Below are 55,902 nucleotides of genomic sequence, written 5' to 3'. Positions count from 1 at the left end.
GCTATTATGGATGCCCACACATCCGTCGGGAGGTCCCCATGAAACGCCTGATTGCCGGAGTTGCCACCGCCGCCATGCTTGCCGCCGCGGGACCCGCCCAAGCGGCGGAGACCATCCGCATGCTGGCACCAACCTGGCTCGGCTTCGCGCCGGTGCACGTCGCCAACGATCTGGGCTGCTTCAAGGAGGAAGGCCTCGAGGTCGACTACAAGTTCGAGGATGACCGGACGAACGTACTCGCCGCCTACGCGCGCGGCGACATCGAGGTCGACATGCGCACGGTGGGCGAACACCAGGGCAGGCCGCGGGATGCGGACACGCCCGGCGTCATCGTCGGCACCATCGACGAGTCGGTCGGTGGCGACGGCGTGATCACCGACGACGCGATCAAGAGCGTGTCGGACCTCAAGGGCAAGACGATCGCTGCCGAACCGAACATCCCTTCCCGACTGCTGATGCAGCTCGAACTCAAGAAGGCCGGCATGAGCCTGTCGGACCTCCAGATCAAGGACATCGCCACGGCGGATACGGCGGCGGTGTTCGCCGACAGCTCGATTGCGGCCATCGCCACCTACGAGCCCTTCATGTCGCAGGCTGTGAAGGCGTCAACTCGGCCCGGCGCGCGGGTGTTCTTCTCGTCGAAGGACTATCCCGGCATCATTATCGACATCATCACGGCCCGGCGCGAGGACCTCGCTGCAAATCCGAAGAAGTATGCCAGCTTCCTGAAGTGCATCTACAAGGCCATCGACTTCTCGAAGGCCGAGCCCGACAAGTTCGCCGAACTCGCGGCACCGCATTTCGGGCTCACTCCGGCCGACGTGAAGGAAATTCTCGCGACGAGCCTCGCCTATACGCCGCTCGACCAGGCAAAGGCCTATCTCGGGAAGCCCGGCGAACGCGGCAAGCTGCATGACATCTTCGACACGGTGATGCAGCTGAACCTCGAGAACGGCGCGGCCGAGAACAAGCTCGATTCCAACCAGCAGATCGACAACACGGTCATCAATCAAGTCACCGGCAACTGACCCATGGCGGGGGATGGCGGGCTCTTCGCGTTCCGGGGCGACATTCCGGCCCGGCTGAAGGTCCTGGTAGGCGTGGGCGTCGCCGCAGCGCTGATCGTGCTGTGGGAGATCGTCGCGCGCGCCGGGCTGGTGGCGCCGCAATTCCTCCCCTCCCCCAGCGCGGTGATCACGGCTATGTGGTCAATGATCACCACGCAGGGCCTGCTGTGGCATGCCCTCGTCTCCTCCGTGCGGGTGTGGGCGGCCTTCCTCATCGCCGCGGCGATGGCGATCCCGATCGGCATCCTGATGAGCAGCTACCGCATCGTCGGCGCCGGCCTCGAGCCGCTGATCGACTTCGTGCGCTACCTGCCGGTGCCGGCATTGGTTCCCCTGTCGATCATCTGGTTTGGCGTCGGCGAGGAAACCAAGATCTTCCTCCTGTGGCTCGGAACCTTCTTCCAGCTGGTGTTGCTGGTGGCCGACGACATGCGGCGGGTGCCGCACGAATACGTGGAGATCGCCTTCACGCTCGGTGCCAAGCCGCGGCAGGTGCTGAGCGACGTGGCATTGAGAGCGATGGGGCCATCGCTGGTGGATAATCTCCGGATCACGCTCGGCTGGTGTTGGACCTATCTGGTGATCGCCGAGATCGTCGCCGCCGACAGCGGCCTCGGGTTCGTCATTTGGTCAGCGCGCCGCTACGTGAAGACGCCAGAAGTGATGGCAGGCGTCGTCGTCATCGGGCTCATCGGTCTCATCACCGACCAGCTGCTGCGAGCTCTGCACCGCCGCATGTTCCGGTATCTTTGAGAGATGAGCGAGAATTATCTCAGTTTTGAGAAAGTCAAGAAATCCTTCGGCGCCGTTCCGGTGGTCTCCCAGACGACGCTGTCATTCGCGCGGGGTTCGCTGATCGTCTTCCTGGGCCCCTCGGGCTGCGGCAAGACCACGCTGATGCGCATGGTCGGAGGCCTCGACCGGCCGAGTTCCGGCACAATCCGCCTCGACGGTGAAGCGGTCGCCGGCCCCGACCGGCGACGCGGCATGGTGTTCCAGTCCTATTCGTCATTTCCCTGGCTGACGGTCGAGGGAAACATCGCCTTCGGCATGCGCTACCGGAACGACCTGAGCGACGCCCAGCGGCAGGAGCGGATCGGCCACTATCTGAAGCTCATCGGTCTCGAGGAATTCCGTCACTCCTACCCGAACCGCATCTCGGGCGGCATGCGCCAGCGGGTGGCGATCGCCCGCAGCCTCGCGGCGGGCTCGGACGTGCTGCTGATGGACGAACCCTTCGGGGCGCTCGACGCCCTGACCCGGGAGCGCCTGCAAGTGCAGCTTCGCGCGATCCAGTCGAGCGAGGAGAAGACGATCATTTTCGTCACCCATGACGTGGAAGAGGCGGTGTTCCTGGCAGACCGCATCATCCTGTTCTCGGCGCGGCCCGCAACGGTGCTGCGCGACATCGACGTGACGGCGCTGCTCGGCAGCGAACGCCAGCTCGAGACGCGCGAGAACGAGGCGTTCTTCAAGCTGCGCAACGATATTCTGCATCTCATCCGCACCGTAACCGGTAGTTCATGAGCACCAGCCTGCAAGGAAAGCAAGTTGTCATCACGGGAGCAAGCCGGGGCATTGGCTTCGGCATCGCCCAGGGCTTCGCGCGGGCGGGCGCGCAGCTTCTGCTCATTGCAAATGACCCGTCGGTGGCGGAGCAGGCGCGGACCCTGGGTGCCACGGGGGTGGAGGCAGACATAACGGATGGCGCGGCAGTCGCGGCTGCGCTCGAGCCGCCCACGAGGATCGACGTGCTAATCAACAATGCCGGCCTCGAACGCCTGACGCCGGTCAGCGAAGGCGGCGCCGAAGTAGAAGCGGTTTTCCGCCGCATCATCGAGATCAACGTGATCGGCACACAGCTGGTCACCCGGAGGGCACTGCCAAAAATGGTATCAGGTAGCGCCATCATCAACACGGCTTCGATCTGGGGCCGTGTCGCGGAAGCCGAGTTCGGCGCCTACGTCGCCTCCAAGCACGCGGTGATCGGCCTCACCAAGACCTGGGCAAAGGAACTCGGCCCCCGCGGCATCAGGGTCAATGCCGTGTGCCCGGGCTGGGTGCGAACCGAGGCTTCGATGCGCTCGCTCTCGATCATGTCTCAAAGAAAGGGCATCGGCGAGCAGCAGCTCCTCGACAGCATCACCGGCAACCAGGCGCTGCCAGGCCTCATGGAGCCGCCAGACATGGCGGACACCTATGTGTTCCTTGCCTCTGACGCGGCGCGGAACATCACGGGCCAGTCGCTCGGTGTCGATCGCGGAGAAGTTCCATGGTGAAGAGGCTCGACGAATTGCGGGTGCTGATCACCGGCGCCGCCAACGGGATTGGCCGGGCCACCGCCATGGCCTTCCTTGCCGCCGGCGCCAGGGTGGTGGGGCTCGACCTCAACGCCAGCGATGGCCCGGCGAAGATCCTCGCCTGCGACCTCAGCCGCGAGGAGGATGTGGTGAGGGCAGTCGCCGCGGCGGCAGGAGATCTGGGCGGACTCGATGTCGTCGTCAACAACGCCGGCATCATGCGCGAAGCGCCGGTCGGCGCCATCACCGCCGCCGACATCGATGCCCACTTCGCAGTCAATGTGCGGGGCGCCATCCTGGTGACGCGCGAGGCATTGCCGCATCTGAAAGAGGGTGCGCGGATCATCAACCTCGCATCGGAGCTTGCCTATCTCGGACGCCAGAACGCATCCGTCTATTGCGCGACAAAGGCCGCCATGCTTGGGCTGACACGCTCCTGGGCGCGGGAACTGGCGCCCGGCATCCTGGTCAATGCCGTGGCACCCGGCCCCACCGATACGCCGCTTCTCGGCTTCGAGAGCTTGACACCCGCGCAGAGGGCGCTGGAAACCGCCCATCCGCTGGGTCGAATTGGGCGACCGGAGGAAGTCGCGGCCGCCATCCTGTTCCTGGCCGGCCCGGGGGCTACACTGTTCACCGGCCAATGCCTCGGCGCCAATGGCGGCGCCGCGATGGCATGACCCTCCAGCGCTTCATTGACGCCCAGACCCCAGTCATCGAGGAAGCGACGGCGGAACTTGCCGCTGGCAGCAAGAAGAGCCACTGGATGTGGTTCGTGTTTCCGCAACTTTCAGGCCTCGGTCGCTCCGACATCGCGCATTTCTACGGTATATCCGATCTCGAGGAGGCGCGGCGCTACCTTGCGCACCCTGTGCTCGGAGTGAGGCTGCGACGCCATGTGCAGTTGATGATCGAGCACAAGGCCAAGACGGCGCGGCAGATCCTCGGGACCCCGGATGACCTCAAGTTCCGCTCCTGCCTCACGCTGTTTCTCACGGCCTCAAGAGCGGAGGCCGACCGCTCGCTATTCGAGGCTGCCCTATGCCAGTTCTATGGCGGAGAGCGTGACCCGCGGACAGTGATGCTGCTGGAAGGCAGAGGCCTTCCTCAGTCGGATATCTAATCGTATTTTCTTTCGAGCAATCCCCTCAGCTCGTGTCGCACTCACGCGAAACTCTCTTGCCGTCTTGTCTGGTGCATCAGCAGGCCAATCGTGGTGTTGCGCTGGTGCTCCGAATTGACGTGGTCAATACCCTCGACGGTTATTGCCAGCATTCCGTCCTCCAGCCTCTCAATCCAGCGCTTGGCCTTCAGGTACCAAAGATGGAAATCAAGCTGGTCGAGCGGGCAGCCGAAGATCCGTTCCAGTTCAAAGTCCGGCACACCGGGGCTCTTCACGCTGTGCCTCCGCTTGGCGTAGAATACATGGAGAAGACGATCCTGGACCTCGATATCCTTCTCCACGCTGCCGACAGCTGTGGCCTGCCCTGGATTGCAATGATACGAACCATGAAGGTGGCCGTGCCGCATGTCATACTGGGAACGCTTTTCCGGGTCTCTCAGGATGTCATGCGCTTCGGCAATGATGCCAAACCTGTCCCGATCGCCAGTCAAAGGATTATCAGGATGGTACCGCTTTGCGAGCTTGTAGAACTGCTGTGCGATATCCTCCGAACTGGCACCCGGCTTCAACCCCAGCATTTCGTAGTAGTTGATCACGTGGCCGTTTTCCATTGGTTAATGCCTCCTTACCGGAAACCTTGCAATTACAATGCCGCGAGTGCGAGTTGTGTCGGCAAAACGAGGAGTCCCGATCCGGTGCAGCGGCTACTGCTGCCCGGAGAGTTGTCCCGAGGCGTAAAGACAGTTAACAAGTGTTTACTATCGTACTTAAAACTTGCGGCGTGCTCAAGCGGGTTCGACGCACACATGCGAACGAATTGAGGAAGGCCGGAACTGAGCTGGCGCCCCGCACTCATGGAGTTCACGGCGATCGTGCCAATGCAAGCCTCTCTGACTGGCGGCATCAGCGCCGCACTTCGAAGATCATGTTGAAGGGAGTCTCGGCGGCGCGGCGGAAGTGAGTAAAGCCGGCCTTACGGAACACATCCGTCAGTCGCGCCTCACCCGCTTGGGCGCCGAGCACCATATGGCCCCCCTCGGAAATAGCGTGAGCGCAACAGATGACGGTGGAGGCGGCGTAGTAAAGCTGTCCAGTAAGTGTCATGTTGCCCGCTGCATGATCATGCGCAAACGGCTCGACCAGCATGATCGTTCCTCCGGGTGCCAGCACCTCCATGGCGTGGCGGGCCGCGGCGACAGGATCGCCTAGGTCGTGCAACACATCGAAGAAGCAGATCAGATCATATTGCTGATCAGCAAACTCGTCTGCCTTGGCGAGACTGAATCGTGCCTGGCCGCCGAGCCCTTCCTCTTCGGCGTGCCTCCTTGCTTCCATGATCGATGCCTCGTGCGTGTCGAACCCGAAGAAACGCGAACTCGGAAATGCCCTGGCCATGAGCAGGGTCGAGTGACCGTGTCCACAGCCGATGTCTGCCACGCTGATGCCTTCCCTCAGCCGCGACACCACTCCGTCGAGGGTTGGCAGCCAGTTCTCCACGAGGTTGGCGCGATAGCCATTCCGGTAGAAGCCGGCGACACCGCAGGCTGACGATGTCGGATTGGACGACATCATCCACTCCCACCTGAACTTCTATGGGCAAGCCGCTCGCCAGCCATAAGGGTCCAGCTCTCTCACCGACGATCCTCACCCTGAAGGACCGTTGTCCGGGCGCAGAGATGCTCATCATTGCTGCCCCGTTCAACACGTCGTGGAGGCCCGCGAGGGTCGAGATAACGGCGTCGGGCAGAGCGACAATCGATACCTGCAGCGGAACTGAACCGGAGAGCGGCATGCATGAGATCCAGACCGGAACCAGGTGACCAACCTCGGGAACGGCGCATACGTACCATGACTTGTATTTGCGAGGCTTGAGACCGCTCGCGTCGGGACGTCGAGCCGGACGGCTTGTTCGTCCCCGGCAAAATTAAGCCGTCCCAATGGAACAAAAATTTCGAGTGTTTCTAGTTAAAGTTGTGGAATGGCAATTTGGATTGGTGGCACACCGGAACTGCTTGGTGTGAACTGCCTGGCGCTCTTTCACGAGAGGGCCATTTCCTGTATCGTTAAAAAAGAGAGAAGCGCCAAGGAGGGCCCCATGGGCAATCCGCCTTCATTCGGTTCGGTAACACTCGGCGAACTTCGGCGCGCGGGCGAATTGCTGGAGGCTGGCTGCACGAGTTGCTTGAACGTCGACTACCTGGAACCGAGCGCCTTGCCGTTTCGAGACGAGGAAGCGGTGTCGGCCCTTTTTCGACAGCTGCGGTGCTCAGTCTGCGGGCATGAGATGGGCTACAGCCATCCCGTTGGCTGGTGGGCGGCCGTGGACGGGCCCTCCATCCCCATGTGAGAGCCGACAACCGCCGCATAAACCCCGCCGAACGAGGTGTCGTGGTTAGCAAGACCTTGCCCTCTTCCGTCGCATTCTGCAGCCGGAGTTTGCGTGATCGTCAGAGTTTGACCTTACAAACGATTGCAGGTGTCCAGCACCTCAACACAGGAGAACTCGACATGAAGACCCTCTTTCGCTTCTTCGCCAATGACAGCGGCGCGACTGCAATCGAATACGGGTTGATCGCCGCTGCGGTCGGCGGCGTTCTGCTGGCCGTCATGCCGAGCGTCGCCGGCGGTCTCAATACGACCTTCACCAACATCTCCTCGTTCATGTCAGGTGGCGGCGCGCCGGCGCCCTGATCCCACTTCTCTACTTGCAGCACCAGTGACATTCTTCCCGCAGGCCTCGGGTCTGCGGGATTTTTTTGTCTTTTCCGAGTTCAATCACGTCGCCACGGCTTTAGACCTCCTTCGAATGGCCAAGCTCCCTGTACGAAAAGCCGCTGCAGCGGGTGATGCCGTTCACCATCACAGAAAAGCTGAGTTTGGGCGATGAAGGTTCCGCAGAAACAGAATGGCTTTCCAACGCGAGGTATTTGACGATGGACCTGCCTCAATGAGGGCTCATGGTCGTGTTTTAATTCATCCAAATGAGAAGCAGATCGAGGATGCGAACGTGAATCGATTGAAAGGGAAGACCGCGATCGTGACCGGAGGATCCAACGGCATTGGGCGGGCCTGTGTGGAGCGCATGGCGGAAGAGGGCGCTCAGGTGGCGATCTTCGACGTGCTCGAAACCGAAGGACGCAAGCTGGCAGATGATCTCACGAGGCAGGGCCGCGAGGTTGCCTTCTGGACAGTGGATGTGACGAACGAGGCAGCTCTTCAGGAAACCATCGCGCAGGTGGTGGATCGATTCGGCGGTCTTGATGTGATTGTCAACAACGCCGGAATTTCCGGCACCGCCGAGCCTACGGACCGTGTCACAGAGAAGGACTGGGACGACGTCATGGCCGTCAATGTCAAAGGTGTTTTCTTCGGTACAAAGCATGCCATACCGCACCTTAGAAGGGCCGGCGGGGGTTCGATCATCAACCTGTCATCGATACTGGGACTGGTCGGTCAGGGCGGCGTTGCGCCCTATCATGCATCAAAAGGTGCAGTTCGTCTGATGAGCAAGAACGATGCGATCACCTACGCACACGAGAAGATCAGAGTGAACTCCATTCACCCTGGCTACATCTGGACACCCATGGTCGAACATTATCTCAGTTCCTCATCCGAAGGCCTGGAGGCCGCCAGGGCTGCCACGGATGCCGTCCACCCAATTGGTCACATGGGAGAACCCAACGACATCGCCTGGGCTGTCGTGTATCTGGCATCGGACGAGGCGAAGTTCGTCACCGGCGCCGAACTGGTAGTGGATGGCGGTTATACAGCCCGGTGACGGTTCACTCCACCGGCCCTCATCTGGACAAGACCGCAAAAGCAAACTACGGTCCCGCGCGGAAAGCCCTTCGTCTCTAGAGACAAGCTTCCGGCCGGGTCTCTGCAGAGCATCGCCCGGCCCAAGAACGGCAAATAATTCTGGGAGGATTGCAATGAAACTGTCGAGAAGGTCCGTCGTCCTCGGCTCGCTGACGCTGCCACTGATGTCGTCCGTCGCCCTGGCTGCAGACAAGATCCTGGCTTCGGTGCCGGGACTCAGCTTCCCCTTCTTCGTGCATATGATGAACGCCTTCAAGGCGGAGATCGCCAAGCAGGGTTTTGAAGTGGTTGAATCCGACGGGCAGGTATCCTCGCCCAAGCAGACGGCCGACATCGAGGCTGCAATAACACAGGGGGTGAAGGGCATTGTGATCAGCCCGAATGAAGTCGACGCCATGGCTCCCGCGCTTCAGCAGGCGGTGGAGGCCGGTATCCCCGTTGTCACGGTCGATCGTCGCGTGGCACAGGTGGAGGGCATCCTCGCCCACGTCGGCGCCGATAATGTCAAGGGCGGCGAAGCACAGGGTAATCTCATCGTCTCCATGTTCCCGGACGGGGCCACCATCATCAACCTGCAAGGCCAGTCTGGCGCATCTCCCGCCATCGACCGCAACAAGGGCCTGCACAACGTGCTCGATCCTCTTGCGGACAAGTACAAGATTGTTTTCGAGCAGACCGCAGGATTTGCGCGGGATAAAGGCCTTTCGGTGACCGAGGCAGCGCTTTCCGGCCTTGCCGAGCCGCCGAAGGTGATCGTCGCCGCCAACGACGACATGGCGCTGGGCGCCATGGAAGCCGTGAAGGCGCGGGGTCTTTCCGGCATCGCCATCATCGGCTTCGACGCGCTGCCTGAGGCTCTGGCCCAGGTTCGCGACGGCGGCCTCACCGCCACCATCGAGCAGTTCCCTGGCCAACAGAGCGCGCTCGGCGTGCAGACGCTTGTCGCGTTCCTTAAGGACGGCACGAAGCCTGCCGAGAAGGTGCTGCTGATTACGCCGGTCGCCATCACCAAGGATAACCTGAACACTGCCGAACGCCTTGGCGAGGTGAAGTGACGGCATCAAGGACAGCTCCGGCCGGGACATCATCCCGGCCGGAGGACCGTCTCATGGCAGAACCCGCACAAGTGTCCCCCCTCCTGCGCATGCGGGGGATCTCCAAATCCTTCCCTGGCGTCTCTGCCCTCGAATCCGTGGATTTCGAGGTGGGCGAGGCGGAGATTCATGCCTTTCTGGGGGAGAACGGAGCGGGCAAATCCACCCTGCTCAAGATCTTGTCGGGCGCTCAGCCGCCAGACGCCGGGAGTATCTCTTTCGAGGGACGGATGGTGAGCTTCGGCTCCCCTCAGGAAGCCCAGAAAGCCGGCATCGTCACCATCTATCAGGAATTCACCCTGGCGCCGGACATGACGGTGGCCGAAAATGTCTTTATCGGGCGGGAGCCCGGTTCGCGCTTGTTCATCAGCTATCGCCAGCTCGAGGCACAGACGGAGGCGCTCTGCCGCCGGATTGGGCTGGCAAGGAGCCCCAAGGCCCTGGTGCGCGATTTATCCGTCGCCGAACAGCAGATGGTGGAGATCGCCCGTGCCTTGTCCATGAAGTCGCGGCTCATCGTAATGGACGAGCCGACCAGCGCGTTAAGCCACGCCGAGGTCGAAAACCTGTTCAGCATCATCAAGAACCTCAAACGCGAGGGCATCTCGACAATCTTCGTCACCCACCGTCTGGAGGAAGTGTTCGAGATATGCGACAGCTACACTGTGCTTCGTGACGGACACCACGTTGGCAGTGGAAGGGTCAAGGACACCAGCATGGACGGCATCATCCGATTGATGGTGGGCCGTGAACTGGGCTTGCTTACCAGCCGCAGAACATCCTCCGCAACCGCGGAGGTGGCCTTGGAAGCGCGTGGCATCACGAGGCTCCGCAAGAACACCGATGCAAGCGCCATCGAGCTCCACGGCGTCTCATTCAAGGTGCACAAGGGCGAGATCCTGGGGCTTGCGGGGCTGGTGGGCGCTGGCCGAACAGAGACCGCCCGGGCGCTATTCGGCGCCGATCGGTTCGATTCAGGGACTGTGCTCATCGAAGGTCGTGAAATCCGCTTGGCGAGCCCGTGGGATGCCATTTCGAACGGAATCGGCCTCGTTCCGGAGGACAGGAAACAGCAGGCCCTCTTCCTCGCGCTGGCAATCCGCACGAACCTCTCCATTGCATCGCACGACCGCATATCGTCCTTTGGCGTGTTCATAAACCGTTCGAAGGAGGATGTTCTGGTGGAGGAATACCGGCGCCTCCTGAACATCCGCATGGCCTCTCCCGATCAGATCGTGGGCAACCTCTCGGGCGGGAACCAGCAGAAAGTCGTGCTGGCGCGCTGGCTGGCGCTCAGGCCCCGCCTGTTGATCGTGGACGAACCGACGCGAGGCATCGACGTGGGCGCAAAGGTCGAGGTGCACAATCTGCTGTCGGAGATGGCGCGGTCTGGTATCGCCATCATCGTGATCTCATCCGAGCTTCCCGAGGTGCTGGCACTTTCCGACCGCATCGTCACCATGCGCGAGGGCCGTGTAACCGGTGAAATCATGCGGCAGGACGCAACCCAGGAAAAACTGATGACGTTGATGACCATCGGGTCGCTGCGCGCGGCGTGAGGAGAGGCGAAGGATGACGGATGTCGTGACCAGGCCAGCGGAGAAGGGGTTCGATGCCTTCGGGTTTCTGGCGCGCTTTGCGCCTTTGATCTTCCTGTTGCTGCTCATGCTTGTGTTCGCCATCATGGAGCCGCGCTTTCTTTCCTCTGTGAACCTCTTCAACGTGATGCGCCAGGTGTCGATCACCGGGCTCCTGGCCATCGGCATGACATTCGTGATCCTGACAGCGGGCATCGACCTGTCGGTCGGCTCGCTGCTGGCCTTCGCGGGATTGGTGGCGGCCGCAGTTGCCAAAGGCGGCATGCAGGACCGGTTCACCGTGGGCGACGAGACGATCGGATTTGGCTGGCAACTGGCTGCGCTGGCCGCCATCGCCGTGGGCGTGCTCGGCGGTCTCCTACAGGGTATCGCCATCACCCGGCTCAAAGTGCCCGCCTTCGTGGTGACGCTTGGCGGCATGTCGGTTTTCCGGGGGGCAGCACTTCTCTTCGCGGCTGGAGGACCGATCTCCGGCTTCCAACCAGATTATACCTGGTGGGGCCAAGGCCGAATTCTTTCGGTCCCCGTTCCAGTCATTATCTTCCTGGTGGCCGCGGTCATTGCTCATGTCGTGCTGAGCTACACGCGATACGGGCGGCGTGTCTATGCAGTAGGGGGAAACCCTGAGGCGGCACGCCTTGCCGGCGTAAACGTCAATGCGGTGATCGCCAGCGTTTACATCATCATGGGATTCTTCGCGGGACTCGGCGCCTTCGTGCTCTCTGCCCGTCTCAATTCCGCGGAAGCCGTGGCAGGCACTGGCTACGAGCTCACCGTCATAGCTTCCGTGGTGATCGGCGGCACCAGCCTATTCGGCGGCTCGGGGTCGATCTTCGGCACCGTGATCGGCACACTCCTCATCGGTGTTCTGCTGAACGGACTGGTGCTCATGAACGTGAACTCCTATGTCCAGCAGATCATCATCGGCATCATCATCGTCCTGGCGGTCGCTTTCGACACATTTGCGAAATCCCGCCGCAAACGTGCCTGAAAGAGTTTACTTGCCGTGGACGCTGGCGGCGATCACGCAGCAAACCGAAGCAGCTATGCCCCCTCGCCGAGCAAGGCACTGATCGATCCGCTGCCTTCAAGGCAACGAATTGCACCAGCAAAGAGCGGAGCAGCGCTGACGATTTCGCAGCGTGAAGCGACGAACGCGCTGGTGATCCGGAAGGGCGGCACGCTATCGCTAATGAGAATGTGGTCGAGTTCCGCCCTGCTTAAGGTCGCCTCTGCGTTCCCGGTGAAGAGACCATGCGCGGCACAGCAGGTGACGCTCTCAGCGCCGTGATCGCGCAGCGCGACCGCCGCCTTCGCCATTGTCCCGCCCGAAGAAATCAGATCGTCCACCACGATGGCCAGGGTGCCTCTGACATCGCCCACCAGCAACTCCCCAGTTACCACCCCGGCGGTTCGGCGCTTTTCCATGAAAGCCTGGCCCACCGGCCGTCCAAGCCTCCCCTCCAGCATTTCGCGGAAAAGTTGGGCGCGTTTCACGCCTCCAGGGTCTGGGGAAACTACCGAGACGGGCCTCCCTGACAGCCTTTCCGCGAGGCGGTCTATGAAGAGCCGCCGTGTGTCCAGATGAACGGTTTCGCAGCGAAACGCGTTTTGGAACGCTACGATATTGTGTACATCGAGCGTCACTACGCAATCGGCGCCGGAGGCCTCCAGAAGACGGGCGATTGACTGGGTGGTAACCGGATCGCGGCTCTTCGTCTGGCGGTCTTTCCGGGAATAGGCCAGATAAGGAACATGCGCCGTCACCCGTGCCGCGCCGTTACTCTTGAGGGTCGCGACAAAGAAGAGTAACTTGCACAACTTGTCATTGACCCCCTCCTCCGGACCGCCATGAAGGCTCTGGACCACATGGACACTGTGGCCCCTCACACTCACAAGGGGACGGGTCTTGTGCTCTCCGTCTTCGAAGCCGCGCTCTTCATGAAGGTCCGGTTCGCGGTCGAGCAGGCGCGCGACCTCGTGGCCGAAGGCGGTCGTGCTAGAGAGTGCGAAAATCCGCATATTGCGCTTTCTATAGTGAAGCCGGGCGGCAACATTGCGTCAGATCAAGTGGCTCATTGGCCGTTTGAATCAAACTGCGGAACTTGCATGAGATTCCCAAGGTAGATGACCGTTAGTCCACAGCCAAGCCTCGAGCAGAAAGTCGCATTCCTGAAGCGGGCCGACTCTTATCCGCACCACCCGGGCGTCGTGGAAGCGAAGGAAACGCACATGTCCTGGGTGTTCCTCGCCGGCAACCTCGTCTACAAGCTGAAGAAACCTGTCTCCTACCGTTATTTCGACTTCACCACGCTCGAGTCCAGGCGGCTGAATTGCCTCGCGGAACTGAAACTCAACGGGAGACTCGCGGAGGGCGTCTACCTCGACGTCGTTCCTCTCCGTGCCGCTCTAGACGGCACCCTGACCTTCAATTCAGGAGACGGGGTGGTAGAGTGGCTCGTCCGCATGAGGCGGCTACCCGCCGAGCGCATGCTGGACGCCCTAATCCAGGATGGCGGTGTCGAGCACCGCGACGTTCAAAAGGCAGCGCAAAAACTCGCAGGATTTTACGTCACCTGCACGCCGCAGGACGTCGGAGTGGACTGGGCGCTTGCGCGATTCAGCGCGGAACACGAGGAAGACCGGACGCTACTATCGGACAGCCGCTTCAACCTTGAGCAAGACCGGACAGCAGCTGCGCTCTTTATGATGAGGCGGGCGATCGGCAAAGTCGCGCCTCTGCTTGAGGTGCGCTGTACCGAACGAGCGTTTGTGGAGGGCCACGGAGACCTGCGCCCGGAGCACATATGCCTTCTGCCGCAGCCCGTCTTCATTGATTGTCTGGAGTTCAACCGTGAGCTGAGATTGCTCGACCCCTTTGACGAGATTGCCTACCTGGGCCTCGAATGCGAAAGACTGGGGGCGGCGTGGGTCGGCGAGGTTTTCCTCTCCTCGGCAAGGGAAAGCCTTCTGACGTCGGCTCCGGAACCGCTTCTCTGCTTCTATCGCGCCGCACGCGCCTTGCTCCGCGCCCGGCTCGCCCTAGCCCACTTGACCGAACCGCAGCCGCGGACACCGGAGAAATGGGAGCCGCGTGCAAGACAGTACATCCGCATTGCTGAAGCGTCGCTCGAGAGGCTTTCGACCCTTCTTGGCGGGGGAAGCGAATAGTCTCTTGCCCGCCTCGCCATCTGCCACCTGCCCTTCGGTAAGTTGCACGACCTTCTCGGGTAGATTCGGCTGGTTAAGGTTCCAAAGCTTGTCCTGAATCAATGCAGTCGGCCCGAACCGGGGATCATGTTGACCTCGGCTCGCAAACCGATGGGAGTTGGCATGATTGCACCCGACCCGTTCTGGCAAATGGCCGAGAGAGACCTCGCGGGCTTCTCCGACAACAAGGGCATCAACATTGCTCATGAGACCTGCGATTGCCACGTGGAGCGGGGCGACGGCGCACGTATCGCAATCCGATGGCTCGGCGCCGGCGGCGAGGCGCGGAACATCACTTATGCAGAACTGAGCAGGGCCAGCAATCGTTTCGCAAACGTGCTCCGCAGCCTAGGGATCGGGAGCGGTGACAAGGTGTTCACGCTCCTCGGGCGTGTACCTGAGCTCCATATCGCCGCACTTGGAACGTGGAAGCGCGGGGCGGTCTTCTGCCCCCTGTTCTCCGCTTTCGGGCCGGAGCCCGTGAAGGCACGCATGCTGATCGCAAAGCCCTCGCTGCTGGTCACCAGCAGCCGGCATTACCTGCGGAAGATCAAGCCCATTCTAGAAGACCTGCCCTTCCTGAAGCACATCATCCTGACGGACGGCGGCGAAGGTGGCCAGAACTTCTCCAGTCTTCTCACCCAGGCCGAGGAGGACTTTCAATCGGCGCCCACCGCGGCAGAGGATCTTGCCATCCTGCACTTTACCAGCGGCACGACGGGGAAGCCCAAGGCTGCGATGCATGTTCATGCAGCGGTGATCGCCCACAAAGCCACGGCGCGGCACGCGCTCGACCTTCGGCAGAACGATGTCTACTGGTGCACTGCCGATCCAGGCTGGGTGACCGGCACCTCATACGGCATCATCGCGCCTCTCGCTGTCGGCGCGACACTTATTCTTGACGAGGCCGAATTTGACGCCGAGCGTTGGTATGCCAATCTCGAGAAGCAGCATGTGAACGTCTGGTACACGGCGCCGACCGCGGTACGCATGCTGATCCGGGCAGGAGACGAACTTCCAAGGCGTTATGATCTCTCGGCGCTCCGCTTCATCGCCAGCGTCGGCGAACCGCTCCATCCCGAGGCGGTAATCTGGGGCCGTGACGTGCTTGGCCGCCCGATCCATGATAATTGGTGGCAAAGCGAGACGGGAGGCATCATGATCGCCAACACGTCCGGCATGGAGATCAGGCCAGGTTCCATGGGAAAGCCGTTGCCGGGCATCACCGCGGGCATCGTGAAGCGCAGCGACACAGGCGTTTACGAAATCATCGAACCGGGTGTGGAAGGAGAACTCGCTCTGCGGCCAGGCTGGCCGTCGATGTTTCGCGGCTATCTCGGTGAAGACGAGCGCTACCGCAGGTGCTTCGCCGAGGGCTGGTATCTCACCGGAGACATGGCAAGGCGCGATGCGGAAGGTTACTACTGGTTCGTTGGCCGCGCCGACGACGTGATCAAGTCTTCAGGCCACCTGATCGGGCCTTTCGAAGTTGAGGCTGCGCTCCTCTCGCACGGCGCCGTGGCAGAGGCCGCGGCGATCGGGCTGCCAGACCCCATTGCTGGAGAGGTGGTCAAGGCCTTCGTGAGTCTGAAGCCCGGCCGCGTGCCGGATGAGGCGCTGCTCAAGGAGCTGCTCGGCCATGCCCGCAAGCTTCTTGGTCCCGCCGTGGCTCCTCGCCAGATCGCATTCACCGAGAGCCTGCCAAGGACCCGCTCCGGCAAGATCATGCGGCGGCTCCTCAAAGCGCGGGAACTGGGTCTGCCCGAGGGAGATCTTTCCACCTTGGAGACCAGTGCATGAGCAGCGCGGACACCAAGGTTCATCTTGATCATGCACATGCGTCGAAGCTTCTCCGACGCATGATGTTGATCCGCCGCTTCGAGGAACGTTGTGCCGAACTCTATAGCGAACAGAAGATAAGGGGATTCCTCCACCTTTATGTGGGTGAGGAGGCGAATGCCGTCGGCGTGATGGAGGTCATGACCGCCGAGGATGCGGTGGTCGCAACTTATCGTGAGCATGGCCACGCCCTGGCCCGCGCCATTCCTGCGAGGGAGGTGATGGCGGAGATGTTCGGCAAGGCTTCTGGTTCAAGCCGGGGCCGAGGCGGTTCCATGCATGTTTTCGATGCGAAACGGCGCTTCTATGGCGGCAACGCCATCGTCGGCGGCGGTCTGCCGCTCGCCGTGGGCCTTGCACTCGCCGATCGGATGCAGGGACGCAGCCGCATCACCTGCTGCTTCTTCGGAGAGGGTGCCGCTGCCGAGGGTGCATTCCACGAGAGCATGAATCTCGCAGCACTCTGGAAGCTCCCCATACTCTTCGTGTGCGAAAACAACGGCTATGCGATGGGCACTGCACTGGCGCGCTCCGAATCGGAACCTGACTTCTGCCGCCATGCCGCGAGCTACCGCATTCCGGCTGAGGCGGTAGACGGAATGGACGTGGTGGCTGTCGAACGGGCGGCGCGCAAGGCCGCAGCGGCCATCCGGGCAGGCGAGGGCCCCTTCTTTCTGGAGAACCGCACGTATCGCTTCCGGGCCCACTCCATGTTTGACCCCGAACTCTACCGCGGCAAGGAGGAAGTGGCCGAATGGAAGAAGCGCTGCCCGATCGAACGGTTTCGCGACTGGGCACTCTCCGCTGGCATCTTGCATCACTCCGACGTCAGCGAGATCGAAGCCTCCGTGAAATCGGAAATCGAGCAGGCGGTCGCTTTCGCAGAACAGGCGCCCTGGGAACCCGCCGAGACTCTTCTGCAGGACGTGATGACGCCCCGTGAAGGTGTAGCGTCGTGAGCCGCCGTCTCACCTACCGCGAAGCGGTGCGCGAGGCGCTGCAAGAGGCCCTGCGCAGCGACCCGCGCGTCTTCCTCATGGGAGAAGACGTCGGCCGCTATGGCGGCTCCTATGGCTGCTCGAAGGGGCTTCTCGCCGAGTTCGGTGAGGACCGAGTGCGCGATACGCCGCTGTCGGAGGCAGGCTTTACAGGGGCCGGAATCGGGGCGGCACTCAACGGCATGCGGCCAATCGTCGAGATCATGACGGTGAATTTCAGCCTCCTGGCACTCGACCAGATCGTCAATACGGCAGCAACGCTGCGGCACATGTCCGGTGGCCAGTTCTCGGTTCCCCTCGTCATCCGAATGGCAACGGGGGCCGGGCGCCAGCTTGCCGCACAGCATTCCCACAGCCTCGAGAACTGGTTTGCTCATGTCCCCGGCATAAGCGTGGTCGCCCCCGCGACTGTGGCGGATGCGCGGGGCATGCTCGGTGCAGCTCTCAAGGAACCAGATCCCGTCGTGATCTTCGAGCATGCCATGCTCTACAACGATGAAGGGGACGTAGCGGACGATCCGTTGCCACCAGTGCCGCTCACCGGGGCAGCCATCCGCCGCGCGGGCCGTGATGTCAGCCTGATCACCTATGGCGGTAGTTTGAAGAAGGTGCTCTCCGCTGCAGAAGAACTTGCACGTTCTGGGATCGACAGCGAGGTCATCGACCTGCGTTCGCTACGGCCACTGGATGAGACCACCATCGCCTCCTCGGTTGAAAAGACGCACCGGGCGGTGGTCGTCGACGAGGGCTGGCGCAGCGGAAGCCTCGCCGCGGAGGTTTCTGCGCGGATTACGGAAAGGGCCTTCTTTGCGCTGGACTGGCCCGTGGAGCGCGTGTGCAGCGCCGAAGTCCCGATCCCCTACCCTCGTCATCTCGAGCTCGCCGCGACCCCGCAGGTGGAGGGGATCATGTCTGCCGTCCGCCGGGTGATGCGAGCATGAGCGAGTTCCGCATGCCCTCGCTGGGGGCGGACATGGACGACGGCAAGCTCGTCGAATGGCTGAAGAAGCCCGGAGACGAGCTCAGGCGCGGCGACATCATCGCGGTGGTCGAAACCCAGAAAGGTGCAATCGAGATCGAGGTCTTCCATGACGGGGTCCTGGAAGAGACCGTCGCAAAGCCAGGGACGACCCTTCCCGTGGGCGCCTTGCTGGCCATCATTCGTACACCGGGCGAGCCGGCGCCCGCGAATGCTTCATCATCGCCACCGGCAGAGCCCGTGCATCCGGTTTCGCCGATCCCGGTTGCGCCAGTCTCTCCCGTTCATCTCACCCACGGCCTGAAGGCGAGCCCAGCCGCGCGCCAGGAAGCGAAGAACAGAGGCATCGATATCGGCCTCCTCAAACCCGGCCCGGACGGCATCATCGGCCTCCGCGAACTAGCCGAAGTTGCGAGCGCTGCAGCGCCTGTGCCGGCGCGCAGAGGCATCGATCTCGACGAGATGCGCAAGGCCATAGGGGCCGCCATGGCCCGAAGCAAGCGCGAGATTCCCCACTACTATGTGACGTCCGCCATCGATGTTTCGGGCATGATGAACTGGTTGTCGCAAGAAAACGCCGCCCGTCCGGTGGCGTCTCGCCTTCTCCCTTTGGTGCCCATCATCAAGGCATGCGCGCAGGCGCTCTCAAAAGTGAAGGAACTGAACGGCCGCTATGTGGAGGACCGGTTTTTCCCCTCTTCCTCGGTCAAGATGGGTGTGGGAATTGCGCTCAGGGGCGGCGGCCTCATCGCCCCGGCGATCGACCGCGTCGAGAGCCTGGGACTTGACGAGATCATGGCACGGCTCAGCGATCTTACGTCACGCACCCGCGGAGGCAGACTGAGGAGTTCGGAGCTGACCGAGGCTTCCGTCACCCTCTCCAGCCTCGGCGAGAATTCCGCAGACACGCTCCTCCCCATCATCTACCCGCCGCAGGTCGCCATCATCGGTGTGGGCCGCATCGAGGACAGGCCCTGGTCCGTCGAGGGCGGCATAGGTCTTCGAAAGATTGCGAGTTTCACCGTGGCGGGAGATCATCGGGTGAGTGACGGCCGAAGTGCGGCCCGCTTCCTGCAGATCGTCCAGTCCTTTCTCGACAAGCCGGAGGATTCATGAGCGGCGGAGACATCGAATCGATCGTAAGGACATCGCTTTACAGCGTAGCACCCGATCTCGAGAGTGAAGAGATCGACCCTGAACTGCCCTTCAACGCACAGTTCGAGTTCGATTCCATGGATTTTCTCAACTTCGTGATCGCCCTGAACAAGGCGACTGGCCTTGCTCTTCCCGAGAGGGACTATCCGCGCTTGACCTCACTTTCCTCGGCCACGGCCTACCTTTCCGAACATCTTTCCGGCAGTAAGGCGGAGTAGCTCACTTGCCAGCCAAAAGAGATGTGACATGACGTTCTCCAGCTTCGCTTCGCGCGAGGAGGCGGGACGCCATCTCGCCCGGCGATTGAAAGAAATGAACATCGAGGACTCCGTGGTCCTGGCTCTCCCCCGGGGCGGCGTTCCGGTCGCCTCGGAGGTTGCGAGGGAATTGCATGCGCCGCTGGACGTGCTTCTCGTCCGGAAGATCGGCGTGCCGTGGCAGGCGGAGCTGGCCGTCGCGGCTATTGTCGATGGCGGAAGCCCCGATCTCGTGGTCAACGAAGGGGTCATGGCGGCGGTGGGTATCAGCCGTGCCGAGATCGACGATCTGGCCAGGCCGCAGCTACAGGAAATCGAGCGCCGCCGCGGGATCTACATCGGAGACCGTGAACCAGCCGTCCTTCGTGACAAGACCGTCATCGTCGTCGATGATGGCATCGCCACGGGAACGACGGCCAAGGCCGCCCTCCAGGCCCTGAGGCGCCGCGCGCCAAGGAAGCTCATTCTCGCAGTGCCCGTCGGATCTCCGGATGCCATTGCAGATCTGCAGCGATGCGCGGATCAGATCATTTGCTTGCACACTCCCGCCAACTTCTATGCCATCGGCGAGTTCTATCGTGATTTTCACCAGCTCAGCGATCGAGACGTCATCGAGGCGCTTGCTCGGCTCGCAACGGACCAAGGAACCAGTCATGTCTGACACACCCGTCATTCCGTTCGAAGATCTGCGACGGCAGGATGTGGGGCTCGTCGGCGGGAAGAACGCCTCACTCGGCGAACTGATCAGTCAGCTCACAAAAGCGGGCGTGCGGGTGCCGCCCGGTTTTGCAACGACTGCAGCTGTCTACCGGGGGTTTCTCGACGCCAACAATCTCCTGCCACTGATCCGTTCGGCGATCGAGGAATATGAGACAGGCGCACGCAATCTGGCCGAGACCGGCAGCGCCGTGCGTGAGGCGATCCTGAGGGGTGCCTGGCCGGCTCCCGAAGCGAGCGCCATCATCGCTGCCTACCGCTCGCTGTGCCAGGCTTCGGGGAAAACGGACGCCGCGGTCGCCGTGCGCTCGAGCGCAACGGCCGAAGACTTGCCGGATGCCAGCTTCGCCGGCCAGCAGGAGACCTACCTGAACGTGCGCGGGGAACTCGCCCTCCTTAACGCCTGCAGGCGTTGCTTCGCCTCGCTCTTCACCGATCGGGCCATCTCCTATCGCCGCGCCAAGGGTTTCGATCACATGAGCGTCGCCCTTTCCGTAGGCGTGCAGATGATGGTGCGCTCCGATCTCGCCGGCTCAGGAGTCATGTTCTCGATCGACACGGAGACGGGCTTCGACAAGGTGGTCATCATCGACGCGGCGTACGGACTCGGGGAAAACGTCGTGCAGGGCGCCGTCGATCCGGACCAGTACCTGGTCTTCAAGCCGTTCCTGGACCGGCCCGGTATCTCTCCGATTCTGGAGCGGAAACTTGGCGGGAAGGCGATCAAAATGGTCTACGCGGAGGGAAGTGATCGTCCTCTGCGCAATCTGCCAACGTCTAGGATCGAGCGCGCTTCCTTCGTTCTTTCGGACGCGGAGATTGTGCAGCTTGCTGGCTGGGCCAAGGTCATCGAGGGCCATTACGGCTGCCCCATGGACATGGAATGGGCAAAGGACGGCGAGACGGGCGAGCTCTTCATCGTTCAGGCCAGGCCCGAAACGGTACAGGCGCGGCGCGACAGTCTGGCCTTCCGCAGTTACCGCGTGAAGGCCAGCGGCAGCCCGGTGGCCAGGGGTATTGCCATTGGCGACTCCGCGGTGAGGGGCAATGTCTGCATCATCGAGAATGCCGCGGACATCGGCAAATTCGTCGACGGCTCGATTCTCGTGACCAGCACCACCGATCCGGACTGGGTTCCGATCATGAAGCGGGCTCGCGCCATCGTGACCGATCATGGTGGCCGCACATCGCACGCCGCCATCGTGAGCCGGGAACTCGGCGTGCCGGCCATTGTCGGCACCGGCAATGCCACGGCCGTTCTCCACGACGAGCAGGAGGTCACAGTCTCATGCGCGGAGGGTGATGAGGGCTTTGTCTATGCAGGACCAGCAGAGATCGAGAGCGAGGATGTGGACGTGAGGGACATTCCCCCCACGAAGACGAAAATCATGCTCAACATGGCGAACCCTGCTGCAGCGTTCCGCTGGTGGCGGCTGCCGGCGAAGGGCGTCGGGCTCGCACGCATGGAATTCGTCATTTCCAACCACATCCGCATTCACCCGATGGCGCTCGTGCGCTTTGCCGAGCTGCGGGATCTCCAGGCAAAGAAACTCATCGAGGAGCTGACATCCAGCTATTCCGACAAGACCCAATACTTCGTGGACAAGCTGGCGCAGGGCCTGGCGCGGATCGCTGCCGCCTTCTTCCCCCTCCCCGTCATTGTGCGCATGAGCGACTTCAAGACCAACGAATATGCGCGGCTGATCGGTGGCGCCGAATTCGAAACCACGGAAGAAAACCCGATGATCGGCTTTCGCGGTGCCTCACGCTATCATTCTCCGCGCTACCGCGATGGCTTCGCCCTCGAATGCCGGGCGATCCGTCGCCTTCGCGAGGAGATGGGCTTCAGCAACGTGATCGTCATGATACCTTTTTGCCGCTCGGCTGCAGAAGCAGACCTCGTTCTGGAGACCATGGCCTCAAACGGCCTCAGGCGCGGAGAACACGGCCTCGAAGCCTACGTCATGTGCGAAATTCCCTCGAACGTCATCCTTGCGGCCGACTTCGCCAAGCGCTTCGATGGATTTTCGATCGGATCGAACGACCTGACCCAGCTGACCCTCGGCATCGACCGCGACTCCGCGGAACTTGCCTCCGCCTTTGATGAACAGGACCCGGCGGTAAAATGGATGATCCGAAACGTCATCGCGGAGGCCCATCGCGCCGGCGCGAAGGTCGGCCTGTGCGGCCAGGCCCCCAGCGATCATCCCGAGTTCGCACGATTTCTGGTCGACTGCGGGATTGACTCGATCTCTGTGAGCCCGGACAGTTTCGTGGCGGTAAGCCGGATCGTGGCACAGCACGAGGCCCGCCTGCCCAGCGAGACGCAGGGCTCGTGAAAGTCGTTACGGATCAGGGGGTTGGGACGATGAATGGCGGAAGAGATGAATGGCGGAAGAGGAGGGATTCGAACCCTCGTTACGCTTTCACGTAAACACGCGTTCCAGGCGTGCGCCTTAAACCACTCGGCCACCCTTCCAAAGCCGGGCGGAATATAGCCAGCGGAACCGCTAAATCAAGCATTGTTGAGTGGCGGCGGAAAGATTGTGCTCCTATATCTCCCGCATCAGCGAAGGGATTTCCGCCATGTTCTTCACCCGCCAGAAAACCCGCATGATTTCGCCCGAAGAGGCGCTTCCTGGGCGCTCGACACCGGTTCCCTCTGCCGAGCGTCATCTCCTCAGCGGCAACCCGCTCCAGGGCCCCTATCCGGCGGGACACGAGGTGGCCATCTTCGCGCTTGGTTGCTATTGGGGGGCTGAGCGCAAGTTCTGGCAGGTACCGGGAGTATGGGTCACGGCAGTCGGCAATGCCGGCGGGTTCACGCCACACCCGACCTATGAAGAGGTTTGCAGCGGACTGACCGGGCATGCCGAGTCCGTGCTGGTGGTGTATGATCCCTCGAAAGTCCCCTACGAGGCTCTCCTGAAGGTGTTCTTTGAGTCTCATGACCCCACCCAGGGCATGCGCCAGGGCAATGACGTTGGTACGCAATATCGTTCCGCCATCTATTGGACAACGCCGGCCCAGCGCGAGGCCGCGCAAGCGGCGAAGCATGCCTACGATGCGGCGCTGAAGGGCGCGGGCTTTGGCCCCATTACCACCGAAATCGCCGAAGCCGGACCCTTCTATTTCGCCGAAGCCTATCACCAGCAATATCTCGCCAGGAACCCCAACGGCTATTGTGGCCTGGGGGGCACCGGCGTCGCGTGCCCGATCGGCGCCGGCGTCGCCGCCTGAGAGCAGGAAAGCGTCCGTCAGTCCTTGAAGGCGACGGACGTGCCCTTCTTCACCATCTTCGAGAGTTCTTCTGCATCCCAATTGGTCAGCCGCACGCAGCCATGCGACTGCGTCTTGGCGATGAGGGAGGGCTCCGGCGTGCCGTGAATGCCATAGGTGGGCTCGGTCAGATCGATCCATACCGTGCCTACCGGATTGTTGGGTCCGGCCGCGATTTCAAGCAGTCCATCGGCCTTTACCCCGCTGAAGTTCAGCTTCTTGGGATCGTAGTAGTATGTGGGTTCCGGGGCGATGGTGCGCACCTCGTGCGTTCCTGTGGGACTCGGCATGTCGCTGCTGCCGATGGTGGCGGGATAGAAGGCGACGAGCTCGTCCTGGTCGTCATAGGCAAAGAGCCCACCCAGGGACTTGTCGACGTCGATGCGGGTGACGGTTTCCTTCTCCTCCCGGCTGCTCACCCTGGCGACGGTGATTTCGGTGCCGGCCTTGGAGAAATCGGCCCCTGGGTTCAGCGCCTCCAGCAGGTCCTCGTCCATGTGGAACTTTTCCGCAAGGAGTTCGCGTGGCGAGGTATAGGAGAGGGCGTCGAGCTTCGCCATGTCTTCCAGTTTCTCCGGAACGGAGTCCAGGAAGGGGCCGCTCACGTCCTCTTCCTTGATCGTGTATCGGGTGAGCACCGGCTCGCCACCTTCACCGGCAAGCTGGGCAAGCAATTTCTCGTCCGGCTTGCCGTCCGCTTCGAGCCCATTGGCCTGCTCATAGGCGGAGATCGCCTTGGAAACGTTCTCACCCGCCAGCCCGTCGATGACGCCGGGCGAGAAGCGCGAACGGTCAAGGAGAACCTGGAGACGGATCATCGCCGGGTCAATGGTATTGGCCTCGCCCTGCTCGAAGCTCTGGGCGTTCTCCACCGCGTCTGGGGAGAGTTCCGCGGCGAGCGCCCCCTGCGGCAGGAGCATGACGATCATCAGGGCGAGAAAGAGAATGGCGGGCATGGCGGAACTCATGGAGATTTCGACGGGTTTGGACCGGAACGGGCCGCCGCCCGTCCGGTTCCAGATCAGAACCCCGTGGAAAACCAGGAGATCAGCCGACCTTCACCCAGTTCCTCGTCCGGGAGGAGGCAATCGCCGCCTCCACCACCTTCTGGATCTCATAGGCTTCCCGGAAGTCCGGGGTGGCCTTCCTCCCCGCGCCGATGGCGCCGAGGAACTCGCCCATCTCGATGGTCTTGAGGTCGTTGAAGCCGAGCTGGTGGCCTCCCGCCACGCAGAACTGGCCATAGGGGGCATGCTGCGGCCCGGCTTCGATCCGCACATACCCTGAAGTGCCGGCCGGGCCGCCCGCCTTGTAGAACATGAGTTCGTTCAGCCGCTCCTGGGAAAAGACCAGGGAGCCCCTTTCGCCGGTCAGTTCGAAGCCGAGCTGCATCTTGCGGCCCGTGGCGACCCAGTTCGCCTCGATGGTGCCGCCGCAGCCGCGGCCGAACTGGACCAGCAGGCGCGCCACGTCATCCACCATCACGTCCCGCCGCTCGCTCGCTCCACGCGCGACCGGCCTGGACTTCACGATGGTGCGCACATCCGCACTCACCTCGGCGATGGGTCCGAGCAGGAAGCGCGCCATGCCGATGATATGGGAGCCGAGATCGGCGATCACCCCCGGACCGCCGACAGGGTCGATCCGCCAGGTGTAAGGGGTTTCCGGATCATGCATGTAGTCTTCGGCGTGAATGCCGCGAAAGCCAGTGATCTCGCCAAGCTCGCCCGCGGCGATCATGTCCCGGGCGAGCTTCAAGAGCGGGTTCTTGATATAGTTGAAACCGACCTGGGTGGTGACCCCGGCCTTCTCCGCCGCCCCGACCATTTCCACGGAATCGGCGAGTGAGGGCGAGAGCGGCTTTTCGCAGTGGACGTGCTTTCCCGCGGCGATGGCGGCGAGTGCCATTTCCTTGTGGAGCGTGTTCGGTGTGGTGATCGAGACAACGTCGATACGCGGGTCCTGCACCAGCTCGCGCCAGTTGCCCGTGGAGCGCAGAAAGCCGAACTGGCGCGCTGCCTTGGCCGCCGCATCGGCATCCACGTCGGCGATCATCTCCAGCCGCGGTGGGGGGATTTCGGGGAAGGCGGCGAGTGCGGCGCGATAGGCGAAGGCGTGCGCCTTGCCCATGAAGCCCGTGCCGATGATGCCGATGCCGAGTTCCTTCGTCACGCCACCACCTCGTAGCCCGCGGCCGCCATCACGCGCATCAGTTCCCTGTGGCCAGTTTGCGCCATCCTGAGAGGCGGCGCCTTCTTCGGATCCTGCTCGGCCTCGACCACGAACCAGCCCTCATAGCCATAGGAGGCGAGCTTCTTCACGATCGCCTCGAAATCGAGCGAGCCGTCGCCCGGCACGGTGAAGGCGCCCTTGATCACCGCGTCGAGGAAACTCTCCTTGGTGCGGTCGAGCTCCCTGATCACGTCCATGCGCACATCCTTCGTGTGAACGTGCCGGATGCGGGCGTGATGCTTGTCGATGCAGCGGAGCACATCGCCGCCGGCGAAGGCCATGTGGCCGGCATCGAACAGCAGCGAAATCGTCGAGTTGGCCATGAACAAATCGAGCTCGGGTTCGGTCTCGACCACTGCCGCCATATGGTGGTGGTAGACGAGCGGCATGCCCTGGGCCTCGACCCATCTCGCGAACTCGGACATTTTCGCGCCATAGGCCTTCATCTCGGCTTCCGAGAGCTTCGGCTTGGTGGCGAGCGGCTTCGAGCGGTCGCCCTGGATCGAGCGGCCGACCTCGCCATAGACGATGCAAGGTGCGTTCACGGCCTTGAACAGGTCGATCATCGGCTGGATGCGCTGCTGGTTTGCCGCAATGGATTCGTCCACGAGGGTGCCGGAGAACCAGCCGCCGCAAAGGGTTACATCCGCCTTCCTGAGGATCGGCAGCATCTCCGCAGCCGATTCCGGAAAGCGGCGCCCTTTCTCCATGCCGGTGAAGCCCGCCGAGCGCGACTGCCTGAGGCATTCCTCGAGCGACACGTCATCGGAGAGCTCCGGCAGGTCGTCGTTCCACCAGGCGATGGGCGACATGCCCAGCTTTGCTTTCATCGTCTCAGACTCCAATGCGTTGCTTCTTGCGGATCGTGTCGTGGTGGGCGCGCGCCTCCTGAACTTCCGGTCGGTCGGAGACTTCCGGAACGCCCACGTCCCAATCGGCGTCGCCCGGCACCCAGGCGAATGCGTCGGTGACGATGGAGATCACTGTGGTGCGGTCCGTGGTCCGGGCCCATTGGAGGGCAGCATCGAGATCGGCCAGGCTCTCGCAGTGACGGGTCGACGCTCCCATCGACTCGGCATGCTTGGCGAAATCGACCGCGAAGGCCTGCTTCACGCGGCTGTCCTTGATGAGGTTGTTGAAGGAGGGCGTGCCCTTGAAGTTCTGCAAACGGTTGATAACTGCGTAGCCACCATTGTCGCAGACCACGACGATCATCTTGTGGCCGGTCAGCACCGTCGAATAGATGTCGGAGTTCATCATCAGGTAGGAGCCGTCGCCAACCATCACGATGGTCTCGCCATCGCCCTTCTTTGCCATGGCATGTCCCCAGCCGCCGGCGATCTCGTAGCCCATGGCGGAGAAGCCGAATTCGAGGTCATAGGTGTTGGGGCTCTTGACCCGCCAGCCCTTGGCGGTCTCGCCGGGAAGGCCGCCGGCCGCCGTCACCATCGTGTCGTTGGGTGCCGCCCACTGGTTCACCACGCCCACCACCTGCGCATAGGTCGGCACCGCTGCGTTGGTGGCCTTCTGGTGCTGGTCCAGCAGTTCGTTCCAGCTCTTGAAGGCGGTCCTGCCCCGCGCCGTCCAGGCCGCATCGGCCTTCCAGTCGCCGAGCGCGGCTTCGAGCTCCGTTACGGTCTCCCTCGCATCGCCGACGACGGACAGCGCGCGGTGCTTCACCGCATCGTAGCGGGCAGCGTTGATCGAAACGAATTTCGCGTCATGGCTGAACACCGTCCAGGAGCCGGTCGTGAAGTCCTGCAGCCTGGTGCCGATGGCGATGATGACATCCGCCGCACCCGCCATCTCGTTGGCCGAGGTGGAGCCGACGACACCGATGGGGCCGACGTGCGCCGGGTGGTCATGGGTGACCGCACCCTTCCCCGCAATCGTCTCAGCCAGCGGGATGCCGTGCTTCAGCGCGAAATCGGCGACTTCGCGGTTGGCATCGGAATAACGCACGCCGCCGCCCGAGATGATGAGCGGGCGCTTGGCGGACCTGATGAGCTCGACCGCCTGCGCCACGCGGTTGCGGTCGGGCCGGGGACGCGGGATGGTGTGCACCGTCGGTGCGAAGAAAGCTTCGGGATAGTCGAAGGCGAGTTCCTGCGTGTCCTGGCAGAGGCCGAGGAAGGCGGGGCCGCAATCGCCCGGGTCAAGCATGCAGGCCACCGCCTGCGGGAGCGAGGAGATGATCTGCTCCGGGTGCGTGATGCGGTCCCAGTAGCGTGTCACGGCTTTGAAGGCGTCGTTCACCGATGTCGTCGGGTTGTGGAAGTGCTCGACCTGCTGCAGCACCGGATCAGGCCGGCGGTTGGCGAAGACGTCGCCCGCCAGGATGAGGATGGGGAGCCGGTTGGAGTGGGCACAGCCCGCCGCCGTCACCATGTTGAGGGCGCCAGGTCCGATCGAGGAGAGCGCCACCATGATTTGCCGCCGCCGCATCGCCTTGGCATAGCCCACCGCGGCCAAAGCCATGGATTGCTCGTTCTGCCCGCGCCACGTCGGCAGCTTGTCCTGCACCGCCTCGAGCGCCTCCGAGAGGCACGTCACGTTGCCATGGCCGAAGATGCCGAATAGCCCTGCGAAGAGCGGCTCCTTCTTGCCGTCGATGATGGTGAACTGGTTGCACAGGTAGCGCACGAGCGCCTGCGCCATGGTCAAGCGGACAGTGGACATGCGGTGTCTCCCATTCATGAGGCCTGGAACGGTTTATCTATTTCGTTGATCAGTGGAATGCAATTTCCATTTTCCACCGCTTTGCCTTTCGGTGCGCGGCAGTCGCGCCTTCCGGTCGCGCGCGATTTCCGTAACGCTGGGGATGCGCGGCACGCGGTCCTTGCCCGGCTGCAGCAGGGCCGCAGTCGCGGTGGCGAGGCACTGGACCAGGCACATGGGCGCGGCGAGTGAACGCGAGAAGGAATACTCGTCTTCCGGCACGGTGAACAGCACGCGCGCGTTCTTGGCCAGGGGCGAGAGCGGCCCATCGGTGATGGCGATGACCGGCGCCTGGGCGGCATCGGAGATGGCCACCACCTCCTTCGCATAGTGACGGAAGGCGATTGCGACGAGCACATCGCGGCTGGTCATGGTCTGCGCCATCTCGGGCGCGAGCCCGCCCGCGGGATCGAGCAACACGACACGGCGGTGCAGCATGGTGAGGAGATAGCGGAGCAGGCCCGCCAGCGGCTCCGAGCGGAGCTGTCCGGCGATGTAAACGGTATCGGCCGCAGTGAGAAGCTTCGCGGCGGCGGCCAGCGCCTCTTCTGTCACCGTGTCGAGCAGGCCCTGCAACGAGGCGATGTCGCGCACCACGAGATCTCGCAGGTGGCCCATGTTGCCCTGCCCGCCCTTGCGCGAGAGTTCCTCCTCAAGGGCGCTGATGCGCTCCCGGAAGCCGGGTGCGGCCGTGGCGAGGCGGGTCTGGAATACAGCCTGCAGGTCCTTGAAGCCGGCGTAGCCCAGGCCTTGCGCGAAGCGCACGAGACTCGAAGGGTGGACTCCGCATTTCTCGGCGATGGCGTTGATCGACTCGAGCGCGATGACGTTGGGGTTCTGCGTGAAGAACCGCGCGATCTGCTGTGAGCCGGGCGAGAGCGTGGCATAGCCGCGCGTGATGAGGTTCACCACGCCCTCGTAACTGCGGGGCATCGCCTTGGCTGTCTTGCTCTCGGGCATCGCGACACCGGATTAGAGCGCCGCCCGAGCCTTGACAAGAAAAATTCATTGCCCCAATCAGGATGCCGCAACGACTGTTGCAGAAACGGATGGGCATCGCATGTATGAGTCCTACGGCCTGCTGATCGGCGGTGAATGGCGGCGCAAGGGAGGCGCGGGCGAGATCGCGGTGAGCGATCCGGCGACGGGCGAGGTCATGGGCACCGCTCCGGCGGCTTCCGCCGAAGAGGTGGAGGAAGCGATCGATTGCGCCGCGAAAGGCCAGAAGCTGTGGCGCGGCACGCAAGCCTGGATGCGCGCCGACCTGTTGCATCGCGTTGCAGACCGGATGGTCTCCCGTGCCGAGGAGGCGGCGCGGCGGATCACGCTGGAGACGGGCAAACCGCTCGCCCAGGCGAAGCGCGAATGGGGGCTCTCCACCGATCAGTTCCGCTGGTATGCCGAGGAGGCCCGCCGCATCTATGGCCGCATCATCGAGAGCCGGGCACCGGGAGGCCGCGTCGAGATCTCGCACGAGCCCGTCGGCATTGCCGCTGCCTTCACCGCCTGGAATTTCCCGGCCTTCCTGATCGCCCGCAAGGTGGCCCCTGCCCTGGCCGCGGGCTGCTCGATCATCGTGCGGCCGTCGCGCGAGGTGCCGGGCACGGCCATGCTGCTCATGGACTGCGTGAAGCAGGCTGGCGTTCCGGCGGGCGTGGTCAATCTGGTGATCGGCCCCACTGCAACCACCTACGATCCGATCATGGCCTCTCCCGCGGTGCGCAAGATCTCGCTCACGGGTTCGACGGCGATCGGCCAGCAGATGATCCGAGATTCCGCCGCGACGCTGAAGCGCGTCTCGATGGAGCTCGGCGGCAACGCGCCGGTGATCGTGTTCGACGATGCCGACGTCGAGCAGGTGCTCGATCTTTCAGTGCCCGTGAAGTTCGCCAATGCGGGCCAGGTCTGCGTCACGGCGGACCGCTTCTATGTGCATGAAAGGCTCGTGAAACCCTTCGTCGAGGGCTTCACGGCACGGGCCCGGGCGCTGAAGCTGGGACACGGGCTGGAGGAGTCCACCCAAATGGGGCCGCTCATCAACCAGCGCCGCGTGGACGCGATGGAAAGGATCGTGGCCGATGCGAAGGGGCGGGGCGGCAGGATCGAGACCGGCGGCGGCAGGCCTGCCGGGCAGAACAAGGGCTTCTTCTTCGAACCGACCGTGATCACCGGCCTTCCCGACGACGCGTTGGCCGTGGCGGAGGAGAATTTCGGGCCGATCGCCGCCATCTCCCCTTTCGACAGCGCGGAAGAGGCCTATGCGCGGGCCAATACCAGCGAGCACGGGCTCGCTGCTTACGTCTTCACACGCGAGCCGGCCCGCATGCGCGAGGCGGCGCAGCGGCTCGAGGCGGGCATGGTGGGTGTGAATTCCTACGCGCTCGCCGCGGCGGAGGCGCCCTTCGGCGGCATCAAGGCCAGCGGCATGGGCCGCGAAGGCGGCGCGGAAGGCATTCTCGACTACATGAACGTGAAGCTGACGCAAGTTGCGGTGTGAGGGAGGCGGCAATGGCACAGAACAATGTCCGGCGGCTGTGGGCAGAGCGCAAGCCGGTGCTCAACGGCTGGCTTTCCATCGGCAGCACCTTCACCGCCGAGATCATGTCGGGCCAGGGCTATGACGCGGTGACGATCGACCAGCAGCACGGTTTCCTCGGCTATGACGCGCTCGCCCCCATGCTGCAGGCGGTGAAGGCTTCCCCCGTGACGCCCATGGTGCGCGTGCCGTGGCTTGCGGCGGGCGACATCATGAAGGCGCTGGACGCGGGCGCGCTCGGCATCATCTGCCCGATGATCAATACGCGGGAAGAGGCCGAATTCCTCGTCTCCTGCATGCGCTACCCGCCCCACGGCCAGCGCAGCATGGGGCCGACCCGCGCGGTCTTCGCGCATGGCGGGGATTATGGAAAGTGGGCTGACGAGGACGTGCTCTGCCTCGCCATGATCGAGACGGCGGACGGCATGAAGAACCTGCGAGAAATCGTGGAAACACCGGGGCTTGACGGCGTCTATATCGGGCCTGCCGACCTGACGCTGGGCCTCGCCGGGCGCAAGTATCCGACGGGCTTCGACCGGGAGGAGCCGGAGATCGTGGAGGCGATAAAGACCGTCCTGGCGCGGGCGCACGAGGCGGGGATCAAGGCCTGCCTGCATTGCGGCAGCTCGGCCTATGCGGCGAGGGCGATCGGCTGGGGCTTCGACCTGGTGACGCTGCTGAACGACGTGCGCCTCCTCGCCGGGGCGGCCAGGGCGAGCATCGACCAGGCGCGAAAGCTGATCGGCGAACAGGTGGCGGACGCAGCTCCGCCAAAGAACGCAAGTTATTGAAATGCCTCATGTTCTTGTGGCCGGAAAGCTGCATCCGGCAGGGCTCGAACGGCTGAAGCAGGCGCAAGGCGTGAGCTTCACGCTGGTCGAGGAGGTGTCCATCGAGTCCTATCTGCCGCACCTGCCCGAGGCCGATGCGGTGATCCTCCGAACCCAACCGCTGACGGCGGAGGCGGTTGCCGCCGCGCCGCGCCTCGCCATCGTTTCGCGGCATGGCGTAGGCTATGACGCGGTGGACGTCAAGGCATTGAACGAACGAGGAATTCCGCTCTGCATCGTGGGCGACGTCAACTCCCGCGCGGTGGCCGAGCACACGCTGATGCTGATGCTGGGCGTGGCGCGCCAGGTTGCCCGGCACGATGCCGCCGCGCGGCATGGCGACTGGAATGTGAGGAACCGCTTCGAGACCGTGGAGCTTGACGGCAAGTGCCTGTTATTGCTTGGTTTCGGGCGGATCGGACGTCGCGTGGCGGAGCTTGCCCAGGCCTTCGGCATGGCGGTTTCGGCGCATGACCCGTTCGTCAAGCCGGAGGTGATGGCGAAGCACGGGGTGAAGCCGGTGGCGGAGCTTCGCGCCGCCCTCGCCGCGGCGGATTACGTTTCGCTGCACATGCCGGGCTCGGCCGAGGGCGCGCTGATCGGGGAGAAGGAGCTGGCGCTGATGAAGCCGACGGCCGTTCTGGTCAACGCGGCACGTGGCGGACTGGTCGATGAAATCGCTTTAGACAAGGCTTTGCGCGAGGGGCGGCTGTTCGGCGCCGGGCTCGACGTGCTGGAGCGGGAGCCCCCTGCCCCGGACCACCCGCTGCTGTCCAACCCGCGGGTGCTGCTCAGCCCGCACGCCGCGGGGCTGACGGGGGAGTGCGCGGCGCGGATGGCGGTGGCCTCCGTGCAGAACGTGCTCGACCATTTCGCGGGGAAACTCGACGCGGCACTCGTCGTCAACGCAACGGCGATCGGTTACGCCTGACATGCATTTTCGTTGCGAAATGTTGTCAAAAACGTTGTCTCCTGTTGCGCAGCGCCGTGCTCATGCGGAGCGCCTCCAGTTCCCCGGCCCGGCCAGCCCGGCGAGTTCGTCCTGGAGGAGCTGTGCCAGGCGCGCACGCGGATCGCCCAGGAGGTAGACCGGCACGTCCGGGAGCGGCGGCAGGGACTCTCCGGCGGCGGCCTCCTCGAGGCCGGCGGGGGCGGTGCCCCTGGCCATGGAGGTGACGGCGAGGCCCGAGCGCACCGCCGCCACGACGCCGGCATGGGTGCGGCTCTGGGCCTGGATGAACCAGGACCGGCGGGCGCCATCGAGGGCCGCGGTCATCGCCCGGCGGAAGACGCAGCCCTCGGGATAGGCGGCGAGCGGCAGGGGAGCGCCTGGCTGCGGCGCAAAGCCGGGACGGCGCACCCAGCAAAGCGCGAGCTCGGCCTCGAAGAGCGCGGCGGCCGGCCGCGCCGCCAGCGTGAGGAGGGCGAGATCGAGCTGCTTCTGCTGGAGCCTGGCGGCGAGGCTGGCGCTCAGGTCGCAGACGATCTCGATTTCCTGGCCGCTGTCCGGCCCCAGCCGGGAGAGCGCGCGGGGCAGGATGCCCAGCGCGTAATCATCCGGCACGCCGAGGCGGAGGCGCTGGCGGGGCTTGCCGCTGCGGGTGGCGGAGATCATCTCGTCATAGGCGGCGAGAACGCCCAGCGCGCGGGCGTAGAACTCGGCGGCGCGCGTGGTGGGCTCGAGGCCCTGCGGCAGGCGGCGGAACAGCGCCTCGCCGAGCTCGGTCTCGACGAGCTTGAGGCGCATGCTCATGGCGGCCTGGGTGCAGCGGAGCTTTTCCGCCGCGCGGGAGAGCGAGCCCAGCTCGTAGATCGCCACGAAGCTGCGCAGCAGCCGGAGTTCGATGTCCATGGGCTTCAGCCTAGCTTATGGGCGGCATAAGGACAATTTGCTTGCGGGGCGCGCGCCTTCAGGCTCGAGCATGGATCTCTCATCGGGGAGGACAGCATGATCGTCGGATTCATCGGGCTCGGCACCATGGGCGCGAACGCGGCGCGGAACGTCAGGCGGGCGGGCTTCGAGATGGTGGTTTACGACATCAGGCCCGAGGCGGTGGCTCAGCAGACAGGCCCCGGCGTTTCCGGAGCGGCGAGCCCCGCCGAGGTGCTGGACCGCGCCGACGTCGCCGTCAGCATGGTGTTCGGGCCGAAGGAGGTGGAACAGGTGGTGCGCGGCCCATCGGGCTTTCTCTCCACCTCCTGCCGGGGGAAATACTGGATCGACATGACGACCTCGAGCCCGAAGCTGATGCGGGAGCTCGCGGCAGAATTCGGGGCCAGGGGCGGGCACGCGGTGGACGCGCCGGTGACGGGCTCGGTGGATGCGGCGATCCGCGGCGACATGCCGATGTTCGTGGGCGGCGACGACGCGGCGGTCGAGCACGTGCGGCCGGTGATCGAGGCGATGGGCGAGCTGCGCCACGTCGGGGGCTACGGAACCGGCTACGTGGCGAAGCTCGTCAACAACCAGCTGTGGAAGATCCACGCGGCGGCGATCGGCGAGGCGATGGTGACGGCGAAGCTCGCGGGGCTCGACCCGCTGGTGTGGTGGAACGCCATGAAGGGCGGGGCCGCCGACAGCTTCGTGATGCGCCACGACGTGCCCTCGATCTTCGCCGGGCACTATGACCCCTCCTTCCCCATCGCGCTGTGCCTGAAGGACCTGGCGCTGATCCGGGAACTGATGGAGGAGACGGGCACCCGCAGCGAAATGACCGAGGCGGCCCATGCCCGCTTCCGGGAGGCGGGCGAGCGCTATGGGCCCAAGGCCGGTGAAATGACGGTTTGCCGCCTGATCGAGGAGGATGCCGCGACCGACCTCCGGGTGGCGGGGGACTGGGAGAAGCCCTGGGAGGCCCAACACCCCTCCGGGCCTGCGAAAAAAACCGCCCGGTGAGGACAGTTCACCCGACTTGGCCTTGCGAAGTTCTCAGGACGAGTCAAGAATGGCTTCGCGAAAGCCACAGGAGAGGTCGCTCAGCGCCAAGCCCGCGGCTCCCCCGCGGGTATTCAGGCCGGAAGTGCCGGCCAACGGACAAAGGTACAAACGAGGAGGAACCCTAGATGATGTTTTTCAAGAAGAACGGCAAGCCCATGCCGGAGGTCTTCGGCCCGCTGGCCGAGGAGACCAAGGCCGGGCGCTTCAGCCGCCGCGAATTCCTGGCGCTGGCCAGCGCCTTCGGCGCCTCGGCGGCCACCGCCTATGGCATGATCGGCCTCAGCCACACGCCGGCCAGGGCCCAGGAAGGCAAGAGGGGCGGCGTCCTCAAGATGCAGATGCTCATCAAGGAGATGAAGGACCCGCGCACCTGGGACTGGTCGGAAATGGCCAACGTCTCGCGCCAGGCCAATGAATACCTGGTGCGCTACAACCGCGACGGCACGTTCACCGGGCAGCTCGTCGAGAGCTGGGACGTGAACGACGACGCCACCGAATACACGCTGAACCTGCGGAAGGGCGTGAAGTGGTCGAACGGCGACGACTTCACCGCAGACGACGTGATCTACAACCTCACCCGCTGGTGCGACAAGGCGGCCGAGGGCAACTCGATGGCCGGCCGCGTGGGCACGCTGATCGATGCCGCGACCAACAAGGCCGCCGAGGGCGCCATCACCAAGGTGGACGACCACACGGTGAAGCTCAAGACCGCGGCCTCCGACATCACCATCATCCCGGGCTTCTGCGACTATCCGGCGATCGTCGTGCACCGCGACTTCGACAAGAACCCCGACATGCTGAAGACGCCGGGCACCGGGCCTTACGAGATCACCGAGTATCAGGTGGGCTCGCGCGCCGCGGTGAAGCGCCGCGAGAACTTCACCTGGTGGGGCGGCGACGCCTATCTCGACGGCATCGAGTTCATCGACTACGGCGAGGAGCAGAACGCCACGGTGGCCGCGCTGGAGGCGGGCGAGATCGACGCCAACTACCAGACGACGGGCGAGACCGTGACGCTCTTGGACGGCATGGACCTCGTGAAGTCGGAGGCGGTGACGGCCTCGACCATCGTCATCCGCACCAACATCAACAACAAGCCCTACGAGGACAAGAAGGTAAGAAACGCCCTGCAGCTCGCCGTGGACAACGCGGTCGTGCTCCAGCTCGGCTACAACAACGCCGGCACGGTGGGCGAGAACCACCACGTCTGCCCGATCCACCCGGAATATTACGAGCTGCCGAAGATCGCGCGCGACCTCGAGAAGGCCAAGGCGCTGATGACCGAGGCGGGGCAGATGGACACCGAGTTCGAGCTCCTCTCCTACGAGCAGGACTATGTGAAGAACCCGGCCGACGTGATCGCCGAGCAGTGCCGCGAGGCGGGCTTCAAGATCAAGCGCACGGTGATCCCGGGCTCGACCTTCTGGAACGACTGGACGAAGTATCCCTGGTCGACCACCGAGTGGAACATGCGCCCGCTCGGCGTGCAGGTGCTGGCGCTCGCCTACCGCTCCGGCGAGGCCTGGAACGAGACGGCCTATTCGAACCCCGAGTTCGACAAGAAGCTGAACGCGGCGCTTGCCATCGCGGATGCCCACTCGCGCCGCGAGTTGATGAAGGACATCGAGCAGATCCTGCAGGACGACGGCGTCATCATCCAGCCCTTCTGGCGCTCGCTCTACCGCCACACCAAGCCCTATGTGAAGGGCTTCGACATGCACCCGACCTTCGAGCTTCACCTCGAGAAGGTCTGGCTCGACAAGTAGTGCAGATGGGGCGGGGAGGCCGGCAGGCTTCCCCGCCCTCTTCGTCTCCGACGCAAGAAGCGGAGCGTTGAATTCCGGAATACAAGGGGGCGGGGTATTCAATGCTGACATTTCTGGCGCGGCGGCTCGGCATCATGGCGCTGACCATGTTCTGCCTGTCGCTGGTGGTTTTCTTCTTCGTCAATCTCGAGCCGAACCTGAAGAAGCTCGCGATCTTCAACACCCAGCAGCGCGCCAGCGCGGAAGACCTCGAGAACTGGCTGACGCGCAACGGCTACCGCGACAATTTCTTCGTGCGCTACGGGCGCTGGATCGGCGTCGTCAAGCAGCAGCCGGTGATCGACGTCAACACCGGCGAGCTGGTGCCGCGCTTCCGCTTCTGCGACGAGCCCTCCGAGCCCGCCTACAACGGCATATTGCAGGGCAATTTCGGCTGCTCCACCGCCTTCAAGACCAAGGTCGAGAACCGCCTGCCGCAGGGCCTCAAGGCCACCGGCCTGCTGATGTTCTGGGTGATGATCACCATGGTGCCCGCGGCCCTCGTCATCGGCGTGCTGGCCGGCATGCGGGAGGGCTCGCGGCTCGACCGCGGCCTCTCGGTGCTCTCCATCACCTCCACCGCCACGCCCGAATACGTCTCGGGCATCATCTTCTCGGTGGTCTTCGCCACCTGGCTCAAGGTGCTGAACGGCTCGGCGGCCACCGCCACCTCGGAAGGCATCAGCTTCTACAATTTCTCCCTTCCCGTGATGACGCTCGCCATATACGGCGTGGGCTACATCGCGCGCATGACCAGGGCCTCGATGGCGGAGGTGATGGCCTCGCAATACATCCGCACCGCGCGGCTCAAGGGCCTGAGCTTCGCCCAGGTCGTCATGAAACACGCGCTGCGGAACGCGCTGATCGCGCCCTTCACCGTGATCATGCTGCAGTTCCCCTGGCTGCTCTCGGGCGTCGTCGTGGTGGAGGCGATCTTCCGCTACCAGGGCTTCGGCTTCCTGCTGATCTCGGCCGCCTCCAACAACGACATCGACCTGCTGCTCGCCTGCGGGCTCGTCTCGGTGGCGGTGGTGCTGGCCACGCAGCTGATATCGGATATCGGCTATGCCTGGCTCAACCCCAGAATCCGGATGAGCTGAGGAGAGGCCCCATGGAAAACATCGGAACCCTCGGCGTCATCACCGGCATCATCGCGCGGTTCTGGCCGGTGTGGCTGGCGCTCGCCGTGCTTCTCGCCGCCTCCTTCCTCTATCGCAGGAGGCTCGGGCTCTACGGGCACCTGATCGGCTCCGGCGTGGGGCTGGCGGGCGTGCTGATCGTCGCCTTCTGGCTGTTCACCGCGATCTTCGCCGACATCGTGGCGCCCTTCGCGCCGCTCAATCAGATCGCGGTGATGAAGCATGCGCTGCCCGGCACGATCGAGCCGCAATCGGGCATTGCCTTCTATCTCGGCGGCGACAAGCTGGCGCGCGACGTGTTCAGCCGCATGGTGCACGGCAGCCGCATCGTGCTGGCGATAGCACCCGCCGCCACCGCCATCTCGCTGATGGTGGGTTCGCTGCTCGGCCTTCCCGCCGGCTATTTCGGCGGCAGGATCGACGCGGTGCTCTCCTTCATCGCCAACCTGGTGCTGGCCTTCCCGGTGATCCTGCTGTTCTACCTGCTGGTGACGCCCGGCATCATGGAGACGCCGGTTCCCTACGCCATGGCGGGCTTCTTCTTCATCTTCCCGATCCTGTTCTTCGTTGCACTTTTCTACACAGGCTATTCGAAGCAGCCGGGCAAGCTCGCCATGCTCCTCGCGGCGGCGCTCCTCATCGGCGGCTACATCTACTCGGGCCTCGTCTTCGACGCCGATCCCTTCGACATCGTCCACATCGAGCCCAACGAGCTCAACATCTTCGTGGCCGTGGCCTTCGCCTCGAGCCCCGGCGTGTTCCGCATCGTGCGCGGCCTCACCATGGACATAAAGACGCGCGAATACATCAACGCCGCCCTGACGCGCGGCGAGACGCCCTGGTACATCATGCTGTGGGAAATATTGCCCAATGCGAGAGGCCCGCTGATCGTCGATACCTGCCTCCGGATCGGCTACACCACGATCCTGCTCGGGACACTCGGCTTCTTCGGACTCGGCATGAGCTCCGAAAGCCCCGACTGGGGCACGGCCATCAAGGACGGCAGCCAGTTCCTGAGGCTCTATGCCTGGCCCGCCCTGGTGCCGGCGATCGCGCTCATGTCCTTCGTGCTGGGGCTCAACCTGCTGGCGGATTCGCTCCGCGAGCAATCGCTGAGGGATTAGGGACGCCATGACCGAACCGATCATCGAGATCAGCAACCTGCACATCTCCTTCTTCACCAAGCTGGGGGAGATCCCCGCCGTCATGGACTTCTCGATGACGGTGATGCCGGGCGAATGCATGGGCCTCGTGGGGGAATCGGGCTGCGGCAAGTCCACCGTGGCGCTCGCCATCATGCGCGACCTTCCGGGCATCGGGCGCATCACCAAGGGCTCGATCAAGTTCCGCGGCCGTGACATGGCGGAGATGAGTGCCGAGGAGCTCCGCCACGTGCGCGGCTCCGAGATCGCCATGGTCTACCAGGAGCCGATGGCGAGCCTCAACCCCTCGATGCGCATCGCCGAGCAGCTCATGGAAGTGCCGATCATCCATGACAAGGTCTCGAAGGAGGAGGCCCGCGCCCGCGCCCTCGACATGGTGAGGGCGGTGAAGCTGCCGGACCCCGAGCGCATCATGAACTCCTATCCGCACCAGCTCTCGGGCGGGCAGCAGCAGCGGATCGTGATCGCCATGGCGCTGCTCTCGAAGCCCGCGCTGCTGCTGCTCGACGAGCCGACCACCGCGCTCGACGTGACGGTGGAGGCGGGAATCGTGGACCTGGTGAAGGACCTCGGCACGAGGCTCGGCACATCCATGATCTTCGTTTCGCACAATCTCGGCCTCATCCGCGAGACCTGCGACAGGATCACCGTGATGTATTCGGGCGAGGCGGTGGAGACGGGCAACATCGGCGACGTGTTCGCGCGCATGCGGCACCCCTATACACAGGGGCTGTTCCGCTCGATCGCCCTTCCCGGAACGGACAAGAACCTGAGGCCCCTGACCGCCATCCCCGGCCAGCTGCCGCTGCCGCACGAGCGGCCGAAGGGGTGCAATTTCGGGCCGCGCTGCGCCTATTTCCAGAAGGGCCGCTGCGATGCGGCCGACATTCCGATGTTCGAGGTGACGGGCGACACGCGCCACGCCAGCCGCTGCCTCAGGATCGACGAGATCGACTGGGCGGCACCGCCGGCGCGGCGCGAGACGCAGGAGGCGATCGCGCCCGGCGAGCCGGTTCTGGTGATCGACCACCTGCAGAAGCACTACCGGGTGGCGGCCAACGAGATCTTCGGCGGCGGCGAGCGGCGCACGGTGAAGGCCAACGAGGACGTGAGCCTGGTGGCACGGGCGGCGGAGACGGTGGCGATCGTGGGCGAATCCGGCTGCGGCAAGTCCACCCTCGCCAAGGTGCTGCTCGGCCTCGAGACGGCGACCGGCGGCAAGGTGAAGCTCGCCGGCGAGGAGATCCAGGGCAAGGGGGTGGAGGCGCGCGGGGCGAAGACCGTGTCCTCGATCCAGATGGTGTTCCAGAACCCGTTCGACACGCTGAACCCCTCGCACACGGTGGGTTCGCAGATCATGCGCACGCTCGAGAAGTTCGGCATCGGCAACACGGTGGCCGAGCGGCGCCAGCGCATGCTGGAGCTGCTCGACCTCGTCAAGCTGCCGCGCGCCTTCGAGCACCGCATGCCGCGCCAGCTCTCGGGCGGGCAGAAACAGCGGATCGGCGTGGCCCGCGCCTTCGCCGGAAGGCCGCATGTGGTGATCGCCGACGAGCCGATGTCGGCGCTGGACGTCTCCGTGCAGGCGGCGGTGACGGAACTGCTGATGGACATCCAGCGCAGCTCCAAGACGACCATGGTGTTCATCAGCCACGACCTCTCGATCGTGCGCTACCTCTCGGACCGCGTCGTCGTCATGTATCTCGGCTACGTGGTGGAATACGGCACGACGGACCAGATCTTCGAGCCGCCCTACCACCCCTACACGGAGGCCCTGCTCTCGGCGATCCCCATCGCCGACACGCGCTTCACCAAGCGCCGCGTGGTTCTCGAAGGCGACATCCCTTCCGCCACCAACCCGCCGCCGGGCTGCCCGTTCCAGACGCGCTGCCCCAGGAAGCACCAGGTGCCGGGCAATCTCTGCGAAACGGAGCTGCCGCCGCTCAGGGACGTGGGCGGCGACCACCAGATCCGCTGCCATCTCTCCGAGGAGATCCTGAGATCCATGGGGCCCGTGATCGTCGCGGCGCCGGAAGCGGAAACGGCGTGAGATGGCGGAGGACGAGATCAGGCTCACGCCCGCGGCGGCGCGCAAGCTGATCCGCGAGGCGCTGACGGGGGCGGGAACATCCCCCGCCAACGCCGCCTATTTCACAGAGGCGATCCTCGACACGGAGCTCTCCGGCCTCGAGGGCCACGGCTTCTACTGGCTGCAGTATTATTGCGAGCACGTGCGGAGCGGCAAGGTGAACGGCAAGGCGAGGCCGAAGATCGAGGCGCTCTCGCCGGTGGCGTTGCGCATCGACGCCAACCGGGGCTTCGCGCACCCGGCGATCGAGGCGGGGTTCAGGAGGCTGGTGCCCGCCGCGAAGAAGTTCGGCATCGCCGGCATGGGCATCCACAATTCCTACAATGCGGCGACGCTCGGCTTCCACACGGGCAACCTCGCGAAGCAGGGCCTCGTGGCCTTCGGCTTCACCAACGCCATGCCGGTGATCGCGCCGGTGGGCGGAAGCGTTCCGGTGATCGGCACCAACCCGATGTCCTTCGCGGTGCCGGGAGCAAAGGGGAAGATCGCCTTCCTGATCGACCAGTCTTCCTCGGCCGTCGCCTGGACGGCGGTGAAGCGCGCGGCCGACGAGGGCCGCGACATTCCGCCGGGCTGGGCGCTCGACAGGAACGGCAGGCCGACGACGAACCCTCACGAAGGGCTCGAGGGCTCGATGGCGCCCGCAGGAGGCTACAAGGGCTTCGGCCAGGGGCTGATCGTGGAGGTGATGTGCGCCGCACTGGCGGGCGCCCTGCGCGGGCCCGAGATGGGCTCCTTCATGGAGAATGACGGCAAGCCCATCGGCTGCGGGCAGTTCTTCATCGCGCTCGAGCCCCGGATGTTCTCGGGCGGCGCGTTCGCGAAGCAGGTGAAGGCGCTGGCGAAGTCGATCACCGCGCAGAAGGGGGCCAGGCTTCCCAATGCGCGGCGTGAGGAGAGCCAGAAGCGCCTCAGGAAGGACGGGCTGCCCATCGCACGCTCCCTGCACGAGCGGCTGAAGAGCTTCGCCTGAGGCCATGCGCCCCGCCACACCCCATCGCAGGCGCCGCGCGGCGGACATCGTGCAGATGCCGTGGCAGCAGTACGAGAACCCCTTTCCTCCGACGCCGCTCATCACCGAGGACGAGGTGGAGGCGATCCATGCCGCGGCGCTGAGGCTGCTCGAAACCGTGGGCGTGCGCTGCGCGGTGAAGGAGGCGCGCGCCCTCCTCGCCAAGGCCGGTGCGATCACGGAGGAGGCCGACGGGCGCGTGAGGCTGGGGCGCGAGATCGTCGAGGAGGCGCTGAAGACGGTGCCCTCCGGGATCACGCTGACGCCGCGCAACGGGGAGCGCGCGGTGCGGATGGGAGGCCGGAACCTCGCCACCGCGGCCGTGCTCGGACCCCCGAACTGCACCGACATCCTGCGCGGGCGGCGCTCCGGCACCCTCGCCGACCTCGAAGAGCTCCTGAAGCTCACGCAGTTCTTCAATGCGGTGCAGATGAACGGCTGGCCGGTGGAGCCGCTCGACATCGAGGTGCGTTTCCGCCATCTCGATGCCGCCTTCGCCATGCTGACTCTGACCGACAAGGTTCCTTACGTGTTCTGCCAGAGCCGCCAGCGCATCGAGGACGTGCTCACCATGTGCGCGATCGCGCGCGGCGAGAGCCTGGAGGAGTTCGGCCGAAGCCCCGGCGTGTTCTCGATCATCAACACCAACACGCCGCTCACCTATGACGTGCCGATGACGGTGGGGGTCATGGAAATGGCGCGGCACGGCCAGCCGGTGCTGCTCACACCCTTCATCATGGCGGGGGCATCCACACCCGCCACCATCGCCTCCGCCATGGCGCTCAACACGGCGGAGGTGCTGTTCGGCGTGACGCTGGCGCAGCTGGTCCGCCCCGGCGCGCCGGTGCTCTATGGCTGCGCGGCGATGAACGTGGACATGAAGACGGGCGCACCCGCCTACGGGCTCGCCGACATGCAGCGCTGCACGCTGATCGGCGGGCAGATGGCCAGGCGCTACGGCATGCCGATGCGCTCCTCCAATTTCAGCGCCTCAAACGTGCCGGATTTCGCCAGCGGCTATGAGTCCGCCAATGCCTGCTTCGCGGCGATCAACGCGGGTGCCAACCTCCTCATGCATGCGGTAGGCTGGGTTGAGGGCGGCCTGTGCACGAGCTACGAGAAATTCGTGCTCGACTGCGAGATCGTGCAGAGCATGGCGCAGACGATGGCGCCGGTGCGCATCGACGCGGATACGCTGGCCCTCGACGAGATCGCCGAGGTGGGACCCGGCGGGCATTTCTTCGGCACGGCCCGCACCATCTCGACCTTCGAGACGGCCTTCTACCGCCCGCTCGTTTCCGCCACGCAGAATTACGGCGCGTGGATGGAAAAGGGCGGCAAGAGTGCGGCCGAGCGCGCCACCGCCATCTGGCAGGAGGCGCTCGCCCAATATGCCGAGCCCGCCACCGACCTCTCGATCCGCGAAGCGCTCTCGGCCTTCGTGGCGAAGCGGAAGGAACAGGGCGGCGCCCCCCTAGACTGAGGAAGCATCATGTCCGAGCAATTCCCCGCCCTGTTCAAGCCGCTCCCGCTGCGCCACAAGACGCTCAGGAACCGCATCGTCTTCGGCGCGCACACCGCCAACATGTCGGTGAACGGGCTGCCGGGCGAACGCCACCGCGGCTATTACGAGGAGCGGGCGCGCGGCGGTGCGGCGATGATCGTGGTGGAGCCCGTGCCGGTGCACCGCACCGCGGTGCTGACGCGCGGCAACTTCCTGCATTCGACGGACGAGATCATCCCGCATTTCCGCAAGGTGACGGATGCCGTCCACGCCCATGGCGCGGTGATCTGCCACCAGCTCTACCATGTGGGCCAGCACGGCGACTTCGACAACAGCTACGAGCCCAACTGGTCGCCCTCGGGGCTTCCCTCCTTCCATGATTCGGACGGCAGCCACGCGATGACGGAAGCCGAGATCGAGGAGATCATCGAGGGCTTCGTCCAGGCGGCGCGGCGGGCGAAGGAATCGGGCTTCGACGGCATCGAGCTGTTCGCCGCCTACAACGCCATCATCGACCAGTTCTGGCTGCCCTTCAACAACCGCCGCGACGACCGGTGGGGCGGCAGCTTCGAGAACCGCATGCGCTTCTCGCGGACCATCATGGAGCGCATCCGCAAGACGGCGGGCGAGGACTTCATCATCGGGCTTGCCGTGAACATGGATCCTTCGAGCCCCGTCTCGCAGACGGTGGAGCAGCTGCAGGAGGTGATCGCCTGGCACGACGAGCGCCAGCTGATGGACTACGTGACCTGCGGCACGGGGAGCTATTTCAACTCGACCGGCATCATTCCCAACGTGTTCTACGCCGACAAGCTGGGTGCCCCCTTCGCCGAGGCGCTGAAGCAGGTGGTGAAGCACGCGAAGGTGCAGTGCGAGGCGCATGTGCGGACGCCCGAGAACGCCAACTACGTGGTGGCCTCGGGCCAGGCAGACATGGTGTCGATCGTGCGCGGGCAGATCGCCGACCCGCATCTCGCCAACAAGGCGAAGGAGGGACGGCCGGAAGACGTTCGGCCCTGCCTTTCCTGCAACCAGATGTGCTGGGGCCGCCGCTACCGCGACTACTGGATCTCCTGCCTCATCAACCCGAGTGCCGGCCGCGAGTTCGAATGGGGCGGCGACCGCTTCACGCCCGCCGGAAAGCCGAAGACCGTGCTGGTGATCGGCGGCGGTGTGGCCGGGCTGGAAGCCGCGCGGGTCGCCGCCGAGCGCGGCCACCGCGTGACGCTGGCCGAGGCCTCCGACCGGCTGGGCGGCCAGTTCCGGCTGGCGGGGCTGACGCCGCGCCGCCACCAGATCATCGATTATCTCGACTGGTTCGAGCGCCAGCTCTCGAAGCTGCAGGTGAAGGTGCTGCTGAACACGCCGCTCGACGCGGAGGAGGCGAAGGCCATGGGAGCGGACGTGGTGATCGTCGCCACGGGCTCCATGCCGGACGGCAAGGCGTTCCAGCGCGCCATGCCGGAACACGACGCGCTGCCCGGCATCGAGCGCGGCAACGTGGCGAGTGCGGAGGACGTGATGGCGCGGATCGCCCGGCCCGGGAAGCGCGTGATCGTGCTGGACGAGACGGCGAACTGGAAGGGCGCGGGCACGGCGCTGAGCCTGGCGGAGGCCGGACACGCGGTGGTGCTGGTGACGGGTGCGCCCGCCGTGATGGCGGAGATGGCGCGCACCAATGCCGACATCCAGCTTCGCGCCCGGCTGAGGGAACTCGGCGTGCGCATGCTGACGGAGACGATCCTGCGGGAATGGCACGGCGACGGCGCCACCGTTCAGGGCTTCGGCGGCAAGCCCGAGCTCATCCCGGCGGACACGCTGGTGGTGGCGGCAACCAATGTCTCCGAGCGGGCGCTGGGAGACGAGCTTTCCGCCCCGCTGATCGGCGACGCAATGGCTGCACGGAACGCGGCCATGGCGATCTACGAAGGGCGCAAGCTGGCGATGGCGGTCTAGGCCGAAGCCCCCTCCTCCCGCCGGCCGGAGTGGCGGGATGCACCACTCTCTTCCTCCTATTCGGGCAGGCCTGCCTTGCGCAGGCCCTCCTGCCAGCGCTGGCGATCACTTTCACGTCGCAGGGGGTAACGGTCAGGCAGGGAGCTGACCCGCAGGGTGGGATCCGCGAGGCGAAGCTTTTCCATCGCGGCCCCGGCCTGCGCCTGGCGGCCGAGGATCGCGGCGCTGGCAGCAACGGTTGCATAGCCGAAGATCAGGTTCTGGGGGATCGCGACGGCGACATCGGAGGCCGAGATCGCCTCCTCGTACCGCCCTGCAACGAAATAGGCAAAGGCGATGGCGCGGCGCATGTTGGAAAGGCTGGGGTCGTGCGGGCTCATATGCATCGCCCGGGTGACATGGTCGATGGCGCGGTCGGGTTCTCCGAGCCAGGAGGCAGTCCATCCCAGAAACATCCAGCCGGTGGCGTAGTTGGGATTGAGTTCCAGGCTGCGCGCGATCAGATGCGAGCCCGCCTCGAGTTCGCCCGCGACGAAGGCCAGCGCCATTCCGGACGCCGCGAGCGCAATCGGATCGTCAGGTCCGAGTTCGACCGCGGTGCGAGCGAGCCGCCGCACCTCGGGATGGTCGAAGGCGGGATCGTAGTCCCAGCCTTGCGTCTTGCGCTGCGAGTAGCAGCGTGCCGCCATGCCGAAGGCGGTGGCGAACTGCGGGTCCAGCCCGGCCGCCTTGTAGAAATGCGCCATGGCGGCGCGATTTCCATCGAGGGTCCACCTGTTCACCTCGGCCTGGCCGCGGAGGTAATGGTCATAGGCATCGAGACTTTCGGTGGGCTTGCGCCGCGAGCGTTCGATTTCCGCCTGCTCGAGCTTGGGAGCGATCGCGCCGACGACCTGCGAGGTCACCATGTCCTGCAGTTCGAACAGATCCGCCATGTCGCCATCGAAGCGGTCGGCCCATATGGCTGAACCGGTCGTCGTGTCGATGAGCTGGCCGGCAATGCGCAACCGGTTCCCCGCACGCCTGACGCTGCCGTCCAGGACGTAGCGGACACCCAGTTCGCGCCCCACCTGCTTCACGTCGACGGCGCGGCCCTTGTAGGCGAAGCTCGAGTTGCGGGCGATGACGAAGAGCCAGTGAAGCCTCGACAGCGCCGTGATGACGTCGTCCACCACACCCTCGCTGAAGTAATCCTGCTGCGGATCGGCGCTGAGGTTGGCGAAGGGAAGGACGGCAATCGACGGGCGGCGGGCCTGGACGGCAGGAGCGGGTTCCACCGTCATGCCGAGGTTCTGACGGGCCTTCTCGAATTCCGCGGTGGTGGCAGCTTCGGGCGCCGTGCCGAGCTCCTGCTTCAGGCGCTCCTCCAGATGCTGGTAGCGCCTGATCGCCTCCGACTTCCGGCCAAGGGCGGACAAGGCGGCGATCGTGAGGCGGTGGGCATCCTCGCGGAATATGTCACGGCGGAGACAATCTTCCGCCAGGCGCAGGGCTTCATCGGGCCTCCCGGCCTCCAGCTCCAGCCTTCCGAGCCTCTCGAGCACGTCGCAGGCGAGACTGCCGAGACGCCGGCGCTCGCTGCTGAGCCACTCTTCGAAGGCCTCCTCGCGTATATCGAAGCCGGCCAGCAGATCACCGCCGAGCAGCTGCGCTGCCCGCTTGAGATCATCGGCAGCCCTGCTCTTGGCAAGGGACTCGAATTCCGCGAGATCGCTCCGAATGGCGCCGGGGGCGAGCCTCACCGCATAATCGTCGGACAGGACCACTTCCGAGCCCAAGGCCTTGCGGAGCCGTGCCAGGGCCTGGCGGAAGTTCTGCTTGGCCTGGTCCTCGAAGTAGGAGCCCCACAGGAGCCCCGTCAGCTGATCGCGCCCGACGGGCTTTCCGGCCGCCACGAGAAAGGCGAGAAGCGCACTGAGCTTGGCACTGGCCGCCACGCTCTTTCCCTCTGGCCCGCCGAGGTCGAACTGGCCGAAAAGCTTGAGGCTTCGCATGATCACCTCGTGACGGCTGATTTAACGCCCAGTCACGGCCTATTCACAAGCCACTTTTGCGCCATCGAACGGCGTTGTCACGGCTCCGGTGTTTCCTGTGCGGCGTGGAACGGGAGATGAAGCAGAGGATGCGCTGGATCTCCCCCTCCGCAGATGAGCCCCGCGGGGCGCCGCAGCGACATCAAGGGAGATCGCATCATGAAGGAATATGCAATGGCTCAGGCTCTTTCGGCCGGCGCAGTGGGCACATCGCTGAGGACGCTCCTGGCCAACTGGCGGGCGCGCCGGAGGGTGGCAAGCCTGAGGTGCTGCGACGACCTCACGCTGCAGGGACTGGGACTTACTCGCGACGACCTGCGCCACGCGCTGCGGCTGCCGCTCACGGAGAACCCTCAACTTGCACTGGAGTATCGCGCGATGATCCGCCACCGGCAGCCGGCATGCGCAAGAGCGCCTGCCGAATCCCGGCGAGCCCCGTCTCGTTCCGCCGAACCATGAGCTCCTTGGCGGCCTCCGGCGCCCTCTCGGGATGGCCGGCATCGAAGGGAGGGGAAGGATCATACTCGATGGCAAGCTGGATGGCCTTCGCGACGTCCGGCCCGGCAATCTTCGCGACGACGCTGAACGCGAAATCGATGCCCGCCGAGACACCTGTCGATGTAATCACATTGCCATCCCACGCCGTGCGTTCGCCTGCGTGGCGGGCACCGACGAGCGGCAGCAGGCCGGTGTAGGCCCAGTGCGTGGCCGCCCGCCTCCCCTGGAGAAACCCTGCCGCACCGAGAAGAAACGCGCCGACGCATACGGAGCTCACATAGGTGGCCTGGCGGCCCTGGCGGCGGATGAAGTCGACCGTCTCGACATCGGCCAGGGCGTCCGCCACTCCGGCACCTCCGGGCACGCAGATCAGGTCGAGCGGCGGACAGGTGCTGAAGTCGCAAGTGGGCATGATGCCGAGGCCGCGATCGCTCAGAACCGGCGAGCGCGTCCTCGCCGCGACGTGGACCCGCGCATCAGGACAGGGACTCGGCGCCGAAAGCGACGGCGGCGTGCTCAGCCTGCTCAAGACTTCGAAGGGACCCGTGAAGTCGAGCTGCGTTATCCCCGGGAAGATCACGAATCCCATGTCGAAACCAGACATGTCACTCTCCTCCTCCGGTGGGCGCCACGTGGCGCGCCTCATCGCGATGCTCAGCCGACGATCTTCTCCTTGGCGCCGCCGCCAATGCGTTCGATCCCGTCCACGAGTTGCAACTCGACGCGCGCACCCGCAATTCCGAGATCCTGCAGCACGCGCGCGGCAAGTGCCTTCACGGCGGAGCCGACAGTTGCACGATCACGGCCCGGTTCCGTGGCGAGCCGGATCAGGATTCCGTCATCAAGGGCGGCGAACTGGTACTGACGAATTCCCTCGACCTTCACCAGACGAAACCGGAGTCTCGCCGCATGGATCTCGGCGACCGCGCCCGACCGCGTCCTGAAGCGCAGGAACTCCTCGGCGCGGCCCTCGATGTCCTGAATGCGCCTGAAGGGCCGCCCGCAGGGGCATGCCCCGTCGGCGAGGGTGATCAGGTCGGAGAAATCATAGCGGATCACCGGCAGGGCATAATTGAAGAGGACCGTGGCCAGCATCCTGGAACCCTGGGTGCCGGCGGGCACCGGACGGTTATCCGCGTCGACCACCTCCAGCAGGACCAGATCCTCCATGATGTGCATGCCGCTGCAATGCTCGCAGTCGACGGCCATGATCCCCGTCTCGGTGGCGGTGTAGCCATTCGCGACCGGCGCATTCCACACTTGCTTCACGAGCTCCCGCACATCGGGCGCCAGCGCTTCCGCCGAGGACCTGAACAGCTTCGGCGCGATCCTGAGCCTTCCCGCCGTCTGCTCTTCGGCCAGCCGGCGGATCAAGGATGGATAGGCGTTGAGATAGTCCGGCTGATAGGCATTGAGAGCGGCGACGATTTCCTCCACCGGAGACGTCACGAACAGCGTCGGCGCGCCCGGCCTGCTTGCGCGGAACTCCGCATGAAAACGGTAGCTCAGGTGAACCGGCGACGGCGCTCCTATTCCCAGGCCGCGCATGTCCGGCGTGATGCCCGTCATGCGCTGTGTGCGGATCTGATTGGCAACGGTCACGTTCCAGCCCTTCCGGTCATAGACGAAGAGACCGCGCTGGCCGGTCGACCCCCCGGTGGCGATGCAGCGATACTCGCCGAGGAGCAACTCTCCGGGCCGGTCGCTGCTCACATGCTGCTCGACCAGCTTCCGCGTCAGCCTGTCATCCGCGACGACCCTGTCGAAATCAGCCATGAGCTTCGACTTGGTCATGATCGGGAACTCGGCGAAAGGCCGGCCCTTCGAGACCAGCTTGCCGATCGTCTCCCGGTAGTAGGGCGAGTGAGCAGCTGCGTGGCGCAACAGGGCGTTCAGCGCGCCGCTCTGGTATGCGAGGAGCCGCTCGCGCGTCCAGTTGCCGTGGGACGCAAGTTCTTCAGCGAGGCGACCGGCGAGCGCGAGGTCGACTGTCGGAATGCCAGACTGCCGAGAGTCCTGATCCATACCGTCATTCCAGGATGCGGTCGGAACATCCAGTATAATCCACGGGACGTGCGAAGGCGACTCGGGACTTCAAAAAAATGAGTGTTTTCGTCAGCGGCCGGACCAGAATTCGTCGTGAAGCCTCGCGGCTTCCCCGGCGAGCAAGGGGCCCACGACTTCCGTCGCGCGCTGGCCGGCGGCAAAGACCAGCCGGCAGGGGAGATCGAGCGTCGGGTTCTCCCGGCTGTCGCCGATCAGCTGCTTCATCTCCCGTTCGGACAGGCCGAACACGACGCGCCCTATGCCCGCCCAGTAGATGGCGCCGGCGCACATGGCACATGGCTCGGCCGACGTATAAAGCGTGCATTGCGCGAGGAACTCCAGATCGTAGGCCTTCCCCGCCCGGCCGGCGAGGAGCCGCTCCGCATGGGCGGTGCGGTCGCCGCCTTCCGAAGCATAGCCATTGCCCTGTTCCATCAGGACGTTGCCGTCCCCATCGGCGAGAATCGAGCCGAACGGGTGATCCCCGGCGTCGCGCGAGCGCCGCGCCACGTCGAAGGTCCTGCGCATCAGAGTCTCGTCATAAGGCCGCTTGCTATCCGCCATCGCGAAGGCTCCCCTGGCTCATCGAAGGTCACGCCGGCGGCAGTACCACAGCCTGAGGAGATATTCGCAGAGGGCGAGGATGAGCATCGCCGCGCCTGCCGCCAGCACGATGGGGCGGGCGATGTTCCGGGACAGCTGCTCGCCCGAGACGAAGGCGGAGGACAGGAACTCCCGCCCCCAGGGGCTCGCCGCGAGAGCGATCGTCACGATCAGGCTGATCCAGGGCCACCTGGACATCGTGGTTCCTACAGTTTGGATTGCCGGCCGTAGAGAAGAAGCATCGCGACGATGACGGCGCCGAAGATCAGCTGCCGCCCTGCCTCCTCGATCTGCATCACGGAGAGGATGGACTGCAGCAGGGTGATCAGCACGACGCCGGCGACGGTGCCGAGATAGGAGCCTCTTCCGCCGAGCACGTGCGTGCCGCCGAGCACGACGGCGGCAATGGCCGGAAGAAGATAGGCATCGCCCATCGACTGGGCGGCCTTCGAGGCATAACCCGCCAGCAGGACGCCGCCGAAGGCCGACAGGGCACCCGCCAGCACGAAGGTGAGCATCACGATGCGGCGGGTGTTGATGCCGGAAAGGAAGGCGGCGCGCTCACGGTTGCCGATGGCGTAGATCGACCGTCCGAACGTCGTGCGGTTGAGCAGGAACACCGCCGCCACGGCGATGATCAGCCAGACCAGAACGCCGTTGGGAACGGCCGGGATCATCTCGCCCGTCGCCAGCCAGCGCATGGCGGGGGTGGCCGAGTCCTGTGGAGAGAATCCGCCGGTATAAACCACCATCAGGCCCTGCGTGACCGCGTTGGTGGCGAGCGTGACGATCATCGACGGTATGCGGAGATAGGCCGTGGCGAAGCCGTTGACGAGGCCGATCAGCGCGCCGCACAGGATGCCCACCGGCACGGCGAAGGCCGCGCCCAGGGGGCCGAAGCTTGCCGCGGCGCAGGCCATCATGGCGCCCGCCGTCACCACCCACGGCACCGAGAGGTCGATCTGCCCGAGGAGAATGACCATCATCGTTCCCGTGGCGATGACCCCCAGGAAGGAGGCCACCTTCAGCTGCTGCAGCAGGTAGGTGGCCGAGAGGAAGTTCCGCGAATAGATGGCACCCACCACCAGCAGGAGGAGGATGCAGCCGAAGGCGATCAGCACCGCCGGTTCGACGCCCCTGGGCCAGGCGAAGCCGCGCGTCTTGACGGTGGGCGTGGTGGTGCTCATGGCCAGTGCCTCACGGGAACCACTCCAGCTTGTTGCGCACCCGGAGGAGCCCGAGGGCACTGATGCTCACCGCCAGCAGCAGGACGATGCCCTGGAACAGCGGCTGCCACAGCGGATCGAAATCGAACACGAAGAGAAGGTCGCCGATGGTGCGGAATGCCAGCGCGCCGAACACCGCTCCGATCGCGCTGCCGCGCCCTCCCATGAGCGCCACGCCGCCCAGCACCACCGCCGCGATGGAGAACAGGGTGTAGGTGCTGCCGCTCGCGTAAGCCGCTTCTCCGGTGTAGCTGAAGAAGGTGAGGTAGAGGCCGCCCACCGCCGAGAGGAGGCCCGAGAGCACATAGGCGGTGAACTTCGCGAGGCGCACCGGCATGCCGGACATGTAGGCTGCCTGCTCGGCCGAGCCCGCCGCGTAGGCGGCCCGGCCGATCACCGAGCGGCTGTAGGGAACCCAGACCACGAGGATGACGGCAATGAGCGCTGCGAAGCTTGCGGGGAAGACGCCGATCAGCTTGCCTGTCATGGCATCCGCCAGCGTCTCGTTCACGCTACCGCCCGGGAAGGGCCTGAGGAGCAGCGCCAATCCATAGAACATCGCTCCCGTGGCGATGGTGGTGACGATGGGCTGCAGGCGGCCGAAGATCACGATGAGGCCGTTCAGCGCGCCGCACAGCGCGCCGGCGAAGAGCACGCCGACGACGCCGAGGAACGTCTCGCCCACGGTGCCGACGACAATCCACGAGGCCAGGCAATTCGCCAGCGTCAGGATCATGCCGACCGAAAGATCGATGCCGGCGGTGATGATGACGATGGCCTGCGCCATGGCCACGAAGGCCAGGAGCGTCGCCTTGTTGGCCGAGGTCTGCACCACGTTGGCGGTGAAGCCTGCGGGGTGGTTGCCCGCGTAGATCGCGAACATGAAGAGGAAGATCGCGACGGCGAGCAGCGTGCTCCTGTTCTCGGCAAACCAGTAGCGCCAGTCCTTCATGCCGGTTGTGCCTCGCCGATGTTGAGCGCGCTCGACACCAGCGCATGCTCGGTGATTGCCTCGCCCTCGAGGGTTCGCACGATGGCACCGTCATACATGACGAGCACCCGGTCGCAGCAGCCGATCAGCTCGTCGTAGTCGGTCGAATAGAACAGGATCGCCACGCCGTCCTCCGCGAGCTTGCGCAGCAGCGCATAGATCTCCTGCTTGGTGCCGACGTCGATGCCGCGCGTCGGGTCGTTGAGCAGCACGATGCGCGGGTCGTTCATCAGCCATTTGGCGATCACCACCTTCTGCTGGTTGCCGCCGGAGAGCGATGACACAGGCAGGTCCGGATCGGCCACCTTGATCTTCAGCAGGTCGATCATGCGGGCGACGCGTTGGGAGCGCGCCCCGGCATCGATGATGCCGCGGGTGGAGACGCGGTCGAGTGCCGCAAAGCACAGGTTCTCGGCGATGCTCATCGGCAGCATGAGGCCTTCGGTCTTGCGGTCCTCCGGGATCAGCGCCATTCCGGCGGCGCCCGCCTTGGCCTGCGTCGGGTCCGCGATGCGACAGGGCCTGCCGCCGATCTCCAGGCTTCCACTCACCCCGCGCAGCACGCCGAAGAGCGCCAGCAGCAGTTCGCGCTGGCCCTGCCCGTCGAGCCCGCCCAGCCCAACCACTTCGCCGGCGTTGAGGGAGAAGGAGATGTCGCGGAGGCGCCCAGCCCAGGAGAGGCCGCGGCAGGCGAGCGCCGCCGCAGCCGGCCTTTCGCCCGCGAACTTGGGCGGGAAGACGTTCTCGTACTCGCGCCCGATCATCAGCTCCACCACCTCGGTGTCCGTCTTCGTGCCCGCCGCGTAGGTTGCGATCTTGCGGCCGTTGCGGAACACGGTGCATTCATCGGCCAGTTCCGCGATCTCGTGCATGCGGTGGGAGATGTAGACGATGGCGGTGCCTTCCTGGCGGAGCCGCTTGATGACCCCGAAGACGCTGCGCACGTCGGCGGCGGTGAGGGCGGAGGTGGCCTCGTCGAGGATCAGCACCCGCGGCCGCCGCGCCAGCGCCTTGGCAATCTCCACCATCTGGCGGCGGGACAGCGACAAGTCCCTGACGAGTGCGGAGGGGTGGATGTCGGCAGCACCCGCATCGGCGAGCGCCTTCTCGGCCATGGCGCGCTGCGCCTTCCTGTCGATGAGGCCCAGGCGCTGCGGCGGATGGCTGATGACGATGTTGTCGGCGACGGTGAGATCGGGGATCAGCGACAGTTCCTGGAACACGCAGACGATGCCGGCGGCATTGGCGGCGGCGGGCGTGGCGAAGCTCACCGGGCTGCTGTCGAGCGTGATCGTGCCCTCGTCCGGCGCCACGACCCCGGCCATGATCTTGATGAGGGTCGACTTGCCCGCGCCGTTCTCACCCAGAACGGCGTGAATCCGGCCGGGAGTGACCGCCAGGTCGGCCTCCTTCAGCGCGGTCACGCCGCCATAGCGCTTCGACACGCCAGTCATGGTGAGAAGGGGCTGGGCCAAGGCAACTCGCCTCCTGCAGGGGAGCGCCGCACCGCGGGGTTCGCTTTCCCGCGGCGCGGCCGGTTCGGACGCGAAGGACCGGCTTACTGGTTTTCCTTCGTCTGCCCCATGATTTCCTGCGCCGTGAAGTTGATGCCGCAGGTGGGGAAGGAATTGCCGACGAAGAAGTTGTCCGACTGGTCGGGATAATAGTCGGCGTTCTCCTTAAAGTCCGGATCCTCGACGATGGCCGTCGGCAGCTTGATGGCCTGCGGCACCACCTGGCCCTCGAGCGCGGCAATCGCCACCTTGATCGCCACCGCCACCTGGGCCGGCCCCGTGCCGGCGGAGGAGCACTTCAGGCCTTCGCCCGCATGTTTGGCGCAGAACTTGCGGAAGCCGTTCTCGGTCTCGCCGCCGAAGGGCACGAAGGGGTGCTTGGCATCGATCATGGCCTGGACGACGCCGGTGTCTCCGCCCTGGGCGGTGATGCCATCGAAGGGGCCGTTGGTGGCGATCGCATCGGCCGTCACCTTCTGGGCGACGCCATCGTCCCACTTGCCCACGACCTCGGTGACGTTCCAGGTCTTGCCCGAGGCATTCAGCGTCTCGTGGATGCCGTTGTGGCGATCCGTATCGACGGAGGTGCCGGCGACGCCGCGCACCTCGAGAACCTTGCCGCCGTTCGGCAGGTGCTTGATGAGCCAGTTCGCCCACAGAACGCCAAGCCCCTTCTGGTCGACGTTGACGTTGATCGCATCCTCGGTGTCGAGCGTGTTGTCGAAGGCGACCAGCACCACGCCCGCTTCCTTCGCGCGCTTGATGACAGGCCCGAAGGCCGTCGGGTTCTGCGCGTTGACAACGATTGCATCATAGCCGGCGTCGATGAAGTTGTTGATCGCGGAAATCTGTGCCGGCACGTCCTCGCCGGTCGAGACGACCTTGAATTCCTTGAGCTTGGCGGCGACGTCCGGCTGCGCGGCATAGGCTTTCGCCGTCTGGATCATCTGGATGCGCCAGGTGTTGGCGATGTAGCCGTTGGCGAGCGCGATGCGGTACGGGCCCTCCTTCTTGGGGTATTGGTAGAACTTGGTATCGCTCGACCAGGGCGCCATGCACTCCGGTTCGGTCGCCGGGCCGCTGACGGTCTCGGCGGCGTAGGCGGCGGTGAAGCCGCCCATCAGCATTCCGGCGGCGCCGGCGAGCAAAAGGTGCTTGATCGACCTTGCAATCATCTCGTGTCCTCCCAGACTTTTGCCGTAGCTCGAGTTGATCCCGCCCTGGGCCTGCGGCTTGCCATCTATGCAGCGGGGTGAAGAAAGCTTATCAGTTATGACAGCGCTGTCAATTGACGAGGGGCCGGTGGCTCTGGTTGCAGGCGTGGCCGAATGTTATCTGGAGGGGGACCGCGGGACGGAACGGGATGACGGAGAAGAAGAGAGGCAAGAGGGTTGGCCGGACGACACTTGACGACGTGGCCCTGGCGGCCGGGGTGAGCGCCATCACCGTCTCGCGCGCCCTGCGCCACCCCGAGATGGTGTCGGAAGGGCTTCGCCGCCGCATCAACAGCGCCGTGCTGAAGCTCGGCTATGTGCCCAACGTGGCGGGGGGGGGGGTGGCCTCTGCGCGCGGCCACCCCACCAGCATGCTCCTGCCGACGCTCTCCACACTCCTCTTCTCCTCCCACCTCCCAA

General features: G+C 64.6%; 51 protein-coding genes and 1 tRNA gene. 33 read left to right on the top strand and 19 right to left on the bottom strand.

Annotated elements, in window-relative coordinates; genetic code table 11:
• The first annotated feature begins 38 nt into the window (after positions 1–38).
• The 6 genes from ACK4HL_RS13860 to ACK4HL_RS13835 are packed head-to-tail and all read left to right on the top strand — an operon-like array spanning position 39 to position 4,490.
• A complete protein-coding gene (locus ACK4HL_RS13860) occupies positions 39–1,028 on the top strand; it encodes an ABC transporter substrate-binding protein (protein ID WP_409761295.1) in 990 nt (329 codons plus the stop codon).
• 3 nt (positions 1,029–1,031) lie between these two features.
• Positions 1,032–1,820: an ABC transporter permease gene (locus ACK4HL_RS13855; protein ID WP_409761293.1), complete on the top strand. Its 789-nt coding sequence runs from the start codon at positions 1,032–1,034 to the stop codon at positions 1,818–1,820.
• Between the two features lie 3 nt (positions 1,821–1,823).
• The gene (locus ACK4HL_RS13850; RefSeq protein ID WP_409761291.1) at positions 1,824–2,594 is read left to right on the top strand and encodes an ABC transporter ATP-binding protein; all 771 of its coding nucleotides are present in this window, start codon (positions 1,824–1,826) and stop codon (positions 2,592–2,594) included.
• Positions 2,591–3,346 carry an SDR family NAD(P)-dependent oxidoreductase gene (locus tag ACK4HL_RS13845; protein WP_409761289.1) on the top strand — a complete coding sequence of 252 codons (756 nt, stop codon included), beginning with the start codon at positions 2,591–2,593 and terminating at the stop codon, positions 3,344–3,346. The genes ACK4HL_RS13850 and ACK4HL_RS13845 overlap by 4 nt, the downstream gene beginning before the upstream one ends.
• On the top strand, positions 3,340–4,047 hold the full coding sequence (locus ACK4HL_RS13840) for an SDR family NAD(P)-dependent oxidoreductase (RefSeq protein ID WP_409761287.1): 708 nt from the start codon (positions 3,340–3,342) through the stop codon (positions 4,045–4,047). Before ACK4HL_RS13845 ends, ACK4HL_RS13840 begins: the two co-directional genes overlap by 7 nt.
• Entirely contained in the window at positions 4,044–4,490 is a 447-nt protein-coding gene (locus ACK4HL_RS13835; RefSeq protein WP_409761285.1) for a DUF1810 domain-containing protein, read from the top strand. The genes ACK4HL_RS13840 and ACK4HL_RS13835 overlap by 4 nt, the downstream gene beginning before the upstream one ends.
• Positions 4,491–4,531: 41 nt before the next feature.
• On the opposite strand, the gene ACK4HL_RS13830 is transcribed toward ACK4HL_RS13835, so the two are convergent.
• Positions 4,532–5,101: a J domain-containing protein gene (locus ACK4HL_RS13830; RefSeq protein ID WP_409761283.1), complete on the bottom strand. Its 570-nt coding sequence runs from the start codon at positions 5,099–5,101 to the stop codon at positions 4,532–4,534.
• 292 nt (positions 5,102–5,393) lie between these two features.
• Positions 5,394–6,062: a class I SAM-dependent methyltransferase gene (locus tag ACK4HL_RS13825; protein ID WP_409761281.1), complete on the bottom strand. Its 669-nt coding sequence runs from the start codon at positions 6,060–6,062 to the stop codon at positions 5,394–5,396.
• Positions 6,063–6,468: 406 nt separating this feature from the next.
• Here ACK4HL_RS13825 and ACK4HL_RS13820 point away from each other — a divergent pair, with 406 nt between their 5' ends.
• The 6 genes from ACK4HL_RS13820 (at position 6,469) to ACK4HL_RS13795 (ending at position 11,992) form a co-directional block, all read left to right on the top strand.
• A complete protein-coding gene (locus ACK4HL_RS13820) occupies positions 6,469–6,837 on the top strand; it encodes a hypothetical protein (protein ID WP_409761279.1) in 369 nt (122 codons plus the stop codon).
• 161 nt (positions 6,838–6,998) lie between these two features.
• Positions 6,999–7,181 carry a Flp family type IVb pilin gene (locus tag ACK4HL_RS13815; RefSeq protein WP_409761277.1) on the top strand — a complete coding sequence of 61 codons (183 nt, stop codon included), beginning with the start codon at positions 6,999–7,001 and terminating at the stop codon, positions 7,179–7,181.
• 214 nt (positions 7,182–7,395) lie between these two features.
• Positions 7,396–8,268 (top strand): SDR family NAD(P)-dependent oxidoreductase, encoded by an 873-nt coding sequence (locus ACK4HL_RS13810; protein ID WP_409761275.1) that lies wholly within the window; start codon positions 7,396–7,398, stop codon positions 8,266–8,268.
• A 205-nt stretch (positions 8,269–8,473) separates the two neighbouring features.
• A complete protein-coding gene (locus tag ACK4HL_RS13805) occupies positions 8,474–9,364 on the top strand; it encodes a substrate-binding domain-containing protein (protein WP_409761273.1) in 891 nt (296 codons plus the stop codon).
• A gap of 53 nt (positions 9,365–9,417) precedes the next feature.
• Positions 9,418–10,962, top strand: a complete 1,545-nt coding sequence (locus ACK4HL_RS13800; RefSeq protein ID WP_409761271.1) for a sugar ABC transporter ATP-binding protein — start codon at positions 9,418–9,420, stop codon at positions 10,960–10,962.
• Between the two features lie 13 nt (positions 10,963–10,975).
• The gene (locus ACK4HL_RS13795; RefSeq protein WP_409761269.1) at positions 10,976–11,992 is read left to right on the top strand and encodes an ABC transporter permease; all 1,017 of its coding nucleotides are present in this window, start codon (positions 10,976–10,978) and stop codon (positions 11,990–11,992) included.
• A gap of 53 nt (positions 11,993–12,045) precedes the next feature.
• Here the strand turns inward: ACK4HL_RS13795 and ACK4HL_RS13790 are convergent, their stop codons facing one another.
• Complete coding sequence (locus ACK4HL_RS13790; RefSeq protein WP_409761267.1) at positions 12,046–13,023, bottom strand: ribose-phosphate diphosphokinase; 978 nt, start codon at positions 13,021–13,023, stop codon at positions 12,046–12,048.
• Between the two features lie 210 nt (positions 13,024–13,233).
• On the opposite strand from ACK4HL_RS13790, the gene ACK4HL_RS13785 reads away from it, so the two are divergent.
• From ACK4HL_RS13785 to ppsA, 8 genes are all read left to right on the top strand, one after another.
• Positions 13,234–14,172: a hypothetical protein gene (locus ACK4HL_RS13785; RefSeq protein WP_409761265.1), complete on the top strand. Its 939-nt coding sequence runs from the start codon at positions 13,234–13,236 to the stop codon at positions 14,170–14,172.
• Between the two features lie 162 nt (positions 14,173–14,334).
• Positions 14,335–16,011, top strand: coding sequence for an acetate--CoA ligase (acsA, locus tag ACK4HL_RS13780; RefSeq protein WP_409761263.1), 1,677 nt, complete (start codon positions 14,335–14,337; stop codon positions 16,009–16,011).
• Complete coding sequence (pdhA, locus tag ACK4HL_RS13775) at positions 16,008–17,009, top strand: pyruvate dehydrogenase (acetyl-transferring) E1 component subunit alpha (protein ID WP_409761261.1); 1,002 nt, start codon at positions 16,008–16,010, stop codon at positions 17,007–17,009. The genes acsA and pdhA overlap by 4 nt, the downstream gene beginning before the upstream one ends.
• Entirely contained in the window at positions 17,006–17,989 is a 984-nt protein-coding gene (locus ACK4HL_RS13770; RefSeq protein ID WP_409761259.1) for an alpha-ketoacid dehydrogenase subunit beta, read from the top strand. Before pdhA ends, ACK4HL_RS13770 begins: the two co-directional genes overlap by 4 nt.
• A complete protein-coding gene (locus ACK4HL_RS13765) occupies positions 17,986–19,143 on the top strand; it encodes a dihydrolipoamide acetyltransferase family protein (protein ID WP_409761257.1) in 1,158 nt (385 codons plus the stop codon). Before ACK4HL_RS13770 ends, ACK4HL_RS13765 begins: the two co-directional genes overlap by 4 nt.
• The gene (locus ACK4HL_RS13760; RefSeq protein ID WP_409761255.1) at positions 19,140–19,400 is read left to right on the top strand and encodes an acyl carrier protein; all 261 of its coding nucleotides are present in this window, start codon (positions 19,140–19,142) and stop codon (positions 19,398–19,400) included. Before ACK4HL_RS13765 ends, ACK4HL_RS13760 begins: the two co-directional genes overlap by 4 nt.
• Positions 19,401–19,428: 28 nt before the next feature.
• The gene (locus ACK4HL_RS13755; protein WP_409761253.1) at positions 19,429–20,100 is read left to right on the top strand and encodes a phosphoribosyltransferase; all 672 of its coding nucleotides are present in this window, start codon (positions 19,429–19,431) and stop codon (positions 20,098–20,100) included.
• Positions 20,093–22,495: a phosphoenolpyruvate synthase gene (gene ppsA, locus ACK4HL_RS13750; RefSeq protein WP_409761308.1), complete on the top strand. Its 2,403-nt coding sequence runs from the start codon at positions 20,093–20,095 to the stop codon at positions 22,493–22,495. Before ACK4HL_RS13755 ends, ppsA begins: the two co-directional genes overlap by 8 nt.
• Before the next feature lie 50 nt (positions 22,496–22,545).
• On the opposite strand, the gene ACK4HL_RS13745 is transcribed toward ppsA, so the two are convergent.
• Positions 22,546–22,635, bottom strand: a tRNA-Ser gene (locus ACK4HL_RS13745).
• Positions 22,636–22,742: 107 nt separating this feature from the next.
• Here ACK4HL_RS13745 and msrA point away from each other — a divergent pair.
• On the top strand, positions 22,743–23,396 hold the full coding sequence (gene msrA, locus ACK4HL_RS13740; RefSeq protein ID WP_409761306.1) for a peptide-methionine (S)-S-oxide reductase MsrA: 654 nt from the start codon (positions 22,743–22,745) through the stop codon (positions 23,394–23,396).
• A 17-nt stretch (positions 23,397–23,413) separates the two neighbouring features.
• Here msrA and ACK4HL_RS13735 read toward each other — a convergent pair whose 3' ends face one another.
• The 5 genes from ACK4HL_RS13735 to ACK4HL_RS13715 form a co-directional block, all read right to left on the bottom strand.
• On the bottom strand, positions 23,414–24,391 hold the full coding sequence (locus ACK4HL_RS13735) for a L,D-transpeptidase family protein (protein ID WP_409761251.1): 978 nt from the start codon (positions 24,389–24,391) through the stop codon (positions 23,414–23,416).
• Between the two features lie 91 nt (positions 24,392–24,482).
• Complete coding sequence (locus tag ACK4HL_RS13730) at positions 24,483–25,607, bottom strand: Gfo/Idh/MocA family protein (RefSeq protein ID WP_409761249.1); 1,125 nt, start codon at positions 25,605–25,607, stop codon at positions 24,483–24,485.
• Positions 25,604–26,497 carry a myo-inosose-2 dehydratase gene (gene iolE / locus ACK4HL_RS13725; protein WP_409761247.1) on the bottom strand — a complete coding sequence of 298 codons (894 nt, stop codon included), beginning with the start codon at positions 26,495–26,497 and terminating at the stop codon, positions 25,604–25,606. Before iolE ends, ACK4HL_RS13730 begins: the two co-directional genes overlap by 4 nt.
• A 4-nt stretch (positions 26,498–26,501) precedes the next feature.
• The gene (gene iolD, locus ACK4HL_RS13720; protein ID WP_409761245.1) at positions 26,502–28,346 is read right to left on the bottom strand and encodes a 3D-(3,5/4)-trihydroxycyclohexane-1,2-dione acylhydrolase (decyclizing); all 1,845 of its coding nucleotides are present in this window, start codon (positions 28,344–28,346) and stop codon (positions 26,502–26,504) included.
• A gap of 33 nt (positions 28,347–28,379) precedes the next feature.
• Positions 28,380–29,345 carry a MurR/RpiR family transcriptional regulator gene (locus tag ACK4HL_RS13715; RefSeq protein ID WP_409761243.1) on the bottom strand — a complete coding sequence of 322 codons (966 nt, stop codon included), beginning with the start codon at positions 29,343–29,345 and terminating at the stop codon, positions 28,380–28,382.
• Positions 29,346–29,445: 100 nt separating this feature from the next.
• Between ACK4HL_RS13715 and ACK4HL_RS13710 the strand changes: the two genes are divergently transcribed.
• The 3 genes from ACK4HL_RS13710 to ACK4HL_RS13700 are packed head-to-tail and all read left to right on the top strand — an operon-like array spanning position 29,446 to position 32,682.
• Positions 29,446–30,882: an NAD-dependent succinate-semialdehyde dehydrogenase gene (locus ACK4HL_RS13710; protein ID WP_409761241.1), complete on the top strand. Its 1,437-nt coding sequence runs from the start codon at positions 29,446–29,448 to the stop codon at positions 30,880–30,882.
• Positions 30,883–30,893: 11 nt separating this feature from the next.
• Positions 30,894–31,712 (top strand): HpcH/HpaI aldolase family protein, encoded by an 819-nt coding sequence (locus tag ACK4HL_RS13705; protein ID WP_409761239.1) that lies wholly within the window; start codon positions 30,894–30,896, stop codon positions 31,710–31,712.
• 1 nt (position 31,713) lies between these two features.
• A complete protein-coding gene (locus ACK4HL_RS13700; protein WP_409761237.1) occupies positions 31,714–32,682 on the top strand; it encodes a hydroxyacid dehydrogenase in 969 nt (322 codons plus the stop codon).
• Between the two features lie 60 nt (positions 32,683–32,742).
• Here the strand turns inward: ACK4HL_RS13700 and ACK4HL_RS13695 are convergent, their stop codons facing one another.
• Positions 32,743–33,603: a LysR family transcriptional regulator gene (locus ACK4HL_RS13695; RefSeq protein WP_409761235.1), complete on the bottom strand. Its 861-nt coding sequence runs from the start codon at positions 33,601–33,603 to the stop codon at positions 32,743–32,745.
• 96 nt (positions 33,604–33,699) lie between these two features.
• Here ACK4HL_RS13695 and ACK4HL_RS13690 point away from each other — a divergent pair, with 96 nt between their 5' ends.
• The 8 genes from ACK4HL_RS13690 (at position 33,700) to ACK4HL_RS13655 (ending at position 45,357) form a co-directional block, all read left to right on the top strand.
• Positions 33,700–34,647 carry an NAD(P)-dependent oxidoreductase gene (locus ACK4HL_RS13690; protein ID WP_409761233.1) on the top strand — a complete coding sequence of 316 codons (948 nt, stop codon included), beginning with the start codon at positions 33,700–33,702 and terminating at the stop codon, positions 34,645–34,647.
• A gap of 167 nt (positions 34,648–34,814) precedes the next feature.
• Positions 34,815–36,455, top strand: a complete 1,641-nt coding sequence (locus tag ACK4HL_RS13685) for an ABC transporter substrate-binding protein (protein ID WP_409761231.1) — start codon at positions 34,815–34,817, stop codon at positions 36,453–36,455.
• Positions 36,456–36,556: 101 nt separating this feature from the next.
• On the top strand, positions 36,557–37,594 hold the full coding sequence (locus tag ACK4HL_RS13680) for an ABC transporter permease (protein ID WP_409761229.1): 1,038 nt from the start codon (positions 36,557–36,559) through the stop codon (positions 37,592–37,594).
• An 11-nt stretch (positions 37,595–37,605) separates the two neighbouring features.
• Positions 37,606–38,757 carry an ABC transporter permease gene (locus ACK4HL_RS13675; protein WP_409761227.1) on the top strand — a complete coding sequence of 384 codons (1,152 nt, stop codon included), beginning with the start codon at positions 37,606–37,608 and terminating at the stop codon, positions 38,755–38,757.
• A gap of 7 nt (positions 38,758–38,764) precedes the next feature.
• A complete protein-coding gene (locus tag ACK4HL_RS13670; protein ID WP_409761225.1) occupies positions 38,765–40,846 on the top strand; it encodes a dipeptide ABC transporter ATP-binding protein in 2,082 nt (693 codons plus the stop codon).
• Between the two features lies 1 nt (position 40,847).
• The gene (locus ACK4HL_RS13665; protein WP_409761223.1) at positions 40,848–41,858 is read left to right on the top strand and encodes an Ldh family oxidoreductase; all 1,011 of its coding nucleotides are present in this window, start codon (positions 40,848–40,850) and stop codon (positions 41,856–41,858) included.
• A 4-nt stretch (positions 41,859–41,862) separates the two neighbouring features.
• Complete coding sequence (locus ACK4HL_RS13660) at positions 41,863–43,380, top strand: trimethylamine methyltransferase family protein (RefSeq protein ID WP_409761221.1); 1,518 nt, start codon at positions 41,863–41,865, stop codon at positions 43,378–43,380.
• 9 nt (positions 43,381–43,389) lie between these two features.
• Complete coding sequence (locus tag ACK4HL_RS13655; RefSeq protein ID WP_409761219.1) at positions 43,390–45,357, top strand: FAD-dependent oxidoreductase; 1,968 nt, start codon at positions 43,390–43,392, stop codon at positions 45,355–45,357.
• A 56-nt stretch (positions 45,358–45,413) separates the two neighbouring features.
• Here the strand turns inward: ACK4HL_RS13655 and ACK4HL_RS13650 are convergent, their stop codons facing one another.
• From ACK4HL_RS13650 to ACK4HL_RS13610, 9 genes are all read right to left on the bottom strand, one after another.
• Entirely contained in the window at positions 45,414–47,351 is a 1,938-nt protein-coding gene (locus ACK4HL_RS13650) for a BTAD domain-containing putative transcriptional regulator (protein ID WP_409761217.1), read from the bottom strand.
• Between the two features lie 379 nt (positions 47,352–47,730).
• On the bottom strand, positions 47,731–48,492 hold the full coding sequence (locus tag ACK4HL_RS13645) for a DJ-1/PfpI family protein (protein WP_409761215.1): 762 nt from the start codon (positions 48,490–48,492) through the stop codon (positions 47,731–47,733).
• Between the two features lie 50 nt (positions 48,493–48,542).
• Positions 48,543–49,913, bottom strand: coding sequence for a phenylacetate--CoA ligase family protein (locus tag ACK4HL_RS13640; protein WP_409761213.1), 1,371 nt, complete (start codon positions 49,911–49,913; stop codon positions 48,543–48,545).
• A gap of 90 nt (positions 49,914–50,003) precedes the next feature.
• The gene (locus ACK4HL_RS13635; RefSeq protein WP_409761211.1) at positions 50,004–50,498 is read right to left on the bottom strand and encodes a nucleoside deaminase; all 495 of its coding nucleotides are present in this window, start codon (positions 50,496–50,498) and stop codon (positions 50,004–50,006) included.
• Between the two features lie 18 nt (positions 50,499–50,516).
• A complete protein-coding gene (locus ACK4HL_RS13630) occupies positions 50,517–50,735 on the bottom strand; it encodes a hypothetical protein (RefSeq protein ID WP_409761209.1) in 219 nt (72 codons plus the stop codon).
• 8 nt (positions 50,736–50,743) lie between these two features.
• Positions 50,744–51,724 (bottom strand): ABC transporter permease, encoded by a 981-nt coding sequence (locus ACK4HL_RS13625; RefSeq protein WP_409761207.1) that lies wholly within the window; start codon positions 51,722–51,724, stop codon positions 50,744–50,746.
• Positions 51,725–51,734: 10 nt separating this feature from the next.
• Complete coding sequence (locus ACK4HL_RS13620; protein WP_409761205.1) at positions 51,735–52,715, bottom strand: ABC transporter permease; 981 nt, start codon at positions 52,713–52,715, stop codon at positions 51,735–51,737.
• Positions 52,712–54,208 (bottom strand): sugar ABC transporter ATP-binding protein, encoded by a 1,497-nt coding sequence (locus ACK4HL_RS13615; RefSeq protein WP_409761304.1) that lies wholly within the window; start codon positions 54,206–54,208, stop codon positions 52,712–52,714. Before ACK4HL_RS13615 ends, ACK4HL_RS13620 begins: the two co-directional genes overlap by 4 nt.
• Before the next feature lie 104 nt (positions 54,209–54,312).
• Positions 54,313–55,395, bottom strand: coding sequence for a sugar ABC transporter substrate-binding protein (locus tag ACK4HL_RS13610; protein WP_409761302.1), 1,083 nt, complete (start codon positions 55,393–55,395; stop codon positions 54,313–54,315).
• A gap of 236 nt (positions 55,396–55,631) precedes the next feature.
• Here ACK4HL_RS13610 and ACK4HL_RS13605 point away from each other — a divergent pair.
• A partial coding sequence (locus ACK4HL_RS13605) for a LacI family DNA-binding transcriptional regulator (RefSeq protein ID WP_409761203.1) occupies positions 55,632–55,902 on the top strand: 271 nt, incomplete at its 3' end.

Source organism: Aestuariivirga sp. (assembly GCF_046294715.1).
Lineage (GTDB): Bacteria > Pseudomonadota > Alphaproteobacteria > Rhizobiales > Aestuariivirgaceae > Aestuariivirga.
This window is presented reverse-complemented; position numbering and strand designations above follow the sequence as displayed.

What these genes read in the sequence shown, in the direction of transcription:
- ACK4HL_RS13615 (WP_409761304.1), bottom strand. Translation starts at nt 54,208, where the DNA reads ATGACTGGCGTGTCGAAGCGCTATGGCGGCGTGACCGCGCTGAAGGAG.
- ACK4HL_RS13765 (WP_409761257.1), top strand. Translation starts at nt 17,986, where the DNA reads ATGAGCGAGTTCCGCATGCCCTCGCTGGGGGCGGACATGGACGACGGC.
- ACK4HL_RS13610 (WP_409761302.1), bottom strand. Translation starts at nt 55,395, where the DNA reads ATGCTGATGGGCGGCTTCACCGCCGCCTACGCCGCCGAGACCGTCAGC.
- ACK4HL_RS13850 (WP_409761291.1), top strand. Translation starts at nt 1,824, where the DNA reads ATGAGCGAGAATTATCTCAGTTTTGAGAAAGTCAAGAAATCCTTCGGC.
- ACK4HL_RS13705 (WP_409761239.1), top strand. Translation starts at nt 30,894, where the DNA reads ATGGCACAGAACAATGTCCGGCGGCTGTGGGCAGAGCGCAAGCCGGTG.
- ACK4HL_RS13640 (WP_409761213.1), bottom strand. Translation starts at nt 49,913, where the DNA reads ATGGATCAGGACTCTCGGCAGTCTGGCATTCCGACAGTCGACCTCGCG.
- ACK4HL_RS13805 (WP_409761273.1), top strand. Translation starts at nt 8,474, where the DNA reads ATGTCGTCCGTCGCCCTGGCTGCAGACAAGATCCTGGCTTCGGTGCCG.
- ACK4HL_RS13660 (WP_409761221.1), top strand. Translation starts at nt 41,863, where the DNA reads ATGCGCCCCGCCACACCCCATCGCAGGCGCCGCGCGGCGGACATCGTG.
- ACK4HL_RS13760 (WP_409761255.1), top strand. Translation starts at nt 19,140, where the DNA reads ATGAGCGGCGGAGACATCGAATCGATCGTAAGGACATCGCTTTACAGC.
- ACK4HL_RS13785 (WP_409761265.1), top strand. Translation starts at nt 13,234, where the DNA reads ATGTCCTGGGTGTTCCTCGCCGGCAACCTCGTCTACAAGCTGAAGAAA.
- ACK4HL_RS13710 (WP_409761241.1), top strand. Translation starts at nt 29,446, where the DNA reads ATGTATGAGTCCTACGGCCTGCTGATCGGCGGTGAATGGCGGCGCAAG.
- ACK4HL_RS13650 (WP_409761217.1), bottom strand. Translation starts at nt 47,351, where the DNA reads ATGCGAAGCCTCAAGCTTTTCGGCCAGTTCGACCTCGGCGGGCCAGAG.
- ACK4HL_RS13715 (WP_409761243.1), bottom strand. Translation starts at nt 29,345, where the DNA reads ATGCCCGAGAGCAAGACAGCCAAGGCGATGCCCCGCAGTTACGAGGGC.
- ACK4HL_RS13670 (WP_409761225.1), top strand. Translation starts at nt 38,765, where the DNA reads ATGACCGAACCGATCATCGAGATCAGCAACCTGCACATCTCCTTCTTC.
- ACK4HL_RS13655 (WP_409761219.1), top strand. Translation starts at nt 43,390, where the DNA reads ATGTCCGAGCAATTCCCCGCCCTGTTCAAGCCGCTCCCGCTGCGCCAC.
- iolD (WP_409761245.1), bottom strand. Translation starts at nt 28,346, where the DNA reads ATGTCCACTGTCCGCTTGACCATGGCGCAGGCGCTCGTGCGCTACCTG.
- ACK4HL_RS13695 (WP_409761235.1), bottom strand. Translation starts at nt 33,603, where the DNA reads ATGGACATCGAACTCCGGCTGCTGCGCAGCTTCGTGGCGATCTACGAG.
- msrA (WP_409761306.1), top strand. Translation starts at nt 22,743, where the DNA reads ATGTTCTTCACCCGCCAGAAAACCCGCATGATTTCGCCCGAAGAGGCG.
- ACK4HL_RS13840 (WP_409761287.1), top strand. Translation starts at nt 3,340, where the DNA reads ATGGTGAAGAGGCTCGACGAATTGCGGGTGCTGATCACCGGCGCCGCC.
- ACK4HL_RS13800 (WP_409761271.1), top strand. Translation starts at nt 9,418, where the DNA reads ATGGCAGAACCCGCACAAGTGTCCCCCCTCCTGCGCATGCGGGGGATC.
- ACK4HL_RS13830 (WP_409761283.1), bottom strand. Translation starts at nt 5,101, where the DNA reads ATGGAAAACGGCCACGTGATCAACTACTACGAAATGCTGGGGTTGAAG.
- ACK4HL_RS13810 (WP_409761275.1), top strand. Translation starts at nt 7,396, where the DNA reads ATGGCTTTCCAACGCGAGGTATTTGACGATGGACCTGCCTCAATGAGG.
- ACK4HL_RS13855 (WP_409761293.1), top strand. Translation starts at nt 1,032, where the DNA reads ATGGCGGGGGATGGCGGGCTCTTCGCGTTCCGGGGCGACATTCCGGCC.
- ACK4HL_RS13735 (WP_409761251.1), bottom strand. Translation starts at nt 24,391, where the DNA reads ATGCCCGCCATTCTCTTTCTCGCCCTGATGATCGTCATGCTCCTGCCG.
- ACK4HL_RS13790 (WP_409761267.1), bottom strand. Translation starts at nt 13,023, where the DNA reads ATGCGGATTTTCGCACTCTCTAGCACGACCGCCTTCGGCCACGAGGTC.
- ACK4HL_RS13620 (WP_409761205.1), bottom strand. Translation starts at nt 52,715, where the DNA reads ATGAAGGACTGGCGCTACTGGTTTGCCGAGAACAGGAGCACGCTGCTC.
- ACK4HL_RS13820 (WP_409761279.1), top strand. Translation starts at nt 6,469, where the DNA reads ATGGCAATTTGGATTGGTGGCACACCGGAACTGCTTGGTGTGAACTGC.
- ACK4HL_RS13665 (WP_409761223.1), top strand. Translation starts at nt 40,848, where the DNA reads ATGGCGGAGGACGAGATCAGGCTCACGCCCGCGGCGGCGCGCAAGCTG.
- ACK4HL_RS13825 (WP_409761281.1), bottom strand. Translation starts at nt 6,062, where the DNA reads ATGATGTCGTCCAATCCGACATCGTCAGCCTGCGGTGTCGCCGGCTTC.
- ACK4HL_RS13700 (WP_409761237.1), top strand. Translation starts at nt 31,714, where the DNA reads ATGCCTCATGTTCTTGTGGCCGGAAAGCTGCATCCGGCAGGGCTCGAA.
- ACK4HL_RS13835 (WP_409761285.1), top strand. Translation starts at nt 4,044, where the DNA reads ATGACCCTCCAGCGCTTCATTGACGCCCAGACCCCAGTCATCGAGGAA.
- ACK4HL_RS13795 (WP_409761269.1), top strand. Translation starts at nt 10,976, where the DNA reads ATGACGGATGTCGTGACCAGGCCAGCGGAGAAGGGGTTCGATGCCTTC.
- ACK4HL_RS13675 (WP_409761227.1), top strand. Translation starts at nt 37,606, where the DNA reads ATGGAAAACATCGGAACCCTCGGCGTCATCACCGGCATCATCGCGCGG.
- acsA (WP_409761263.1), top strand. Translation starts at nt 14,335, where the DNA reads ATGATTGCACCCGACCCGTTCTGGCAAATGGCCGAGAGAGACCTCGCG.
- ACK4HL_RS13845 (WP_409761289.1), top strand. Translation starts at nt 2,591, where the DNA reads ATGAGCACCAGCCTGCAAGGAAAGCAAGTTGTCATCACGGGAGCAAGC.
- ACK4HL_RS13680 (WP_409761229.1), top strand. Translation starts at nt 36,557, where the DNA reads ATGCTGACATTTCTGGCGCGGCGGCTCGGCATCATGGCGCTGACCATG.
- ACK4HL_RS13685 (WP_409761231.1), top strand. Translation starts at nt 34,815, where the DNA reads ATGATGTTTTTCAAGAAGAACGGCAAGCCCATGCCGGAGGTCTTCGGC.
- iolE (WP_409761247.1), bottom strand. Translation starts at nt 26,497, where the DNA reads ATGAAAGCAAAGCTGGGCATGTCGCCCATCGCCTGGTGGAACGACGAC.
- ACK4HL_RS13630 (WP_409761209.1), bottom strand. Translation starts at nt 50,735, where the DNA reads ATGTCCAGGTGGCCCTGGATCAGCCTGATCGTGACGATCGCTCTCGCG.
- pdhA (WP_409761261.1), top strand. Translation starts at nt 16,008, where the DNA reads ATGAGCAGCGCGGACACCAAGGTTCATCTTGATCATGCACATGCGTCG.
- ACK4HL_RS13690 (WP_409761233.1), top strand. Translation starts at nt 33,700, where the DNA reads ATGATCGTCGGATTCATCGGGCTCGGCACCATGGGCGCGAACGCGGCG.
- ACK4HL_RS13645 (WP_409761215.1), bottom strand. Translation starts at nt 48,492, where the DNA reads ATGTCTGGTTTCGACATGGGATTCGTGATCTTCCCGGGGATAACGCAG.
- ppsA (WP_409761308.1), top strand. Translation starts at nt 20,093, where the DNA reads ATGTCTGACACACCCGTCATTCCGTTCGAAGATCTGCGACGGCAGGAT.
- ACK4HL_RS13635 (WP_409761211.1), bottom strand. Translation starts at nt 50,498, where the DNA reads ATGGCGGATAGCAAGCGGCCTTATGACGAGACTCTGATGCGCAGGACC.
- ACK4HL_RS13755 (WP_409761253.1), top strand. Translation starts at nt 19,429, where the DNA reads ATGACGTTCTCCAGCTTCGCTTCGCGCGAGGAGGCGGGACGCCATCTC.
- ACK4HL_RS13815 (WP_409761277.1), top strand. Translation starts at nt 6,999, where the DNA reads ATGAAGACCCTCTTTCGCTTCTTCGCCAATGACAGCGGCGCGACTGCA.
- ACK4HL_RS13625 (WP_409761207.1), bottom strand. Translation starts at nt 51,724, where the DNA reads ATGAGCACCACCACGCCCACCGTCAAGACGCGCGGCTTCGCCTGGCCC.
- ACK4HL_RS13860 (WP_409761295.1), top strand. Translation starts at nt 39, where the DNA reads ATGAAACGCCTGATTGCCGGAGTTGCCACCGCCGCCATGCTTGCCGCC.